General features: G+C 63.5%; 50 protein-coding genes (2 of these 50 only partly in view). 29 read left to right on the forward strand and 21 right to left on the reverse strand.

All coding sequences use genetic code 11. The features are described 5' to 3' along the window. The 5 genes from FJ426_RS17820 to lpxK all read left to right on the forward strand — a co-directional run. A protein-coding gene (locus tag FJ426_RS17820; RefSeq protein WP_140560525.1) for a 3'(2'),5'-bisphosphate nucleotidase CysQ crosses the window boundary here: on the forward strand, positions 1–107 show its final stretch. Its footprint begins 697 nt before the window's first position; 107 of the gene's 804 nt are visible here — the last part of the coding sequence; its start codon lies off the left edge, out of view; the stop codon is at positions 105–107. A 76-nt stretch (positions 108–183) separates the two neighbouring features. Beyond that, entirely contained in the window at positions 184–429 is a 246-nt protein-coding gene (locus tag FJ426_RS17825) for a DUF4170 domain-containing protein (protein ID WP_140494203.1), read from the forward strand. Positions 430–434: 5 nt separating this feature from the next. Then, positions 435–1,226, forward strand: a complete 792-nt coding sequence (locus FJ426_RS17830) for a lysophospholipid acyltransferase family protein (protein WP_140560526.1) — start codon at positions 435–437, stop codon at positions 1,224–1,226. After that, entirely contained in the window at positions 1,223–2,539 is a 1,317-nt protein-coding gene (gene waaA / locus FJ426_RS17835) for a lipid IV(A) 3-deoxy-D-manno-octulosonic acid transferase (RefSeq protein ID WP_140557085.1), read from the forward strand. Before FJ426_RS17830 ends, waaA begins: the two co-directional genes overlap by 4 nt. Before the next feature lies 1 nt (position 2,540). Further along, on the forward strand, positions 2,541–3,572 hold the full coding sequence (lpxK, locus tag FJ426_RS17840; protein ID WP_140560527.1) for a tetraacyldisaccharide 4'-kinase: 1,032 nt from the start codon (positions 2,541–2,543) through the stop codon (positions 3,570–3,572). A gap of 92 nt (positions 3,573–3,664) precedes the next feature. Here the strand turns inward: lpxK and FJ426_RS17845 are convergent, their stop codons facing one another. After that, positions 3,665–3,898, reverse strand: a complete 234-nt coding sequence (locus FJ426_RS17845) for a DUF2093 domain-containing protein (protein ID WP_140494196.1) — start codon at positions 3,896–3,898, stop codon at positions 3,665–3,667. Positions 3,899–4,022: 124 nt separating this feature from the next. On the opposite strand from FJ426_RS17845, the gene FJ426_RS17850 reads away from it, so the two are divergent. Next, positions 4,023–4,613, forward strand: coding sequence for a hypothetical protein (locus FJ426_RS17850; protein ID WP_140560528.1), 591 nt, complete (start codon positions 4,023–4,025; stop codon positions 4,611–4,613). A gap of 116 nt (positions 4,614–4,729) precedes the next feature. Here the strand turns inward: FJ426_RS17850 and FJ426_RS17855 are convergent, their stop codons facing one another. After that, positions 4,730–5,656, reverse strand: coding sequence for a LysR substrate-binding domain-containing protein (locus FJ426_RS17855; protein ID WP_140494194.1), 927 nt, complete (start codon positions 5,654–5,656; stop codon positions 4,730–4,732). A gap of 93 nt (positions 5,657–5,749) precedes the next feature. Here FJ426_RS17855 and FJ426_RS17860 point away from each other — a divergent pair, with 93 nt between their 5' ends. Further along, entirely contained in the window at positions 5,750–6,643 is an 894-nt protein-coding gene (locus FJ426_RS17860) for an EamA family transporter (RefSeq protein ID WP_140560529.1), read from the forward strand. A 246-nt stretch (positions 6,644–6,889) separates the two neighbouring features. Here FJ426_RS17860 and mutL read toward each other — a convergent pair whose 3' ends face one another. Next, on the reverse strand, positions 6,890–8,767 hold the full coding sequence (mutL, locus tag FJ426_RS17865) for a DNA mismatch repair endonuclease MutL (protein ID WP_140560530.1): 1,878 nt from the start codon (positions 8,765–8,767) through the stop codon (positions 6,890–6,892). A gap of 67 nt (positions 8,768–8,834) precedes the next feature. Continuing rightward, complete coding sequence (locus FJ426_RS17870) at positions 8,835–9,737, reverse strand: LysR substrate-binding domain-containing protein (protein ID WP_140557078.1); 903 nt, start codon at positions 9,735–9,737, stop codon at positions 8,835–8,837. A 92-nt stretch (positions 9,738–9,829) separates the two neighbouring features. Here FJ426_RS17870 and FJ426_RS17875 point away from each other — a divergent pair, with 92 nt between their 5' ends. From FJ426_RS17875 to FJ426_RS17895, 5 genes are all read left to right on the forward strand, one after another. Next, positions 9,830–11,377, forward strand: coding sequence for a trimethylamine methyltransferase family protein (locus FJ426_RS17875; protein ID WP_140560531.1), 1,548 nt, complete (start codon positions 9,830–9,832; stop codon positions 11,375–11,377). 39 nt (positions 11,378–11,416) lie between these two features. Next, positions 11,417–13,066 carry an ABC transporter substrate-binding protein gene (locus FJ426_RS17880; RefSeq protein WP_140673247.1) on the forward strand — a complete coding sequence of 550 codons (1,650 nt, stop codon included), beginning with the start codon at positions 11,417–11,419 and terminating at the stop codon, positions 13,064–13,066. 115 nt (positions 13,067–13,181) lie between these two features. Further along, positions 13,182–15,164 (forward strand): FAD-dependent oxidoreductase, encoded by a 1,983-nt coding sequence (locus tag FJ426_RS17885; RefSeq protein WP_140560533.1) that lies wholly within the window; start codon positions 13,182–13,184, stop codon positions 15,162–15,164. A gap of 140 nt (positions 15,165–15,304) precedes the next feature. Next, positions 15,305–15,784 carry a DUF3828 domain-containing protein gene (locus FJ426_RS17890; RefSeq protein WP_140560534.1) on the forward strand — a complete coding sequence of 160 codons (480 nt, stop codon included), beginning with the start codon at positions 15,305–15,307 and terminating at the stop codon, positions 15,782–15,784. 4 nt (positions 15,785–15,788) lie between these two features. Continuing rightward, positions 15,789–16,394, forward strand: a complete 606-nt coding sequence (locus FJ426_RS17895) for a hypothetical protein (RefSeq protein WP_140560535.1) — start codon at positions 15,789–15,791, stop codon at positions 16,392–16,394. A 9-nt stretch (positions 16,395–16,403) separates the two neighbouring features. Here FJ426_RS17895 and queF read toward each other — a convergent pair whose 3' ends face one another. Continuing rightward, entirely contained in the window at positions 16,404–16,865 is a 462-nt protein-coding gene (queF, locus tag FJ426_RS17900; RefSeq protein ID WP_140515582.1) for a preQ(1) synthase, read from the reverse strand. 141 nt (positions 16,866–17,006) lie between these two features. Here queF and FJ426_RS17905 point away from each other — a divergent pair, with 141 nt between their 5' ends. Beyond that, complete coding sequence (locus tag FJ426_RS17905) at positions 17,007–19,052, forward strand: NADH:flavin oxidoreductase (protein WP_140560536.1); 2,046 nt, start codon at positions 17,007–17,009, stop codon at positions 19,050–19,052. Between the two features lie 128 nt (positions 19,053–19,180). Here the strand turns inward: FJ426_RS17905 and FJ426_RS17910 are convergent, their stop codons facing one another. After that, positions 19,181–19,588: a hypothetical protein gene (locus FJ426_RS17910; RefSeq protein ID WP_140560537.1), complete on the reverse strand. Its 408-nt coding sequence runs from the start codon at positions 19,586–19,588 to the stop codon at positions 19,181–19,183. A gap of 146 nt (positions 19,589–19,734) precedes the next feature. On the opposite strand from FJ426_RS17910, the gene FJ426_RS17915 reads away from it, so the two are divergent. Continuing rightward, complete coding sequence (locus FJ426_RS17915) at positions 19,735–20,133, forward strand: MarR family winged helix-turn-helix transcriptional regulator (protein ID WP_224655784.1); 399 nt, start codon at positions 19,735–19,737, stop codon at positions 20,131–20,133. 67 nt (positions 20,134–20,200) lie between these two features. On the opposite strand, the gene FJ426_RS17920 is transcribed toward FJ426_RS17915, so the two are convergent. After that, positions 20,201–20,935 (reverse strand): polysaccharide deacetylase family protein, encoded by a 735-nt coding sequence (locus tag FJ426_RS17920; RefSeq protein ID WP_140515589.1) that lies wholly within the window; start codon positions 20,933–20,935, stop codon positions 20,201–20,203. 72 nt (positions 20,936–21,007) lie between these two features. Continuing rightward, entirely contained in the window at positions 21,008–23,080 is a 2,073-nt protein-coding gene (locus tag FJ426_RS17925) for an EAL domain-containing protein (protein WP_140560538.1), read from the reverse strand. Positions 23,081–23,387: 307 nt separating this feature from the next. On the opposite strand from FJ426_RS17925, the gene FJ426_RS17930 reads away from it, so the two are divergent. Together FJ426_RS17930 and tdh are read left to right on the forward strand one after the other, a co-directional pair. Then, a complete protein-coding gene (locus FJ426_RS17930; RefSeq protein WP_140560539.1) occupies positions 23,388–24,575 on the forward strand; it encodes a glycine C-acetyltransferase in 1,188 nt (395 codons plus the stop codon). Between the two features lie 52 nt (positions 24,576–24,627). Continuing rightward, positions 24,628–25,662, forward strand: a complete 1,035-nt coding sequence (gene tdh / locus FJ426_RS17935) for an L-threonine 3-dehydrogenase (protein ID WP_140560540.1) — start codon at positions 24,628–24,630, stop codon at positions 25,660–25,662. A gap of 39 nt (positions 25,663–25,701) precedes the next feature. Here the strand turns inward: tdh and FJ426_RS17940 are convergent, their stop codons facing one another. The 4 genes from FJ426_RS17940 to FJ426_RS17955 form a co-directional block, all read right to left on the reverse strand. Then, positions 25,702–26,349, reverse strand: a complete 648-nt coding sequence (locus FJ426_RS17940) for a CDP-alcohol phosphatidyltransferase family protein (protein ID WP_181167398.1) — start codon at positions 26,347–26,349, stop codon at positions 25,702–25,704. A 4-nt stretch (positions 26,350–26,353) separates the two neighbouring features. Beyond that, complete coding sequence (locus FJ426_RS17945; RefSeq protein ID WP_140560541.1) at positions 26,354–27,304, reverse strand: phosphatidate cytidylyltransferase; 951 nt, start codon at positions 27,302–27,304, stop codon at positions 26,354–26,356. Then, on the reverse strand, positions 27,301–27,939 hold the full coding sequence (locus tag FJ426_RS17950; protein WP_140560542.1) for a lysophospholipid acyltransferase family protein: 639 nt from the start codon (positions 27,937–27,939) through the stop codon (positions 27,301–27,303). The genes FJ426_RS17945 and FJ426_RS17950 overlap by 4 nt, the downstream gene beginning before the upstream one ends. A 158-nt stretch (positions 27,940–28,097) precedes the next feature. Beyond that, positions 28,098–28,541, reverse strand: a complete 444-nt coding sequence (locus tag FJ426_RS17955; protein ID WP_140494170.1) for a MarR family transcriptional regulator — start codon at positions 28,539–28,541, stop codon at positions 28,098–28,100. Positions 28,542–28,640: 99 nt separating this feature from the next. Here FJ426_RS17955 and hmgA point away from each other — a divergent pair, with 99 nt between their 5' ends. The 3 genes from hmgA (at position 28,641) to FJ426_RS17970 (ending at position 31,642) form a co-directional block, all read left to right on the forward strand. Continuing rightward, positions 28,641–29,954 (forward strand): homogentisate 1,2-dioxygenase, encoded by a 1,314-nt coding sequence (gene hmgA / locus FJ426_RS17960; protein WP_140515599.1) that lies wholly within the window; start codon positions 28,641–28,643, stop codon positions 29,952–29,954. 118 nt (positions 29,955–30,072) lie between these two features. Further along, positions 30,073–31,086 (forward strand): fumarylacetoacetate hydrolase family protein, encoded by a 1,014-nt coding sequence (locus tag FJ426_RS17965; RefSeq protein WP_140560544.1) that lies wholly within the window; start codon positions 30,073–30,075, stop codon positions 31,084–31,086. A gap of 19 nt (positions 31,087–31,105) precedes the next feature. Then, positions 31,106–31,642 (forward strand): DinB family protein, encoded by a 537-nt coding sequence (locus FJ426_RS17970; RefSeq protein ID WP_140494164.1) that lies wholly within the window; start codon positions 31,106–31,108, stop codon positions 31,640–31,642. A 9-nt stretch (positions 31,643–31,651) separates the two neighbouring features. Here the strand turns inward: FJ426_RS17970 and FJ426_RS17975 are convergent, their stop codons facing one another. The 3 genes from FJ426_RS17975 to hppD all read right to left on the reverse strand — a co-directional run bounded on the left by FJ426_RS17975 (position 31,652) and on the right by hppD (position 33,433). Next, positions 31,652–32,029 (reverse strand): type II toxin-antitoxin system VapC family toxin, encoded by a 378-nt coding sequence (locus FJ426_RS17975; protein WP_140494162.1) that lies wholly within the window; start codon positions 32,027–32,029, stop codon positions 31,652–31,654. Then, on the reverse strand, positions 32,026–32,250 hold the full coding sequence (locus tag FJ426_RS17980) for a type II toxin-antitoxin system prevent-host-death family antitoxin (RefSeq protein ID WP_023813589.1): 225 nt from the start codon (positions 32,248–32,250) through the stop codon (positions 32,026–32,028). The genes FJ426_RS17975 and FJ426_RS17980 overlap by 4 nt, the downstream gene beginning before the upstream one ends. A gap of 70 nt (positions 32,251–32,320) precedes the next feature. Beyond that, entirely contained in the window at positions 32,321–33,433 is a 1,113-nt protein-coding gene (hppD, locus tag FJ426_RS17985) for a 4-hydroxyphenylpyruvate dioxygenase (RefSeq protein ID WP_140515607.1), read from the reverse strand. Positions 33,434–33,571: 138 nt separating this feature from the next. On the opposite strand from hppD, the gene FJ426_RS17990 reads away from it, so the two are divergent. Continuing rightward, on the forward strand, positions 33,572–34,039 hold the full coding sequence (locus tag FJ426_RS17990; RefSeq protein WP_140560545.1) for an Lrp/AsnC family transcriptional regulator: 468 nt from the start codon (positions 33,572–33,574) through the stop codon (positions 34,037–34,039). Here the strand turns inward: FJ426_RS17990 and FJ426_RS17995 are convergent. The 4 genes from FJ426_RS17995 to aztA form a co-directional block, all read right to left on the reverse strand. Continuing rightward, positions 34,036–34,374, reverse strand: coding sequence for a TIGR01244 family sulfur transferase (locus tag FJ426_RS17995; RefSeq protein ID WP_140494156.1), 339 nt, complete (start codon positions 34,372–34,374; stop codon positions 34,036–34,038). The genes FJ426_RS17990 and FJ426_RS17995 overlap by 4 nt on opposite strands. Positions 34,375–34,518: 144 nt before the next feature. After that, positions 34,519–35,460 (reverse strand): zinc ABC transporter substrate-binding protein AztC, encoded by a 942-nt coding sequence (gene aztC / locus FJ426_RS18000; RefSeq protein ID WP_140560546.1) that lies wholly within the window; start codon positions 35,458–35,460, stop codon positions 34,519–34,521. A 29-nt stretch (positions 35,461–35,489) separates the two neighbouring features. Further along, positions 35,490–36,365, reverse strand: coding sequence for a zinc ABC transporter permease AztB (gene aztB / locus FJ426_RS18005; RefSeq protein ID WP_140557055.1), 876 nt, complete (start codon positions 36,363–36,365; stop codon positions 35,490–35,492). Further along, positions 36,365–37,213, reverse strand: a complete 849-nt coding sequence (gene aztA / locus FJ426_RS18010) for a zinc ABC transporter ATP-binding protein AztA (protein WP_140560547.1) — start codon at positions 37,211–37,213, stop codon at positions 36,365–36,367. Before aztA ends, aztB begins: the two co-directional genes overlap by 1 nt. A gap of 221 nt (positions 37,214–37,434) precedes the next feature. Here aztA and FJ426_RS18015 point away from each other — a divergent pair, with 221 nt between their 5' ends. Next, positions 37,435–37,779: a RidA family protein gene (locus FJ426_RS18015; RefSeq protein ID WP_056562755.1), complete on the forward strand. Its 345-nt coding sequence runs from the start codon at positions 37,435–37,437 to the stop codon at positions 37,777–37,779. A gap of 128 nt (positions 37,780–37,907) precedes the next feature. On the opposite strand, the gene hutC is transcribed toward FJ426_RS18015, so the two are convergent. Together hutC and FJ426_RS18025 are read right to left on the reverse strand one after the other, a co-directional pair. Next, positions 37,908–38,651: a histidine utilization repressor gene (gene hutC, locus FJ426_RS18020; protein WP_140560548.1), complete on the reverse strand. Its 744-nt coding sequence runs from the start codon at positions 38,649–38,651 to the stop codon at positions 37,908–37,910. Between the two features lie 13 nt (positions 38,652–38,664). Further along, on the reverse strand, positions 38,665–40,020 hold the full coding sequence (locus FJ426_RS18025) for a formimidoylglutamate deiminase (protein WP_140560549.1): 1,356 nt from the start codon (positions 40,018–40,020) through the stop codon (positions 38,665–38,667). Between the two features lie 96 nt (positions 40,021–40,116). Between FJ426_RS18025 and hutI the strand changes: the two genes are divergently transcribed. From hutI to FJ426_RS18065, 8 genes are all read left to right on the forward strand, one after another. Further along, positions 40,117–41,352: an imidazolonepropionase gene (hutI, locus tag FJ426_RS18030; RefSeq protein WP_140560550.1), complete on the forward strand. Its 1,236-nt coding sequence runs from the start codon at positions 40,117–40,119 to the stop codon at positions 41,350–41,352. Beyond that, complete coding sequence (hutH, locus tag FJ426_RS18035) at positions 41,349–42,884, forward strand: histidine ammonia-lyase (protein WP_140557048.1); 1,536 nt, start codon at positions 41,349–41,351, stop codon at positions 42,882–42,884. The genes hutI and hutH overlap by 4 nt, the downstream gene beginning before the upstream one ends. A gap of 70 nt (positions 42,885–42,954) precedes the next feature. Next, positions 42,955–43,770 carry an N-formylglutamate deformylase gene (hutG, locus tag FJ426_RS18040; RefSeq protein ID WP_140560551.1) on the forward strand — a complete coding sequence of 272 codons (816 nt, stop codon included), beginning with the start codon at positions 42,955–42,957 and terminating at the stop codon, positions 43,768–43,770. 36 nt (positions 43,771–43,806) lie between these two features. After that, positions 43,807–45,477, forward strand: coding sequence for a urocanate hydratase (gene hutU, locus FJ426_RS18045; protein ID WP_140560552.1), 1,671 nt, complete (start codon positions 43,807–43,809; stop codon positions 45,475–45,477). A gap of 11 nt (positions 45,478–45,488) precedes the next feature. Further along, positions 45,489–46,076, forward strand: a complete 588-nt coding sequence (locus tag FJ426_RS18050; RefSeq protein ID WP_140560553.1) for a HutD family protein — start codon at positions 45,489–45,491, stop codon at positions 46,074–46,076. A 266-nt stretch (positions 46,077–46,342) separates the two neighbouring features. Further along, positions 46,343–54,919, forward strand: coding sequence for a glucoamylase family protein (locus FJ426_RS18055; protein WP_140560554.1), 8,577 nt, complete (start codon positions 46,343–46,345; stop codon positions 54,917–54,919). A gap of 354 nt (positions 54,920–55,273) precedes the next feature. Then, positions 55,274–57,046 carry a glucan ABC transporter ATP-binding protein/ permease gene (locus FJ426_RS18060; RefSeq protein ID WP_140521731.1) on the forward strand — a complete coding sequence of 591 codons (1,773 nt, stop codon included), beginning with the start codon at positions 55,274–55,276 and terminating at the stop codon, positions 57,044–57,046. 164 nt (positions 57,047–57,210) lie between these two features. Next, a protein-coding gene (locus FJ426_RS18065; protein WP_140560555.1) for a heme ABC transporter permease crosses the window boundary here: on the forward strand, positions 57,211–57,520 show its 5' portion. The gene runs 455 nt beyond the window's last position; only the first 310 of its 765 coding nucleotides appear in the window; it begins with the start codon at positions 57,211–57,213; the stop codon falls past the right edge of the window.

Genomic DNA, 57,520 nt, shown 5'->3' on the forward strand with positions numbered 1-57,520 from the left:
GCGCGCCGCTCTATGCCGGCGAGGTGACCCGCCACGGCGCGCTCGCCGCCGGCAGCGGTGAACTGCTGGCGGTGCTCGTGGGCGTCATTGCCGGACTGGATGATTGAAAGCATTATGGAAGGTTCCAAAGTCGGCGGCTTTGGTCTAGACCTGTCACAAACTCACAATATGTGAAGGACCGAAATGGCCGCGGAAGACGGAAAGAAACAGCTTTTGCACCTGGTGTTCGGCGGCGAACTGAAGAAGCTTGGCGGCACCGAATTCCGCGATCTTGACGCGCTCGACATCGTCGGCATCTATCCCGACTATCAATCCGCCCATACGGCATGGAAAGCCAAGGCGCAGGCTAGCGTGGACAATGCCCATATGCGTTATTTCGTCGTGCACCTGCATCGGCTCCTGGACCCCGACCACAAGGCTGTCGGTTGACGTCGATGGATAATGATCTGGCGAAAGCGCCGCCCGGCCAGGCTACGCCGACGGGCAGGGGTCGCAGCCGCGCCACCAAGGCCTTCTGGCGCAGGATCCGCAAGCCGCTGGCGCAGTCGCGATTCGTCAAGAACATCATCGTCGGCCTGCTGGCGCAGTTCGTTCGGCTGGTGCGCCTGACCAACCGCGTCGTCGACGGCTCGGCGAAATTGACCGGCGGTGCCTATGCCCATTTCGAGCCCGGCATCATTGCGCTCTGGCACGGCCAGCATCTGTTGACGCCGGCCTACTACCCCAAGGGCAGGCCGCTCGTCGCCATGGTGTCGCGCAGTGCCGATGCCGAACTCAACGCCCTGATGATCGAGAGATTCGGCATCGAGGCCGTACGCGGCTCCGGCGGGCGCGATAATGCCAAACATCTCGACAAGGGCGGAGCCAAGGCACTGATCGCCCTGAAAAAGTCGCTCGTCGCCGGCAAGAACGTCGCCATGATCGCTGACATCCCCCATGGCACGCCGCGCGATGCGGGGCTTGGCATCGTGCTCCTGGCGCGGCTCTCCGGCCGGCCGATCCTGCCGGCGGCCATTGCCACCAGCCGCCGCAAGGTGCTGGAGAAGAGCTGGGACAAGACGACCATCAACCTGCCGTTCGGCCGCTCGTCCATCATCATCGGTACACCGGTTTTCGTGCCGGCCAATGCCGATGACGCCGAGATGGAGCGCAAGCGCCTCGAAGTGACGGCCTCGCTCAATGCCGCGACCGCCGAGGCCTACCGTCTCGTGGATGCCCCGCGATGAGCGGTCGCTGGGCGCGTACCATGCTGACGGCATATCGTTTGGCGGGCGCTGTCGCCTATCCGCTGGTCGGACCCTATGTTGCCTGGCGCACCTCGCGCGGCAAGGAAGACCGCAACCGCCGCCGCGAACGCTACGGCGTCGCCGGCCGGCCTCGCCCCGATGGGCCTGTTATCTGGATCCACGCCGCGAGCGTCGGCGAAACCATAGCTGTCGTTCCCCTGGTCGAGAGCATACTCGACTACGGCGTCAATATCGTGCTGACGACCGGCACCGTAACGTCGGCCAAGGTCGCCGACGAGAGATTGGGCGACCGCATCATCCACCAGTATGTGCCGCTCGACCTCAAGCCGGCGGTCAGCCGTTTCCTCGACCACTGGAAGCCGGATCTGGCGATCATCGCCGAATCGGAGATCTGGCCGATGACGATTCTCGAGCTTGGCGCCCGCCACGTGCCGCAGGTTCTGGTCAATGGCAGGCTGTCCGACCGCTCCTTCACGTCCTGGAAGAAGCGCCCCAACATCGCCGAGGCGCTGTTCGAGAACCTTGCCCATGTCGTTGCCCAGTCCGATGTCGACGGCGAGCGTTTCCGCGCGCTCGGCGCCCGGCCGGTAACCGTTTCCGGCAATCTCAAGGTCGACACCAACCCGCCGCCCGTCGACGAACGGGCGCTGGCCACCTTGCAGCGGCAGATTGGCGGCCGTCCGACCTGGGCGGCGATCTCGACCCATGACGGCGAGGAAGTGGTTGCCGCCGAGGTCCATGCGATGCTGCACAAGCGTCACCACGGCCTGCTGACGATCGTAGTCCCGCGCCATCCCGACCGCGCCGAGGCCCTGGCCGAGCAGATTTCCGGCATGGGCCTCAAGGTCGCGCGGCGCAGCAAGGCCGACAGGATCGGGCCCGACGTTGACATCCTGCTCGGCGATACGATCGGCGAGATGGGGCTCTATCTCAGGATGACCGAGATCGCCTTTGTCGGCCGTTCGCTCACCTCCGAAGGCGGCCAGAACCCGCTCGAGCCAGCCATGCTCGAGACGGCGGTCCTTGCCGGACGCAACGTGCAGAATTTCCGCGAGGCCTACCAGCGCCTGCTCGACAGCGGCGGCGCCAAGCTGGTGCGCGACCGCGACATGCTGGCCGGTGCGGTCAACTTCCTGCTCACCAACGAAGTCGCGCGCCATGAGATGATGGCGGCCGGCGCCGCGACCGTCGATGAGATGCGCGGCGCGCTGGCGCGCACGCTGAAGTCGCTTGAGCCCTATATCCAGCCGCTGGTCGTCAAGGCGCGCCTGAAGGGCGCGAACGGGCGCTAAAATGGCCTCCGAAGCACCGCCGTTCTGGTGGGAGGAGCCGGACTGGCGCGTTTTCGCGCTGTCGCCGCTGTCGGCCGCCTATGCATTCGTCGCCGGCCGTGGCATGCGGCGGGCCAGACGCGAGAAGATCGAAGCGCCGGTTCTGTGCATCGGCAATTTCACCGTCGGCGGGACGGGCAAGACCCCGGTGGCGATCGCCATGGCCGAACACGCCAGGCGCATGCGGCTCAAACCCGGTTTCCTCTCGCGCGGCCATGGCGGCTCCTTCGCCGAGCCGCATGTCGTCGACATCAAACACGACAGCGCCAGGCATGTCGGTGACGAGCCGCTGCTGCTGGCCGAACACGCGCCCGTGGCAGTGACGCCGCACCGCGCCGCCGGCGCCCGACTGCTCATGGAAAATCATGGCTGCGATTTCCTGATCATGGATGACGGTTTCCAGAGCGCGCGCATCCATATCGACTATGCGCTGGTCGTCGTCGATGCGCGGTACGGCATCGGCAACGGCCGTGTCATCCCGGGCGGGCCGCTCAGGGCCAAGGTCGTCGATCAGCTGGTCTTCACCAGCGGGTTGCTGAAGATGGGTGACGGCACCGCCGCCGACGCGGTGGTGCGCCAGGCGGCGCGCGCCGGCCGGCCGATCTTCGAGGCTCACACCGAGCCGAGCGGCAAGGAACGCCTCGCCGGCAAACGCTATCTTGCCTTCGCCGGCATCGGCCACCCCGAGAAATTCTTCGACACGGTAGAGGAGGCCGGCGGCGAGGTGGCTTTGAAGCGGCCGTTTCCGGATCATCATTTCTACGCCGAGGATGAGCTTGCCGAACTGGCGGCCACCGCGCGCGCCGAAGGGCTCGGCCTCATCACCACCGCCAAGGATGCCGCCCGGCTGCGCCACGGCGCCTCGAAGGACTTTCTCGATCGTCTCGACGTGCTGGAAATCGACGCGGTCTTCGAGCTCGACCACGTTCCCGAACGTATCATCGGGGAGACGCTCGATGCCTGGCGCCAGCGTAAGCTTAAGCTTAAGGGCTAAGGCGTTCAGCCTTCGATGGAATCGCCGACCCGCTCTGCCTCTTGGTTTTTACGCAACGGCGGACAGAAATCGCTGCGCATTCCTGGATTTGCTCAGCTTCGCTTGCGCAATTCCGGATGCGCCTCGATCTCGCGGCGCAATGAGGCCGCGGCGTTGATGTAGGGCTCCTGCCTCTCAACGCTCCAGTACTTCAGCTCGTCGAGCGGAATGCTTTCGCCGGTCACGGCGCAGCGCACGAACGCGCCGGGGCTCGTCACCTGGAAGTCGCCGTCGAGATAGCGGATACGGGCTTCCTTGCCGCCGGGGCCTTCGAAACGGTTCATCATGCTTTGGTGCCGAGCTTCATGCCGAGTTCATCGCCACAAATTGCCGGCAAGGTCAAGCATGGGACAAGCTCGAGGCAATGCTGATATCCTATTTGATGAGCCGAAGAGTACCATTGGTGGGGACATGATGGACATTTCTTCCGCTCGGCCGGCTTCCTTGCTCAAGGAGGCGATGACGCCGCAGGCGGTGCCGTCGGCGAAACCCGATGCGCTCAAGGCAGCGCTGGTCAAGGTGGCCTTGCGACCGCCGCTGCCGGCCTTGCGCCCGCAACCGGCCTTGGAAGCGTTGGCGGCCCTGCCGCCCGCGTCGGTCGAGACGTCGCAGCAATTGGCCGCACCGCAGATCGTGCGGGCCTATCAGGCGGCGATGGAGCCGGACATGGACACCGCCGGAAAGACCGTTTCCGAGATTGCGGCGCGCAAGCAGACGTCGCCAGGCGACGAGGCTCAGCGCAGCGTGCCAGTGGCGGTCACAAGATCCGAAGACGGTGGGGCTGCACGGCCCGCGCCGCTCTCGTGGCCGGCGTTCGTCTCGCCGCGGGTATCCGTCGTGCAAAAGGCGTCAGCCGACAATGTGGTGCCGGGGCGCATGACCGGCCAGCCAAAGGGAGCCGCACCGGGGAATCGCGAACAAGGCGCGGTCGGCATCGGCCCCATCGCAACGGGCCTGCCGGTTGCCGCGCTCATTGCATTTGTCTGGTTGGCCATTCGCTAAAGCAAGTGTGTACGGTTTTCCCGGGAAAAGCGCGTAGCGCTTTCCCTATGGAATTGCGCAAAACAAAGACATAGAGCGGTTCGCCGTTTCCGTGAAACGATGAACTGCTCTGAAACCTACGTGTCGGCTTCGATGAAGTGTTCGATCTTTTCCGCCGACACACCGGCCTGCGCCGCGATGCGGCGCGACAGGTCGGCGGCAGCGGCGCGGGGCCTTCCGGCGGGACGATCGAGCCAGTAGGAAACGGGATTGAGCACAACACGATCGTCGACGGCCACGACGCGCCCCGACCGTATCTGGTGTTCGGTGAGCGGCGGGCGCGCCAAGGCGATGCCCAGGCCGTGTGCGGCGGCATCGAGCACCAGATTGTAGTCTTCGAAGCGTCGGTCCTGCGGGCGCGGCCGGTAATCCATGTCCTGCGCGGCGAACCAGGCGCGCCAGCCGGATGCGTCGGAATCGTTGATCAGCGGGAATTTGAGCAGCCGGGCCGGGTCGCCGCAGCCGATCTCCGGCGCGAGGCTCGGCGAGGCGATCGGAAACAGATACTCCTCGAACAACTGCATCGAAACGCGGCCCGGGATGCGGCCGCGTCCGCAGCGCACCGACAGATCGATGCCTTCATCGGCGAGATCGGCCTGGCGGTTATCGACATCCAGCACGATGCGCAGGCGGGTGGGATCATTCTCAAGCGCCGCCATGCGTGGCATCAGCCATAGGCCGCTTACCGAGGGGATCGAGGCCAGCCGCACCACTGCGGTGCCGCGCGGTTCAACCCAGCGGTCCGAATTGACCGAGATCAACGCGAAGGCTTCGGTGGTCCTGAGATGCAGGCGATTGCCTTCGTTCGTCAGCGTCACGCCGCGCGCCCCGCGTTCGAAAACCTTCAGGCCAAGCCAGTCCTCCAGCTTGGCAATCTGCCGGCTGACAGCGCCATGGGTAAGGTGGAGCCTCTGCGCGGCTGCCGAAAAACTCCCCGTGCGTGCCGCTGCATCGAAGGCGCGCAGTGTCTCGAGCGGCAAGATGCCGTCTAAGCTGTGATCCATAGTCACAGCTGACCCTCGATTTGGTCGTTTGTCAATTGGTCCGAAAAAGCGTTTTCTCCCCATCGAGAGGCGAAAGAACGGGAGGACGATGAGATGAGGGCGATGACGAGCACGTTGAATCCAGCACAGCGGATGGACACCACCGCGGCCGTAGCGGTGGCGCTGACGGTGATTGGCTGGGCCTCCGCCTTTCCGGCGATCCGGGCTGGCCTCGCCGCGTTCGGGCCGCTCGAACTCGGCGCCCTGCGCTTTGCCATCGCCGCGGTACCTGCGGCGATCTTCCTTGCTGTCAGGCGGCCGACGCTGCCGCGCATAGGCGAGTTGTGGCGCCTGGCCTTTGGCGGCGCCGTTTTCGTCGCGCTCTACACCGCCATGCTCAATTTCGGCGAACTGACGGTTTCGGCCGGTGCTGCCGGATTCATCATCAATGTCAGCCCGATCTTCACCGCCATCATGGCGATGGCGCTGCTCGGCGAACGATTCTCGACGATGGCCTGGGTCGGTACTGCCATTTCCTTCAGCGGCATCGGCATTATCGCCATGGCCGACGGACAGGGCCTGCATTTCGACACGGGTGCGCTCCTGGTGCTGGGATCGGCGCTCTGTTCGGCGGTCAACACCATCGTCCAGAAGCCGCTGTTCGCCCGCCACCATCCACTGACCATTGCGGCCTCGAATATGGTGCTCGGCGCGCTCTGCCTGGCGCCCTTCCTGCCGGTAGCTTTTTCGCAGGCGGCGGTCGCCGATATGGCGGGGCTGGGCGCGGTCATCTATCTCGGCGTCGTGCCGAGCCTGATCGCCTATGCCGCCTGGGCGACGGCGCTTTCGCGCTTGCCTGCGGCGCGTGCCTCGAACTTCCTTTATCTGGTCTCTCCCATGTCCGCCCTGATCGGCTTCTTCTGGCTGGGCGAAGTCCCGATGCTGCTCGGCCTGCTTGGCGGCGCGCTGGCGCTAGGGGGCGTCATCGTGGTGAATTTGAAGAGGTGAACCAGGGAGTTGGGGTCACTTCTTGATTCGAAAAGAGCCGCTTGGAAGCGGCTCTTTTCGGACCCCCGCCCGGACCTTCGGTCCGACCTCCCCACAAGGGGGAGGTAGGGAACTCCGCTTTTCCGCGTCCTCATAAAAGTGCTTTCCTGTAGATGGGCAGGGCGCTTCCTCACCCTCCCCCTTGTGGGGAGGGTCGCTGCGAAGCAGCGGGGTGGGGGCTGCACCGGCAAACCTCGCAGGCAGCCTTCACCGCCGCCCGAACAGCCTCTCGATGTCCGCCAGCTTGAGTTCGATATAGGTCGGGCGACCGTGGTTGCAGGTGCCGGAGCCGGGCGTGGCCTCCATCTGGCGCAGCAGCGCGTTCATCTCCTCGGCCTTGAGCAGGCGGCCGGAACGCACCGAACCATGGCAGGCCATGGTCGCCGCGATTTTGTCCAGCCTTTCCTTCAGCGTGTCGACGGTGTCGTTGTCGGCGATCTCGTCGGCGAGGTCGCGCACCAATTGCTGGACGTTGGTCTCGCCCAGCATCGACGGTGTCTCGCGCACGGCCACGGCGCCCGGCCCGAAACGCTCGATGCCGAGCCCGAAGCGGGCGAGCGTTTCGGAATGCGTGGCGAGCCGTTCGGCATCCTCTTCAGGCAGGTCGACGATCTCCGGCAGAAGCAGCATCTGCGACGGCACGGCGCGCGCGTGCAGCGCGTTCTTCAACGCCTCGTAGACCAGCCGCTCATGCGCGGCATGCTGGTCGACGATGACAAGTGAGTCCCTGGTCTGGGCGACGATGTAGTTCTCATGCACCTGCGCCCGTGCCGCACCGAGCACCGTGCCAAGCAGCGTCTCCGCCGCTTCGCACTGTCCCGCCCGGGCGTCGGCGCTGGCGATCGGGCCGGCATCGAACGCCGCCTGCTCGTTTTCGCCGAACCCGCCGTTTCGTTCGAATCCTGAACCCTGGAACTCCATGTCGAGTGGCCGTTGCGGCGAGCGTGCGCGGTCGAAACCGGCAGAGCCCGAGGCGCGGTAGGCCGCTTCGTAGCTGCGGTGACCATTGGCCGGGCCGCCATGGGCGTATGACGCCGCTCCCGGCCGGAACGCCGCCATCATGCCGGCGGCACCGGAAGTGGCGGCGCGGATGCCGGCTTCGGCAAGCGCCTGACGGATGGCGCCGACGATCAGCCCGCGCACCAGGCCGGGGTCGCGGAAGCGGACATCCGCCTTGGCTGGGTGGACATTGACGTCGACGATCGCCGGGTCGAGTGTCAGGAAAAGCACCGTGACCGCATGGCGGTCGCGTGGCAGGACGTCGGCGAAGGCGCCTCTGATAGCGCCGGCGATCAGCTTGTCGCGCACTGGCCGGCCATTAACATAGGCATATTGCTGCAGCGCGTTTGCGCGGGTGAAGGACGGGATCGATACATGGCCGGTCAGATGCACGCCTTCGCGCATCGCATCGATGGCAATGGAATTGTCGGGAAACTCGGCCCCCATCACCTGGGCGATGCGGCGCAGGCGTCCGTCCGCGCTGTCATCGGTCGCCGGCAATTCAAGCGTCGAGCGGTCGGAACCGCTGAGCGTGAAGCGAACGGTCGGAAAGGCGATCGCGATGCGCTTGACCACGTCGCTGGTCGCCGAGCTTTCGGCGCGCTCGCCTTTCATGAATTTCAGCCTTGCCGGGGTGGCGAAGAAAAGGTCGCGCACCTCCACGGTGGTGCCGCGATTGGCCGCCGCCGGCCTGACGGGCGAGATCCTGCCGCCCTCGATGCCGATCTCGGCGGCGCTGTCGCTTGCCGCCGTGCGCGAGCGGATCGACAGCCGCGACACCGAGCCGATCGACGGCAGCGCCTCGCCGCGAAAGCCGAGCGAGCGGATGTCGTGGATGTCTTCGGCAAGCTTGGAGGTGCAATGGCGTGCGATCGCCAGCGATAGCTCCTGTTCGGGGATGCCGAAGCCGTCATCGGTGACACGGATCAGGTTCAATCCGCCGCCTGATGTGACGACCTCGACCTTTCCCGCACCGGCATCAAGCGCGTTCTCGACCAGTTCCTTCACCACGCTTGCCGGACGCTCGATGACTTCGCCGGCGGCGATCTGGTTGATCATCGTTTCAGAAAGCTGGCGTATGGGCATGGTGACAGTATAGGCGGATTCGTGCCGAGCGGGCGAGGGTGAAGTACGGTGAAAACAGTGAACGACCTCACGCTTGCGCTGCCAGCCAATCCCGTACCTTGCGGGCATTCTCGCTAAGCTCCCGGTTCCTCGGCCAGATGACATAGAACGCCTTGCCGGTCTTGAGCACATGGTCCGTCACCGGCACCAACAGTCCCGTCGCGAGCATCCGCTCGGCAAGGTGGCGCCAGCCGAGCGCGATGCCTTGCCCTTCCATGACGCCCTGGATTACCAGCCCGTAATCGTTGATGCGCAGGCCGCGCGCGGTATCGCCGAGACGGGCGCCGGCCGATTCGAACCACTCATTCCAGCTCGCCGCCTCCCGATAGGGCTCCTCAAGATGGATGAGACGGTGCGTGGCCAGTTCCGCGACCGATTTGGGCAGGCCGAACTTCGCCGCGTAGCTGGTGCCGGCGACGGGAAAGATCTCTTCGTCGGCAAGCGGCAGCGAATGATAGTCCTGCCAGTCCCTCGGTTCGCCGCCGCGCACGGCAAGCGGGATCCCCTCTGCGATGATGTCGAGATCGCGGTCGGCGGTCTGGATGCGCAGATCAATGCCCGGCAGTTCGTCGCGGAACTGCTGCAGCCGCGGCATCATCCAGAAGGAGCCGAACGCAGTCGAGGCGGCAAGCGTCACGTGGCCTCCGGTCGCCTGCAGGCGCAGATCCTCCGCCGACTTTCGGATGTGGGACAGGCCCAGCGAAACGTCGGCGTGGAAACGCTCGCCGGCCTCCGTCAGGCTGACCTGCCGGTGACGGCGCTGGAACAGCTTGGCGCCGAGCTGTTCCTCCAGCCCGCGCACCGCGTAGGAAACGGCGGCCTGGGTCATGCCGAGCTCTCGCCCCGCGGCGGTGAAGCTCGACAGGCGGCCCGCCGCCTCGAAGACGATCAGGCTGCCGGCCGAGGGCAGGAGGTGGCGCAGGTTTCGCATAAGCAGAGCTTATACAAGAGATCAGGATTTTCCAGCGTCACATTCCTGTTTTGTGCGTCTAGGCTGCGAGGTATAAGAGGAATGGAGTTGCCATGAACGTACCGGCCGCTGTGACCGAACACGCCAATCGTCGAGCCGGCGGCCGCCTGGGGCGCAAGGCGCTGCGGGGAGCTCCGGTAACGTCGTTTCCGACACTGGTCCGCCAAATCCCCGTCTATCAGATGGTGCCGGACGAGGCAGTGGAACTCATACACCAGGAATCGCTCGCCATCCTGGAGGACGTCGGATGCGAGTTCCGCGACGATGAGGCCATCGAAATGTGGAAGGCCGCCGGCGCGGACGTCTCCGAGACAAGAGTGCGGATCGACCGCGCCTTGCTGATGGAGCTCGTCTCGAAGGTGCCGTCGGAGTTCACGCTCAACGCGCGCAACCCTGAGCGTACGGTGCGCGTGGGCGGAAAGAATTCCATCTTCGTGCCGATGTATGGCGCGCCTTATGTGCGTGACCTCGACAATGTCAGGCGCTACGGCACGCTCGCCGACCTCAACAATTTCCACAAGCTCGCCTACATGGCGCCGGCCCTGCATTCCTCGAGCTCGATCATCTGCGAGCCGATGGAAATAGCGGTGCCCAAGCGTCACCTCCACATCATCCATTCGGCGCTGAAGCATTCCGACAAGCCGTTCATGGGCATCGTGACGTCGAAGGATCGGGCGGAAGACACGATGGCGATGGCGGGCATCGTGTTCGGTGAGGATTACGTGCGCGACAACCCTGTGCTGGTGTCGATCACCAACTGCAATTCACCGCTGGTATGGGATGCCACCATGCTGGATGCGATGAAGGTCTATGCCCGTCACAATCAGCCGCTGATCCTGGCGCCCTTCGCGCTCTGCGGCGCCTCGACCTCGGCCTCGGCCGTGGGCGCGGTGGCGCAGGTCAATGCCGAGGCGCTTGCCGGTGTAGCGTTCACCCAGCTCCTGCGTCCCGGCTCGCCTCAAATCTACGGCCAGTTCATGGTCACGGTCGACATGAAGACCGGCGCTCCGATGGGCGGCACGCCGGAGGCCGCGCAGATGATGTATCTGATGGGCGCGCTGGCGCGGAAATACGGGCTGCCGTGGCGCACGTCCGGCTTCCATGTCGGCTCGAAGCTGAACGATGCCCAGGCCGGCTACGAGGCGAACATGCTCATGCATGCCGCCATCCTTGCCGGAGCCAACTACATCTGGCACTCGGCCGGATGGCTCGAGGCGGGTCTCACCTGCGGCTATTCGAAGTTCGCGACCGATTGCGAACAGCTCGTCGGCTGGTACAAATATGCCGGCGGGCTGCCGTTCGACGATTTCAAGGAAGCGATGGCCGCCATCCGCGAGGTGGGGCCGCAGGGCCATTTTCTCGGCACCCAGCACACGCTTGAGCATTTCGAGCGGGCCTTCTTCATGCCCAGCATCATGGATTTCAATTCCTATGAACAGTGGAAGGCCGAAGGGGCGAAGGACCACGACACGCGCGGCCGGGAGAAAGCGCGTAACATGCTGGCCGATTATGAGGAGCCGAAGCTCGATGTGGGCATCGCCGACGGTCTCAGAGATTTTATCGCGCTGCGCGAGGAGAAATTGCCGGACAGCGTTAGCTGACGGGACGAAGATCTGACGGGAACCACAAGGGAGGAAAAAATGACGCTTTTCAAAAGCAATGGTGATCGTGTTCCAAGCGCCATAGAGGAGATGGCCAACGAGGCGCGTGCGGGTCGGTTCGACCGGCGCGAATTCCTGGCGCTGGCAAGCGCCTTCGGGGCATCGACGGCTCTGGCCTATGGCATGATCGGCCTTGCCGCGCCGACGGACGCCTTGGCCGAGGAGCCGAAGAAGGGCGGAACGCTGCATGTCTCGATGTCGGTGAAGGCGCAGAAGGATCCGCGCACCTATGACTGGGTTGAGCTTGCCAACATCTCGCGCACCTGGCTGGAGCCGCTTGTGCGCTATACCAGGCAGTTCACCTTCGAGCCGGTGCTGCTCGAAAGCTGGGACATCAACGACGACGCCACCGAATATACGCTACACGTGCGCAAGGGCATCACCTGGAACAATGGCGATACCTTCAACGCCGATGATGTGGTGCACAATGTGACGCGCTGGTGCGAGAAGGGCGTCGCCGGCAACTCCATGGCCGCGCGTGTCGGCGCGCTGATCGACGCTAAGACCGGCAAGGCAAGGGACGGCGCGATCACCAAGATCGACGACAACACGGTCAAGCTGAAGCTCTCCGAGCCCGACATTTCGCTGATCCCGAACTTCACCGACTATCCGGCGCTCGTCGTCCACCGCAATTTCGATGCCGATGGCGCCGATCCGATCAAGAAGCCGATCGGCACCGGACCCTTCGAGCTGGTCTCTTACGATGTCGGCCAGAAAGCCGTCGTCAAGCGCCGCGAGAACGGCAAATGGTGGGGCGGCGAAGCTCCGCTCGACGGCGTCGAATTCATCGACTACGGCACCGATTTCAACGCCACGGTGAATGCCTTCGATTCCGGCGAAATCGACCTCAATTTCGAGTCGCCCGCCGATTTTATCGACATCCTCGACAAGATGGGGCTGGAGAAATCGGAGGTTGCGACCGCGACCACCCTGGTTGCGCGCACCAACGTCACGCACAAACCCTATGATGACAAGCGTGTTCGCAATGCGCTCCAGATGGCGGTCGACAACAACGCGGTGCTGCAGCTTGGCTATAGCGGTCGCGGCACGGTCGGCGAAAACCACCATGTCAGCCCCATCCATCCGGAATATTACCCGCTGCCCAAGAAGGAGCGTGATGCCGCTGGCGCCAAGAAGCTGATGGCGGAGGCGGGTCAGGCCGACTTCGAGCATGAGCTGATCACCATCGAGGACGATTGGCAGAAGAACACCGGCGATGCCATCGCGGGCCAGCTGCGCGAGGCCGGAATCAAGGTGAAACGGACGGTGCTGCCGGGCTCGACGTTCTGGAACGACTGGACGAAATATCCCTATTCGATGACGATCTGGTACATGCGCCCGCTCGGCGTCCAGGTGCTGGCGCTCGGCTATCGCACCGGCGAGGCCTGGAATGAATCGGCGTATTCGAATCCCGATTTCGACGCCAAGCTCAAGCAGGCGCTATCGCTGATCGACGTCGCCAAGCGCAAGGAGGTGATGAAGGATGTCGAGCAGATCCTGCAGGATTCCGGCGTCATCATCCAGCCGTTCTGGCAGAAGCTCTACAGTCATACGAGCAAGAAGGTGAAGAACTACGGCGTCCACCAGACTTTTGAAATGGACCTCCAGAACGTCTGGCTGGACGCCTAGCTGCAATGGTTGGCGAATGCCGGCACCCTTTCAGGTGCCGGCTGTCCGGCAAATCGATTATGGCTGCGGGCGCTGGCGCTCGGGTGCTGCCGCTAGGGCTTTTGAGGAGCGGTACATGTCTGGGCAGGTCTTCAACCGGTTGTTCACGCCGATTGCTCTGCGCGGCAAGACCTTACGCAACAGGATCGTGTTCGGAGCCCATACCGCGAACATGGCGGTAGAGGGACTGCCGACAGAACGGCATGTCGGCTATTATGCCGAACGCGCTATCGGCGGCGCGGGCATGATCGTCGTCGAGCCGATGCCGGTGCACCGGGCCGCGGTTCTTACCCGCGGCAACTTCCGTCCTTCCGACGAGAGCGTGATCTCCCATTTCCGCAAAGTGACGGAAGCGATCCGCGGCAACGGCGCCGTCGCCATCCAGCAGCTCTATCATGTCGGTCAGCACGCGGACGCGGACAACTCGTTCCATGCCGGCTGGTCCCCTTCCGGACTGCCGAGTTATCACGACTCTGACGGTTCGCATCGAATGTCCGAAGCCGAGATCGAAGAAACGATCGACGGTTTCGTGCAGGCGGCGCGCCGTTGCCGCGAGGCCGGTTTCGACGGCGTCGAGGTCTGGGCGGCGTATCATTCGATGCTGGACCAGTTCTGGACGCCCTGGTCCAACCGCCGCGACGACCGGTGGGGCGGCAGCCTTCAAAATCGCACCCGGATGAGCCGTGAGGTGATGAGCAGAATTCGCCGGGAATGCGGCGATGATTTCATCATCGGCCTTGCGGTCAACGACGAACCGGAAGTCGAAGTGGCGCTGAAGCGCGAAGCATTGGCCGAGATAATCGACCTCCACGACCGCGATTCTTTGATGGATTATGTGACTTGTGGAACGGGCTCCTACTTCGATTTCTACAAGATCATCCCGACCTTTGTTTATCCGGAAAAGCTCGGCGCCGACCTGGCGTCCGTGCTCAAATCCACCGTGCGCCACGCGTTGGTCACCGCCGAGAGTCACATCCGTACGCCGCAGAATGCCGAAAGTGTGCTGAGCGAAGGCCACGCTGATCTGGTTTCCATCGTGCGGGGGCAGATCGCCGATCCGCACCTGGCTGCAAAGGCCGCCGCCGGACGGCCGGAAGACATTCGCGGTTGCCTGTCCTGCAACCAGATGTGCTGGGGCCGACGCAGCCGCGACTACTGGATCAGCTGCGTCATCAATCCTTCGGCGGGGCGGGAATGGGAATGGGGCGGAGATCGCTTCGCCCCGGCTAGCCAACCCAAGCGCGTACTGGTCGTCGGCGGCGGTCCCGCCGGCCTCGAAGCGGCGCGTGTAGCAGCCGAACGCGGTCACCGTGTCACGCTGGCCGAGGCTTCCGACCGTCTTGGGGGGCAGTTCCGCCTTGCGGGGCTGCAACCGCGCCGCGCCCAGATTCTGGATCTGATCGACTGGTACCAGCGCCAGCTCAGCCAGCTTCAGGTCGACGTCCAGTACGGACAATATGTCGAGGCGGAGGATGTCGAGCGCGAAGGCGCGGACCACGTCATCATCGCAACCGGCTCGATGCCGTCAGACGGCGCTTTCCAACGGGCATTGCCGCAGTGGGAAAGCATCCCGGGCGGCGGGCTGGTTCTCTCGGCCGAAGCCGTGATGGCCCGTGAGGCGAGACCAGGCAAAAATGTTATCTTGCTCGACGATGGCGGCAATTGGAAAGGGTGCGGCACCGCCTGGAAACTCGCCGAGGACGGTCACAATGTGACGCTTGTGACACCCGACGCCCTGGTTGGCAAAGAGCTTCAGCGAATGGCAGTCGACGCGCCGCTGCGCCGCGCACTCGCCAGGCTGCGGGTGCGGTTTTTGACCGAGAGCGCCATCGTTCATTGGGACGGGAAGGCCGCCAGGGTCGCTTCCCTGCTCGACGGAACCGAGCAGGACGTCGAAGCCGATGCGCTGGTCTTCGCCACGACGAATATGGCAGCCGACATGCTTTCCGTCGAACTCGACAGGCGCAAAATTGCCCACACGTCGATTGGTGATTGTACCGCCTCAAGGCAGGCGGCTTTTGCCATCCATGATGGCCGCAAGGTGGCGCTTGGTCTCTGATCGCAGTCTTGGCACGCACGACTGTCGGATGACCTGCATCGGCCGCGACGCGGCCGCGGGCTTCATGAGCCGCAAAAAAGCCGATATGCAGGATGCGTGCTACTGGATTGCGCCAAGCCATCAAAAGCCGGAGATTCTGCATGAGACTGACAGTGCTCCTTGCCGCCCTTGCGACGGCCTTTCCCGCTGTCGCCCTGGCCGGTCCGGCGTCGGACGCCGTGAAGTTCTTCTATGTTCCGGATGTCAAGTTCGAGGCCGACGCAAAATACCGGGATCGCTTCACCGAGCCGGTGACGAGACTGTTCGACCTCAACGATCAGGCAACGAGGAAGAATCCGGACCAGGTCGCCTGCATCGATTTCGATCCGGGCCTCGATGCGCAGGATTTCGACCAGAAGACCGTCTCCAAGACCCTGAAAGTGTCCGAGGTGGTGGATGGCGATACTGCCCAGGTGGTGGCGAGCTTCAGCCTCTTTCCCGAAGGAGACGATGCACAACGCGAAATGCATTGGTCGCTGAAGAAGATCGACGGCAAGTGGAGGATATCGGACATCGCATCGAAGACCAGCGATTGGACGCTGAGCCAGCTCGAATGCCTGGCGGGCCAAGATCCGGAGTGATCCGATGGCCCGCCGCCGGTTCCTGGCACTGTCGGCCGTGTGCATTATGGCGGCGGACTTGAGTGGCGGCGCCGCGCAGGGGCTGCTCGGCGCGCCGCCGGCAAACGCTCCGGCGGCCACCGCGCCCGACGACAACGGGTCGCCGCCAGCGCCTGCACCTCGCGCAGCCGCCGAGCCGGCAACACCACCGGCTGCCTCGCCGAGCGAACCTGCCGCCCCAATTCAGCCGGGCTCGCCGACAGCGGTGGTCCGGCCATTCTACGACCAGGTCGGCTTGGAGGTCGATCCGTCGCAGCGCCGCCATTTCGTCGATCCGGCGAAAACGGTGCTCGACAAGAGCGATGCGCTGCGCAAATCCGGGCAGGGCGAGTGCCTCGACCCCAACATGGCGCTCGACAATGCCGACTATGATAAGGCCGAGATCGACAAGAGCCTGAAGACGCTCGAGGCGATCAATGGCGACCAGGCCAAGGTCATCGTCGCCTTCGTCGTCGCCGGCAACCCGCACCGCCTTGAGTGGAAGTTCAAAAGGGTCGACGGCGAATGGAAGATATCGGACCTGCTATCGGTGACCGGTGAATGGGCGCTCAGCCAGTACCAATGCGAATAATGGTTCGAGCTAGCCTCGCCCGCGATAGGGCGCCACTCCGGTCTCGGGCAGCCAGGCGCCTTCCGGCGGCGCGCCCGTCTGCCAGAACACGTCGATCGGAATGCCGCCGCGTGGATACCAATAGCCGCCGATGCGCAACCATAGCGGGCTCGTTGCCGCCACGATGCGGCGGCCGATCATGACGGTGCAATCCTCATGGAAAGCACCATGATTACGGAACGAGGTCATGAACAGCTTGAGCGACTTCGATTCCACCAGAGCCGCGTCGGGTGCGTAGTCGATGACGATATGGGCGAAATCAGGCTGGCCGGTGACCGGGCACAGCGAGGTGAATTCCGGGCAGGTGAAGCGCACGATGGCCGGCGGGCCGTCGCCGCGCGAAAACGGCACGGTTTCCAGGACCGCCGCTTCCGGGCTCTGTGGCGTCTCGACATGCGCGCCGAGCTGGGTGAGGGTTTTGGTATCGATCATGGACGGCTCCTTGCCTGCCTGTCGCCGGAAGCACGCTTCCATGGCGGTCGGCGCGAACGAAGATTGGAATAAACGCCGCAATCCACTCAGGGGCGGCGCATCTGGCCGCTCAATAACACAATTTGAAACCGCAGGAAGACGATGACCAGCAACGATCCGCTTCTCCAGCCCTATCAGCTCAAGCATCTGACGTTGAAGAACCGGGTGATGTCGACCAGCCACGAGCCTGCCTATTCGGAAGACGGCATGCCCAAGGCGCGGTACCGGCTCTACCACACGGAGAAGGCCAAGGGCGGCATGGCGCTGACAATGACCGCCGGCTCGGCCATCGTTTCACGCGACAGCCCGGCCGCCTTCGGCAATTTGCATCTCTATGATGACGGGATCGTGCCATGGCTCGCGGAACTGACCGACGCCTGCCACGAGCATGAATGCAAGGTGATGATCCAGATCACCCATCTCGGCCGTCGAACCGGTTGGAACAAGGCCGACTGGCTGCCCGTCCTGTCGGCTTCGCCGGTGCGGGAGCCGGCGCATCGCGCCTTTCCCAAGACCATCGAGGATTGGGATATCGAACGCATCGTTTCCGACTATGCTTCCGCCGCCCAGCGCTGCCAGGCCGCCGGTCTCGACGGCATCGAATTCGAGGCTTACGGCCATCTGATGGACGGCTTCTGGTCTCCGTCCACCAACCATCGGGAGGACGAGTTCGGCGGCTCGCTCGACAACCGGCTGCGGTTCACCGACATGGTGCTCGACGCCGTGCGGGCGGCCGTCGGCGAAAAATTCGTCGTCGGCATACGCATGGTCGCCGACGAGGATTTTTCGCAAGGCCTGTCGAAAGAGGAGGGCGTCGAGATCGCCAGGCGGCTTGCCTCATCAGGCAAGGTCGATTTCCTCAACATCATCCGGGGCTCGATCGAGACCGACGCGGCACTGACCAAGGTCATTCCGGTGACCGGCATGCGCTCATCGCCGCATCTCGACTTCGCCGGCGAGGTGAGGGCGGCGACGAAATTCCCGACCTTCCACGCGGCGCGAATTTCCGACGTCGCAACTGCGCGCCACGCCATCGCCGCCGGCAAGCTCGACATGGTCGGCATGACCCGCGCCCACATCGCCGATCCGCACATCGTCCGCAAAGTGATGGAAGGGCGCGAGCACGAAATCCGCCCGTGTGTCGGAGCCACCTACTGCCTCGACCGCATCTACGAAGGCGGCGAGGCGCTCTGCGTCCACAATGCGGCGACCGGCCGCGAGGCGGACATTCCGCATATCATCACCAAGGCCGAGGGACCAAAGCGAAAAGTCGTCGTCATCGGCGCTGGTGCAGGCGGACTGGAAATAGCGCGCGTGGCCGCGGAGCGCGGCCATCAGGTGACGGTGCTGGAGGCATCGGGCCAGGCCGGCGGACAGGTCAGGCTGGCGACGCAGAACCCGCGCCGCAAGGAATTGATCGGCATCGTCGACTGGCGGTTGGCCGAACTCGACCGGCTCGGCGTCGAGATCCGCTACGACAGTTGGGCCGAGAAGGACGACGTTCTGGCGTTGTCGCCCGATGTCGTGGTGATCGCCACCGGCGGACTGCCGCAGAATCCGCCGCTGACGGCGGGCGACACTCTTGTCACATCGAGCTGGGACATCATGGCTGGCAGCGTCAAGCCGGCTGAAAACGTGCTGCTCTATGACGACAATGGAGGCCATCAGGGAATGGGCGCTGCGGAACTCGTCGCGGCTGCCGGTTCGAAGCTGGAACTGGTTTCGCCGGAGCGATTCTTCGCGCCGGAAATGGGCGGCATGAACCACGTACCCTACATGCGCGCCTTCCAGGAGAAGGGGGTCACCATCACTATCAACACAAGGCTGCGCTCGGTGCGCCGCGAGGGCAATCAACTGGTTGCCGAGCTTGCCTCCGATTTCGCCGACGGCTGGCGCGGCGAGCGGCGGGTCGACCAGGTGGTGGTCGAGCATGGCACGGCGCCGCTAGACGACCTTTATCTCTCGCTGAAGCCATTGGCGACGAACGGCGGCGCCATAGACTATGAGCGGCTGGTGAGTGGCGGCGACATTTTTCCCGAGCGCAATCCGCAAGGATCTTTCGTGCTGTTCCGCATCGGCGATGCCGTCGCCTCGCGCAACATCCACGCCGCCATCTATGACGGCATCCGGTTCGGGCTAAGGATTTGAAAGGCTGCTGTCGCTAACAATTTCGAGGAGGCGCGCAACGGAACCTCCGCAAGGAGAGCCATCTGCTGCCTTGGTTCGTTGCGCGCCGCGTACGCCGCCTGCTTGCGCCGGCACCGTACGATCCGTGATCAGAACATTCTGGCGGTGGCCATGCAGAGCACGGTGAGAACCAGCAGCCAGGCGGCGATTCGCTCGCCTTGGGCCATCTTCGCGCGCAGGGCAGGTTCGGTGGCCGCGTCGGCGCCAACAAGCTGCGTGCTGGTGCGGCGGACCATGGCGCTGAGCACTCCAGCCGCGGCGAAAGCGGCAACGATGCCGAGGGCCAGCACCATTTCCATCGAGCCGAAATAGGCACCATGGAAAAAATACCAGAGCAGCGCACCGGTGAGAAACACCATGCCGGCCGCTCCCATTTGCGGTCCAATGAAGCGTTCAGCCCGGATCTCGGGGTCGCGCGCTAGCGTGATGGTGGTGCCGGCCCAGAACACCCCCGCCATGACGTGAAGACCGATGGTGATGATGTAGACATATTGCATACCAGCTCTCCTCTCTTGCCCGCCGTCGCCTAAATAGTTAGATATCTAACTGTTAGATGCCAATGTATAAATGAGTGCCAGTTCCATCCGTGCAAAACACCGTCTAGTGTCTTGCCATGACGCCCTTTGAACGCCCGCCGGTTGGCATGAATCTCGGCCGCACCGCCAAGCTTGTTGCACAGGCCTTCGACACCGCGTTGGTTGAAGCGGGCGGCACGTTGCCCGTCTGGCTTACTCTGCTGTCGGTCAAATCGAGCGAGCTAGCCAACCAGCGCGAGCTCGCCGGAATGATCGGCATACAGGGAGCGACGCTCACCCATCATCTAAACGCGATGGAGGCGCAAGGATTGCTGACGCGCCGCCGCGATCCCGTCAACCGCCGGGTCCATCTGGTCGAATTGACAGAGGCCGGAGAAGCGATGTTCGAGACACTGCGCAAGGCGGCGCTTGCCTTCGACAAGCGGCTGCGCGTGGGCCTGTCAGACGACAGGCTGGCGGAGTTTGCGCAAGTGCTGGCGACCTTGCGGGCCAACGTGGAAAGCTGACGATGTCCAAGGCGCGCCGCGTGAATCTCTTCGACACTACGCGCTGTAGGAAAGCCGGATCACCGCCTCAGTCGTCATAACTCTGGATTGTCCCAAAGGCATAGCCGCGCTGCTTCAGCGCGGTAATCAGCATGGCCAGTTTCGTCTTGCCGTCGAAGCCGTCCTGGAACATCTCGTCATGCATGAGCAGGATCATCTTTCCGTGCTTGACGAAGCGGCCATAGCCGAACAGGTGATCGATCTCGCTGACCAGGTGGTCGACGCTCTGCACCGGCTTGCCTGTGTCGTCATGCACCCACTCATGGTCCCAGCCATAGAGATAGAAGCCGGAAGCGGCGACGAATTCGTAGTCCGGCTCCTCCCGGCCTTCCTGCGCAAGGCCGAGCGAGGTGTCGTTCTTCGACATTGAGGGCAGTCTGAACACGTCGCGCCCAGGCAGCCTCGCATGAACCTCCGGAGCGAGCCCGAGCACGGCGTTGGCCCGCAGCATGTCTGCCACCACGCCTTCCGTATCGGCATAGAAATGTTGGTAGCGGTTGTTGGCGTGGCTGTAGCTGTGATTGCCGACCGTCACCAGCGGCAGAGCTTTTGCGCGTCTGACTAATGCCTTGTTGCCCGCGCTCGCCTGCGCATGCATGCCGACCATGAACAACGTCGCCGGCACCTGCTGCGCTTCCAGCACGTCGAGGATGTTGCTGGTGCCGTTCAGCGGTCCGTCATCGAAAGTCAGATAGATGGTGCGATCCACTGCATAAGCGGGAAATGCGGCGAGCATGGTCAGCAAAGCAAGCAGAAGCGGCATCGGGACTACCCGTTTGCGATCGTCACAGGGCGCCATCTCGGTGATGAGTCGTCAAGCGCGGGTGAGGGCTGCCTACGCCAGGCTTCCCTGCAGCACCGTTAGCCTGGCCTTCTTCGGCATGCGGGCGCTCAGCCAGTCACGGGCTTTGTCCTGCGGCATCGGGAAGGCGATGGAGTAGCCCTGCACCTGGTCGCATCCGATGGCCATCAGTGAATCGAGTTCGGCTTCGGTCTCGGCGCCCTCCGCGACGATCGAGATACCAAGGCCGCGCGCGAGCTCGGTGATGGCGCGCACGATCTTGGAGTTGTCACCGTTCTCATGGATGTTCTGGACGAAGCGGCGATCGATCTTCAGCCGGTCGATCTCGTTGGGATTGACGTGGCTGAGCGATGCGTAACCGGTGCCGAAATCGTCGAGCTCAAGATGAACGCCGGCGGCCCTGATATGGCGTAGCTTTGCCGCGATGCCTGTTTTCTCGTCATCGAGAATGACGGATTCGACGATTTCCAGCGACAGTTTCTGCGGCGGCAGGCCGGCCTTCTCAAGCGTCTCGAACAGGAAAGCATCGAAGTCGTGCTCGCGCAATTCGGTTCCGGATACGTTGACCGCAAGTCGTCCGAAAGCAATGCCGTCGCGGTTCCATTCGGCGGCTTCGTTGATCGCCTTGCTGATGACGATGCGGCCGATATCAGGCATGAAACCGCATTTCTCGGCGACGGGAATGAATTCGCCAGGCGAGATCATGCCGCGCTCGGCATGGTTCCAGCGCACCAGCGCCTCGATGCCACTGATCGTGCCGTCGCTCAGTGAAACCTGCGGCTGGAAATAGACCTGGAATGCCTGCTGTGAAATGGCAACCTTGATGTCGTGCTCGAGTTGCTTGCGATAATCGAGTTCGCGACGCAATTCCTCGGAGAAGAACGAGAAATTGCCGCCGCCCATCTTCTTGGCGGAGTAAAGCGCCAGATCGGCGTGAACCAGCAGGTCCTGGGCGTTGTCGGCGTCGATCGGATAGACGGCGATGCCGCCGCTGGCGCCCGGTAGAATGGTCGTGCCCTGGAAGACGATCGGCTCGTTGATGTGCGCAAGAATGCGCCGTGCCAGCATGTTGATGTCTTCGCTGCCGCCGGCGCCGTTGAGGATCATCACGAACTCGTCGCCACCGAGGCGCACGCACAGATCCGACGCCCGACAGGAATCGCGCATGCGCTGGGCCGTGATGACCAGCACATAGTCGCCGGCAGCGTGGCCGAGCGTGTCGTTGATCTGCTTGAACCGGTCGAGATCAAGTTGCACCACCGCAAGACGTTCGCGCCGACGATGCGCGCTCTTGATCAGCGTGTCGAAATGGTCGGTCAGGAATGTGCGGTTGTGCAGACCGGTCAGCCCGTCATGAACGGCGATGAAGGCCATCGAATTGCGTGCATCGACGAGTTCGCGCGTCTTGCGCAGGATCGCGTTTGACATGGGCCGGAAGATGAACAGCGCCACCAGAACGATGACGCCGATCGTGGCGTAAAACAGCGTGCGGTGCAGATCGAGCATCTTTTCGGATCGTTCGTCGGCGAAAGCACTGATGCGCTGGCCCAGCGCCGAATAGCCCGACAATGTTGCGTTGGCGACCGAGGCGTCGAGGGTGACGCGTTCGTAACCGCCCTTGTAGCCTCCATTGTCGCCGAGTGCGAGTTGGGACGAGAAGGCCGATACCAGGCGTTCGCCATTGGCGACCAGCCCGACGGAAAAATAGTCGAGATGAAAAGGCTTGCCGAAAAGGACGTTCTCGACCGTCTTCGGATCGAGCCTGGCCGGCGACTTTGGATCGGCGGCCGTCTGCTTGAGCAGCAGGTCATAGTTGGTTTCGAACTCCGCCGTCGCCTGCTTGAGCGCGTTGACGAGCGCCGGCTGCTTGTCGCGCGAAGCAGCACCGGTCGCACCGGCGAGGAAGACGATGCGCTGCGACAGCGTCTTTTGCGTGCTGACGATATCGAGCAGCGTATGGTTGTGCCGTTGGGTGGCCATCACCTGCTGCAGCAGGATGAAGGAAGCCACCACCATGGCGGCGATGATCAGCAGCGCCAGCCAATAACCAGCCTTGATCAGCAGTATGAGCTTGCCTGAAACGGTTTGCACCGGCTGCTGCGACATCTTGGGGGGCGGCCCTCTCGCCAACGGATTCCTATATGAGCATCATTGAACTGCAAACATTAACAGGACTGGAAATCGACAGCTGGCCGACAAGGGGAAAGGCTTAAAGGTCGCGAAATGGTTATCGGCCTCTTTCGCGGCCGGTCCGCATTTGAACATTCGCCGGCCCCATGTGATCCGGATCGTCCCTCGAGCCATGCCTGCGGCATCCGTTCGACATTACCCAGCCACCTGATCCGGTCGCTTTTGCGGTGGATTTTTTGGGCGTGCGGGACGACAGTCGGCCCACGTCAAACGAGGCACGATCATGACCGCAGCATTTCTCTCCCATATCGACGGCGAACTTGAGGGGCTCAGATCGGCCGGACTGTACAAGTCCGAGCGGGTGATTTCCTCCACGCAGTCGGCTGAGATCGAGGTCGGCGGCGAGAAGGTGCTGAATTTCTGCGCCAACAACTATCTCGGCCTCGCCGACAGCCCCGACCTGCGCGAGGCGGCAAAGCACGCGCTCGATCGCTACGGCTACGGCATGGCTTCGGTACGTTTCATCTGCGGCACGCAGGAGGAGCACAAGCAGTTGGAAGCGACGATATCGTCCTTCCTCGGGATGGACGACACCATCCTCTACGGCTCCTGCTTCGATGCCAATGGTGGACTGTTCGAGACGCTTCTGGGCGAGGAGGACGCCATCATCTCCGATGCGCTGAACCACGCCTCCATCATCGACGGGGTCAGGCTGTCCAAGACCAAGCGCTTCCGCTACGCGAACAACGATATGGCGGATCTCGAGGCGCGGCTGAAGGAGGCGAAGGATTGCCGGTTCCGGCTGATCGCCACCGACGGCGTGTTCTCGATGGATGGCATCATCGCCAATCTCGCGGGTGTGTGCGATCTGGCCGAAAAATACGATGCCATGGTCATGGTCGACGACAGTCACGCGGTCGGCTTCGTCGGCAGGAACGGCCGCGGCTCGGCTGAGCATTGCGCCGTCGAGGGCAGGGTCGACATCATCACCGGTACGCTCGGCAAGGCGCTGGGCGGCGCTTCCGGCGGCTACACGTCCGGCAAGAAACAGGTGGTCGACTGGCTGCGCCAGCGCTCGCGGCCCTATCTGTTTTCCAACACGCTGATGCCGGCGATCGCCGGCGCCTCGATCAGAGTGTTCGACATGATCCGCAATGGCGATGCCCTGCGCGAGCGCCTATATGCCAATGCGGAACGGTTTCGGACACAGATGGGGAAGCTCGGCTTCACGCTGGCAGGCGCCGGCCATCCGATCATCCCGGTCATGCTGGGCGATGCCAGCTTGGCGCAGGAGATGGCGGCGCGCATGCTGCAACGCGGCATCTATGTCATCGGCTTCTCCTTCCCGGTGGTGCCCAAGGGCCAGGCGCGCATCCGCACGCAGATGTCGGCTGCGCATTCCAGCGCCGACATTGATCGGGCGGTCGAGGCTTTCGGTGCGGTTGGCAAGGAACTAGGTGTGATTTCCTGAGCGACCGGCGCCGCAAACCGCTTCCGGATCAAGAGATTCAAGGGACAAAAGAATGCCGAACATGATGAAGGCGCTGGTGAAGGCCAAGGCCGAGCCGGGCATCTGGATGGAAGAGGTGCCGGTGCCGGAAATCGGCCCCAACGACGTCCTGATCAAGGTGAAGAAGACTGCGATCTGCGGCACCGACGTCCACATCTACAATTGGGACCAGTGGGCGCAGAAGACGGTGCCCGTGCCGATGGTGACCGGCCATGAATTCGTCGGCACCGTCGCGGATTTCGGCGCCGCGGTCACCGAATACAAGGTCGGCCAACGCGTGTCGGGCGAAGGCCACATCGTCTGCGGACATTGCCGCAACTGCCGCGCGGGCAGGGGGCATCTGTGCCGCAACACGCTCGGCGTCGGCGTCAATCGCCCGGGCGCCTTCGGCGAGTACCTGGCGATCCCACAGCACAATGTCGTGCCGATCCCGGACGATGTGCCGGACGAGATCGCCGCGATCTTCGATCCCCTGGGCAATGCGGTTCACACCGCATTGTCATTTGATCTGGTCGGCGAGGACGTGCTGGTCACCGGCGCCGGACCGATCGGCATCATGGGCGCGCTGGTGGCGCAATGCGTCGGCGCCAGGAAGGTCGTTATCACCGATATCAATCCGGTTCGGCTGGATCTTGCGCGCAAGCTTGGCGTCCAGCACGTCGTCGACGCCTCCAAGGAAAAACTGAGCGACGTGATGCCGGCGCTCGGCATGACGGAGGGTTTTGATGTCGGCCTGGAAATGTCGGGGGCAGCCCCCGCCTTCCGCGACATGATCGACACCATGAACAATGGCGGCAAGATCGCCATCCTCGGCATTGCGCCGACCGGGTTCGAGATCGACTGGAACAAGGTCATCTTCAAGATGCTGCATCTCAAGGGCATCTATGGCCGCGAGATGTTCGAGACCTGGTACAAGATGATCGCGCTGGTCCAGGGCCCGCTCGACGTCTCAGGCCTGATCACGCACCGCATCGGCATCGATGATTTCCAGGTTGGATTCGACGCGATGCGCAGCGGCAGTTCGGGCAAGGTGGTGATGGACTGGTAATCGATGCGCCGGGAGTCTCAGGCTTCGAGGCAGGCGATGCTAGGGTCGCCTGGTTTTCAGCCATCGCACCTGTCGCCAGGCGCGCCGCAACGCAGTTGCGGCGGCGCCGATGGCAATGGCGGCGAGCGCAAGCGTCAAGACTTCGTTGTGGCCATTCCAAAGGAATTCTCCGGTAGATAGCAGTGCCGCGACGGTTGCGACTGCCATGCGATGTGGCTTGGCCATCGGTCCGGTGAAATCACTCGGCGTCTCGTTGGCCCGCCCCAATTCCCGCACATAGGCGGTGAGAACCGAAAAACAGGCCGCTGCCCAGCCAAGGCCAGGCATGCCGATGCCGTAACCTATGCCGGCCATGATGGCGATATCGGCGAGCCTGTCCGGGAACTCGTTCCAGAACGGCCCGTCGGCCGACGCCTTGCCGCCCTCGACGGCGACCATGCCATCGAACAGATTGCACAGCAGCCGCAGTTGGCAAAACAGCGCCGCGCCCAGCAACAGCAGCAAACGAGAAGTGCCGCCGCTCTGCCCGCCAAGCCAGAAGGCCGTGCCTGCCAGCGCGCCGGCGAGGATACTGGCCTGCGAAATCTGGTTGGGGGTCACGGAGAGTGCGGCGAGACGTCTGGCCGTCGCTTGTGCCCAGCGCGTGTCGCGGCTTGCAAGTGGTCTGCGATCGCCCGTGTTCATCACTGCCTCATCCCGGTGACCAGAAATAACGAGTGAGATGGAAGAAGATCGGAGCGGAGAAAACCACCGAATCCAGCCGATCTATCAGGCCGCCATGGCCGTGGATCAGATGGCCCCAATCCTTCACGCCGCGGTCACGTTTGATGGCGGACATCACAAGGCCGCCGAAAAAACCCATCAGCGTGATCAGGAAGGCCATCGCGCCCGCCTGAAGCGGAGAGAACGGCGTGATCCACCACAGGCCAGCGCCGATGAGGCTGGCGCTTGCAACGCCGCCGAGGAAACCTTCAAGCGTCTTGGACGGCGAAAGCTTTGGTCCGATCTTCGTATGCCCGATCGCCTTTCCCCAGATGTATTGCAGTACGTCGCTCAATTGCACGACGATGACAAGGAAGGCTATCAGAAGCACATTGCGACCCTCGTAGCCGGGAATATGCAACGTCAGAAGAGCCGGGACGTGGGAGGCGCAGAAAACGCAGATCATCAACGCCCATTGCACCTCGGCAATTCGAACGAGGAAGTGCTGGGTGTCGCCCCGTGTGGCTGAGATGATTGGCATCAACAGGAAGGCGTAGACCGGGATGAAAACAGAAAAGATCCCGTAGTCCTCGATCCAGAGCAGCACATACTGTACCGGCAGCACGACGAAAAACGCCGTGGCCAGCGCCCAGTGGTCGGCACGCCGGGTATTGGTCAGCGTCACGAATTCGCGAAGTGCGGCGAAGGAACAGAAGCCAAAGAGAAGCAGGACGCCGATCCGCCCGGCGATGAATGCTATGGCGATGAGGATCGCCATTACCCACCAGGCATTGATACGGGCGTTGAGGTTCTCGATGGCTGGGTTGGAGCCTTCCGGCGACAGCCGTCGCTCCAGGATATGCCCCACGAAAGAGGCCACGAGCAGGATCCCGCAGACGCCGAGCACGAGAACCATCATATCGAATTGGGTTGAGCTCATTCCGCTGCCTTTTTCGGTGCCAGCGCCAGCAGCGCCCCGCGTGCCCGCTCGAGGAACATATCCTTGCTCTCGCCGTCAGCCAGGTGCATTGCCTCGCCGAACGTCACCGTGCAGATCAGCGGGATAGGCACGAATTCCCCTTTCGGCATCACCCGGTTGAGATTGGCGATCCATACCGGCACCAACTCGAAATCCGGGTGCGATGCCGCCAAATGGAACAGGCCGGACTTGAATGGCTGCAAGGACGCGTCGGATTGGTTGCGCGTGCCTTCCGGGAAGAGAATGAGCGAAGAGCCTTCCCTCATCGCCTCTCCCATGCTTTCGACAGGATCCATCGTGCGTCCGTCGCGATTGCGCTCGATCAGGACGGCATTGAAAACGTCACGGCCGATGAAGGCTCGGACTTTTGATTTCAGCCAGTAGTCGGCACCCGCTACGGGACGCACCCGCCGCCGCAGGCGCGGCGGCAGAACAGCCCAGATCAAGATGAAATCGCCATGGCTGGAGTGATTGGCAAAGAAGATCGAGCGACGCCGAGGCAATCTGCCTTCATGCCAAAACGGCCGCACGGCGGTGATGGCTCGGGCAAACAGCAAGACGACCACGGCCACCGGCCTCGCGAGCAGCGACTTCATCCTTCCCCCCAATTCGCCCGTCGATGATCACCGGCTGACATACAGCACTGAAAATCCGCCACCGAGCAAGCAGCGATCGAAAATGACCGCCAGACAGTCTCTGCTTCAAGGCGCTGTCGCGTCGAGCCACCGTCTCATATTCTATCTGCCGATAGCCGCTATCTCAGACCCAACGCGCTTTCCAATGACGCAACGCCTTTGACGATGGAGGCTTGCTGGTCGGCGCTCAACTGGGCCAGCAGCTCCCGTTCGAAAGCCTTCGCCAGTGGCACCATCTCGCTATAGGCCGCAAGTCCGGCTCTGGTCAGCGCCAGGTGCTCGACGCGGCGATCGTTCTCGTCAGTGGTTCGGATGAGCCAGCGGCGACGCTCAAGCTCCGCCACGGCACGCGAAACCTTTGTCTTGTGCATCGCCGACTGCGCGCCGAGTTCCGTCGCGGTCATTGTGCCGCGCTGGCCAAGCCCCGAAAGCGTACGCCATTCCGGCCGTGTGAGGCCGTGACGCTCCTTGTAGATCCGAGAGAATTCGCGGCTCAGCGCATCGGCCAGCCGATACAGCCGGTAGGGCAGAAAGCTTTCGAGTTCCAGGATTTCGGATTCCATGACCAGCCGTCGAGAAATGCCCGCGCACGGCATTGATAGTTACATTTTGGATGGTTACAAATGAAACCAATTTGGTCAAGCATTCGCGAGGAGGAAGCGATGGCCTTTTCCTACATGCCGGGTTTCGGTAACGATTTCGAAACCGAAAGCCTGCCGGGTTCGCTGCCGCACGGGCGTAATTCACCGCAGCGGCCGGCCTACGGCCTCTATGCCGAGCAGCTCTCCGGTTCGCCCTTCACCGCGCCGCGCGGCACCAATGAGCGCTCCTGGCTTTACCGCATCAGGCCGAGCGTCAGACATACCGGGCGCTTCAAGTCGGTGAGCTATCCCTTCTGGAAAAGTGCGCCCAATGTCGGCGATCATGAGCTGGCGCTCGGCCAGTATCGCTGGAGCCCGGTGCCGATGCCGAAGGAGCCGACCGATTTCATCGCCGGCATGCGCTCGATCACCACCGCCGGCGACGTGCTTGGGCAGACCGGCATGGCGGCGCATGTCTATGTCGCCAACAGGTCGATGGTCGACGACCATTTCTTCAACGCCGACGGCGAGTTGCTGGTGGTGCCGCAGGTAGGCGCCTTGCGCTTCGTCACCGAGATGGGGGTCATCGAGCTCAGGCCCGGCGAGATCGCGGTCCTGCCGCGCGGCCTCGTGTTCAAGGTCGAACTGGTCGATGCCGAAGTGCGCGGCTATGTCTGCGAGAACTACGGCGCCAAGCTGACGATGCCCGACCGCGGCCCGATCGGCGCCAACTGCCTGGCCAATCCGCGCGATTTCAAGACGCCCTGCGCCTGGTTTGAGGAGAAGGAGACGCCCTGCCGGCTGATCGTCAAATGGTGCGGACATTTTCATGTCACGGAAATCGGCCATTCGCCCCTCGATGTGGTGGCGTGGCACGGCAACTATGCACCCTATAAATATGATCTGGCGGCGTTTTCGCCGGTTGGTGCGATCCTCTTTGACCACCCCGATCCGTCGATTTTCACGGTGCTGACGGCGCCGAGCGGCGAGGAGGGCACCGCCAACATCGATTTCGTCATCTTTCCGCCGCGCTGGCTGGTGGCGGAGGATACGTTCCGCCCGCCCTGGTATCACCGCAACATCATGAGCGAGTTCATGGGGCTGATTCACGGCCAGTACGACGCCAAGGAAGAAGGGTTCGTTCCCGGCGGCATCAGTCTGCACAATCTGATGCTGGCCCATGGCCCGGATGCACCTGGCTTCGAAAAGGCCTCGCGCGCGGATCTGAAACCGGTCAAGCTCGACAACACCATGGCCTTCATGTTCGAGACCCGGTTCCCGCAGATGCTGACCCGCTACGCCGCCGAACTCGACACCAGGCAGGACAATTACATCGACTGCTGGGCCGATCTGAAGAAGCGCTTCAATGGCACGCCCGAGGGCGATTGGTCCTGAAGGATCGCTGCCGCCGGAAAACTGCCTTCAGGAAAGTTGAGCCGGCGGCTTGACGATTGCCCATAACAGCCTTGTTGTGGGCCTTGCGGCGCAAGGCCGCGTCAGGAGAGGAAACCGCATGAAGCTTGCCACATTGAAGAACGGGACGCGCGACGGAAAGCTCGTCGTCGTCTCGCGCGATCTTACACGCTTCACTGATGCCTCCTTCCTGGTGCCGACGCTGCAGGCGGCGCTCGACGATTGGCGGCGGATTTCGCCGCATTTGGCCGCAATGGCGGAGTCGCTCGAGAGCAATGCGGTGCCGTCGGCGCGCTTTCACGAACATAATGCCCATTCGCCGCTGCCGCGCGCCTATCAATGGGCTGACGGTTCGGCCTATGTGAACCATGTCGAGCTGGTGCGAAAAGCACGCGGCGCCGAAATGCCGGCAAGCTTCTGGACCGACCCGCTGATCTATCAGGGCGGCTCCGACAGCTTCATCCCGCCGCGAGACCCGATCCGCACGGCCGACGAGGCCTTTGGCATCGACATGGAGGCGGAAGTCGCGGTCGTTGTCGATGATGTGCCGATGGGCGCTGGCCTTGAAAAAGCGTGGGAGGCGATTCGCCTAGTGATGCTGGTCAACGACGTGACGCTGCGTGCCATTACCGGACCGGAACTCGCCAAGGGGTTCGGCTTCTTTCAATCCAAGCCGTCCTCGGCCTTCTCGCCGGTCGCGGTGACGCCGGACGAGTTGGGCGAGGCCTGGGATGGCGGCAAGGTCAGCCTGCCGCTGCTTGCCGACCTCAACGGCAAACCTTTCGGCCGGGCGAATGCCGGCGTCGACATGACGTTCGATTTCCCCGCGCTCATCGTGCACGCGGCGAAAACACGGCCGCTGGCGGCCGGCACCATCATCGGCTCCGGCACCGTCTCCAACAAGCTCGGCGGTGAGCCTGGCAAGCCTGTCGCGGCCGGCGGCGCTGGCTATTCCTGCATCGCTGAACTGCGCATGATCGAGACCATCGAGAGCGGCGAGCCGAAGACGCCGTTTCTGCGTTTCGGCGACACGGTGCGCATAGAGATGAAGGACAAGGCCGGGCATTCGATCTTCGGCGCCATCGAGCAGACGGTCGAGAAATATGAAGGGTGAGAGCGCAAGAAGTTGAAGGATGAACCTGCTTGATCACCTGCGCCGAATGGCCCGCAACAACCGCTGGTCGAACGACCGGCTCTACCGCGCCGTGCTTATGCTGGGGCCTGGTGAATTCGAAGCCAATCGCATCAGCTTCTTCCCGTCGATAAGGGCGACGCTCAACCACATCCTTGCGGTCGATCTTCTCTATCTCGATTTTCTGGAGCAGGGCGGTATCGGCGCCGCGGTGTACGATGATTTCGTGCCGTTCGATAACGCAGCCGATTTGTCAGTGGCCCAGATCAAGTTCGACCGCAGGCTGATCACCTTCTGCGATGCCTTGTTGGAAGCCGACCTCGACCGCCATGTCATCACTGACCGGCGTGGAGACGGCATGATCCCGGAAAAGATCGGCGATATCCTCGCCCATGTTTTCCTGCATGACATCCACCATCGCGGCCAGGTGCACGCGATGCTGTCCGGCACGTCGGTCGCGCCGCCGCAACTCGACGAGTTCCTGCTCGATTATGATTTGAAGCTGAGGCAGGAGGAGGTTGGACGGCTGGGTTTGTGAGACCACTGCTTATGTCAGGGCGACGTCGTAGCGGGCGAAATGCGGGTCGGATGTCATGATGGTTAGTTTGTCCATTTGCGCCTGCGCAATCAGTAGTCTGTCGAATGGATCGCCATGGTGGTGGGGTAGGCCAGCGACAGCGTTCGCATGCTGGAAGGTGACGGCGAGCGGCTGAAATTGCATCCTTGGAAGCAGTGTTGGCAGATCATCCGGCGCATCGAGTTTTCTGATTGAGCGCTTGATGGCAATTTCCCAGACGCTTGCCGCGCTGGCGAACACCACCGCTTCCGAAGCCAGGATGGCGCGGTAGTGCTTGCTGAGACGTCGATCGTCCGAAATCGACCAAAGGATGATATGTGTATCGGCGAGAAACGGGCCGATCATCATTTGACGTACTCGTCCCATTCGGGGCCGAGTTCGTCAAAATCGTCCGCAATCCAGATCTTGCCTTTCAACGCGCCGATACGCGGCAAGGGTTCCGCCGCTGCCGGAGGCACGATACGCGCAGCCACCTTGCCGTGGCGCGTGAGTACAATCTCTTCACCGGCTTCCGCGCGGCTGACGAGTTCCGACAATTTGGCCTTGGCCTCGGCGATGGAAACATTCATGGCTCGATCCTTTGTGACCATAATTTAGGTCATAATTTATCGAACCGCAAGCCACCTGGTCGGGATCGATCTACTCCGCGGCCTGCACCTTGATCACGCCGCGCTTGATCTGGTCCTGCTCGATCGATTCGAACAGTGCGCGGAAATTGCCTTCGCCAAAGCCTTCGTCGCCTTTGCGCTGGATGAATTCGAAGAAGATCGGTCCGATCACGGTCTTGGAGAAGATCTGCAAGAGGATCTTCGTCGTGCCGCCGTCGACCACGCCTTCACCGTCGATCAAAATGCCATGCTTCTTCATGCGCTCGATCGGCTCGTCATGGCCGTTCACGCGTGCATGCGACATCTCGTAATAGGTCTCCGGCGGGCCGGGCATGAATTTCAGCCCATTGGCGGCAAGCTTGTCGGTGGCCTCGTAGATCGCGTCGGTGCCCACCGCTATGTGCTGGATGCCCTCGCCATTGTACTTCTTCAGATATTCGGCGATCTGGCTGGTGTCGTCCTTGGACTCGTTGAGCGGAATGCGGATCTTGCCGCAGGGCGAGGTGATCGCTCGGCTGACCAGCCCGGTGATCTTGCCGTCGATGTCGAAGAAATGTATCTGCTTGAAGCCAAACAGGTCGCGGTAGAAATCCCACCATTTGTCCATGTTGCCGCGGTAGACATTATGCGTGAGGTGGTCGAGGAAATAGAAGCCGACGCCTTCCGGCCTGGGGTCGCGTTTGCCCAGCCATTCGAATTCGGCATCATAGGCCGAACCCCTCTCGCCATAGGTTTCGATGAAGTAGAGCAGCGAGCCGCCGATGCCAACGATCGCCGGCACGTCAAGCGTCTTGTCGGCGCCTTCGTAAGGCGTGGCTCCTTTCGATACCGCGTGTTCGAAGGCATGCTTGGCGTCCACGACCCGCCACGCCATCGAGGAGGCGCATGGGCCATGCTTGTCGACGAACTTCATCGCATGCGAGCTGGGCTCGGCGTTGACGACATAGTTGATGTCGCCTTGCCGCCAGACGGTGATGTCCTTCGTGCGATGCCTGGCCACGGCTACGTAGCCCATGCGGGTGAACAACTCGGCCAGCTTCCGCGGCTCCGGATGCGCGAATTCGACGAACTCGAAACCGTCGGTGCCGGCGGGGTTGGTCTTGCTGATCTTGGCGGGCGGGGCGTCGTGCGGGAAGGGACCCATGATAATCCTCCGGAAGCTGGCTTGGCCTGGATGGGCCATCTCAACTCATCATAGCGCGGGCAGGTCGCACGGTGCTTGCATTCAAACGCTTGAAATGTTTATCTGATGCATGAAATGTGCATGGTTTTTTGAAGTATCATGAATAATGCGCGTCTTGATCAGTTTGATCGCAAGATATTGGCGCTGTTGCAGTGTGACGCACGGCTCACCAACAACGACCTTTCGGAGCGGGTGAACCTCTCGGCCTCGCAATGCTCGCGCCGCCGCCAGCGGCTTGAGGAGGACGGCTATATCAAGGGCTATCGCGCCGTGCTTGACCGCGACCGGCTGGGCTTTTCGCTGGTCAACGTCATCTCGGTGACCTTGGCCACCCACAACCGCGACAATGCGCGGCGCTTCGGCGAACTCGTGGCGCGGCTGCCCGAAGTGCAGGAGGCGCACGCGCTGACCGGCGAAATGGATTATATCCTGAAGGTGGTTACGCCCGACCTGAAATCATTGTCGGAGTTCGTCAATGGCGTGCTCTTGCCGCACGAATCCGTGCAGCACGTCAAGACGGCGATTGTGCTCGAGACGCTCAAGGAGACGGGCGCGCTGCCGATCTAACCCTTCGACTGTTGGATCAGCCCGTAGAGATTGGTGCAGCGAGCGCCGGAACGGCAGTAGGCGAACACCGGGCCTTCCAGCTCGTCGAGCGCTTGTCCCTGGTCCTCGACATTCTCCGCGGTGATCTGGCCGCTGATGACGGGAATGTAGCGGAAGGCAAGCCCGGCAGCCTCGACTGCGGCCTTGAGCGTGTCGGCCGAAGGCTGGCCGGGCTGCTCGTCGTCCGGCCGGTTGCAGATCACGCTCTTGAAGCCTGCTGCCTTGATGGCGGCGACGTCCTCGGGCTGGATCTGGCCCGAGACCGAATAGTCCTCGCTGATCTCGCGGTATTCCATTGTGGTGTCCTCGCAATCTGGTTGGGCAGTCTTGCCACTCCCCGGCACGGCCGGCAATCCACGCCGAGGGATTTCTCTGCCAAATAGCGAGTGCTGACCGGAAAATCCAACCGGGCCGCGAGGGCCCGGTTGGGTCGGAGCGGCTCAACTGCCGAGGATCGCGCCTTTGATCTGCGTGATGTTGTTGTGCATCATGTCGATATAGGTCGAGGCCGGGCCGTCGGGCTGCGACAGCGCGTCGGAATAGAGCGTGCCGCCGACTTTGATGCCGGTCTCGCTGGCGATCTGCTCGATCAGTCGCGGATTGGTGATGTTCTCGACGAAGATCGCCGCCGCTTTGTCCTGCTTGACCTGCTCGACCAGCTTGGCGACGTCGGCGGCCGACGGTTCGGAGTCCGTCGAGACGCCCTCCGGCGCTAGGAAGGTCAGGCCGTATTCGTGCTCGAAATAGCCGAACGCGTCATGCGAGGTGATGACAACGCGTTTTGCCTCGGGAATGGACTGGATCGCCGCCTTCACTTCACCTTCGAGCGCGTCGAGCTTCTTTGTGTAAGCCGCGGCGTTGGTCTGGTAGCTGACGCAGCCATCATTGTCGGCCGCACAGAACGCCTCGGCAATGTTCTTCACATAGATCTTGGCGTTGGCGATCGACTGGAAGGCATGCGGGTCGGTGACCGTCTTGCTGCCGCCGGTACCCGCACCCTCCGCCGCGTCCGCATCGGCGAATTCCGGTTTGAAGTCGATCGCCGCCACGCCCTTGGTCAGGGTGACGATCGAGGCCTTGGTGGCGCTGGCATCGACCAGCCGCTGTAGAAAGCCCTCGAAATGCAGGCCGTTGACCAGCACCAGATCGGCGCCCGCCATGGCGACCGCATCAGCCGGGCTCGGCTCGTAGACATGCGCATCGCCGTCGGGTCCCACGATGGTGGTGATGTTGACGCGGTCGCCGCCGACATTCCTGGCGAAATCGGCAATGACGGTGAAACTCGCGACCACTTTCAAGGGCGCCGCAAAGGCCGACGACGCGCCGAGAGCAGTTAATGTTATAACGCTCATCGTGAGGGCGGCGCGGATCGATTTCAACATGGGCGGTCTCCTTGGAGGCTAGGGATAGATCAGGCCGTCCGATGACGGTGATGGACGATGCGGGCGCGCAGCGCGCCGCGCGTGCCGAACAGGATCGAGGCGAAATAGACGACGCCTGCCGACAGGATGATCGCCGGGCCTGAGGGCAGCGAGGCGTGGTAGGACAGAAGCAGTCCGGCGATGCAGGAGGCAAAGCCGATCAGCACGGCCAGCACGCACATCGGTTCGACGCGCACGGTCCAGAAACGGGCCGCGGCGGCCGGCAGCATCATCAGCCCGACCGACAGAAGCGTGCCCAGCGCCTGGAAGCCGCCAACGAGGTTGAGCACGACGAGGCCGAGGAAAATGAAATGCACCGGACTGCCCCACCGGCTGACCGAGCGCAGGAATAGCGGGTCGAGGCATTCGGCGACCAAGGCCCGCCAGAAGACGGCAAGGCTGGCAAGCGTCACCAGCACGATGCCGCCGATCAGCGTCAGCGCTTCATCGTTGAGCGCCAGCACCGTACCGAACAGCACATGCATGAGGTCGACGCTGGAGCCACGGACCGAAACCATCAGCACGCCGACGGCGAGCGAAATTAGGTAGAAGGCGGCCATCGAGGCGTCTTCGCGCTGGATGGTGAATCGCGAGACGGCGCCCGCGCCGAGTGCAACGACGATGCCGGCGATCAGGCCGCCAATCGTCATCGGCAGGATTTCCAGCCCGTAAAGCAGGAAGCCGGCGGCGGCGCCCGGCAGGATCGCGTGCGCCATGGCGTCGCCCGAGAGGCTCATGCGCCGCAACATCAGGAACACGCCGACCGGACAGGCGCCGAGCGACAGCATCAGCGAGCCGAACAGCGCCCGCTGCATGAAGGCGAAATCGGCGAAAGGCGCGATGAAGAGTTCGTAGAAGACGTTCATCATGCAGCCCTTGGTCCGGCGCCATGATGGTGGTGACGATCCTGTGCATGGGCAGGCTCATCATGATCGTGACCATGTCCCTCATGGTCATGTCCGTCATGGTCATGATCGGGTCCGCCCGGCTCGCACCATGGCGCGTTCTCTTCCCACGCTTCATGGAAGCGCCTGGCCCGCAGGAGATTCTCAGGCCGCAGCGTCTCCTTCGTCTCGCCCCAGGCGACAGGCTGGCGGGCCAGCAGCAGCGTTTCGGGAAAATTCTGCCGGACAAGGTCGAGGTCGTGGACGACGACCATGATTGTGCGTTCCTCGCCATGCCAGCGCTTGATCAGCGCAATAAGATCGCCCATCGTCTTTGCATCGACGGCGTTGAACGGCTCGTCGAGCAGGATGAGATCCGCATCCTGCAACAGCACGCGGGCAAACAAGGTGCGCTGCAACTGGCCGCCCGACAGCGTGTCGATCGGGCGGGTCTCGAAGCCGCCAAGGCCGACCGCCATCAACGCCTCGCTGACGGATTGGCGATCCTCCTTGGTATGGCGGCCGAGCAGCCCGCGTTTCGGCCACAGGCCGAGCGAGACCAGATCGACGACCCGGGCCGGAAAGCTGCGGTCGAGTTCCGACTGCTGCGGCAGATAGGCGGCGCGCACGCCGGGCGCCCGCGTCACCGCGCCGGCCATCGGCTTCAGCACGCCGACGATACCCTTCATCAACGTCGACTTGCCCGAGCCATTGGCGCCAACGACGGCGGTCAGCGAGCCTTTGCGTATGATGCCGTCCAGATGATGGATTGCCGGATGGCTGTTATAGCCAAGCGTCAGGTCACGGAATGTCAGGCAGGTTTCGGTCATTTGACGGTCCGTGGGGCGGTAGTGCAGCTGCCGGGCAGCGCCGATTGGATATGTGATGTTATTACATTAGTCAACAAGCCAATCGAGCGGAATTGTGGCTGCCGGCTCAACTTGCCGTGACCCTCCGGCGCTGCTGGTCCAAGGGGATTTGGAACGCTCGGCCTTGCCCGAAGCCGATGCCAACTCTAAAGAGGCGCGACCACAAAGGAAGGAAACCTCCCATGAGCATTCGTCGCATCGATGTTGGCCCGCGCATGAGCCAGATCGTCATTCACGGCAATACCGTCTATCTGGCCGGCCAGGTCGGAGAGCCGGGCGGCAACGTCGCCTCGCAGACCCGCGATATTCTGGCGACGATCGACGAATTGTTGGCCAAGGCCGGCACCGACAAGACCAAGATCGTCCAGGCGATCATCTGGCTGGCCGACATGGGCACCTTCGCCGAGATGAACTCGGAATGGGACAAGTGGGTGCCGCAGGGCCACACACCCGCACGCGCCACCGGCGAAGCCAAGCTCGCCGGTCCGGAATATCTGGTCGAGATCATTATCACCGCGGCGATCTGAGCTTTTTACCCTCTCCCTTGTGGGAGGGTCGCTGCGCAGCAGCGGGGTGGGAGCGGCGCTCACCCCACCCGTCTCGCCAACCTTGCTCCGCAACGTCGGCTCCGCGACCCTCCCGGAGAGGGGGAGGGTCAGGCCTGCGGCGTGAATCTTGCCACCAACGTGTGGCTCTCGGCTGCATAGGTGAAGCGCACATGGGTGACCGGGTGCTCGGCACTCCATGTCCGGCGCTCGACCATAAGACAGGCCGCACCAAGGCCGATGTCGAGGGCACCGGCAACACGCTCGTCGGCGGCAACAGCACGAATGCGATGCTCGGCCTCGCTCCACGGCACACGGCCGATCAGCCACGGGCCCGGCGCAATATCCAGGAACTCTTCCTCGCCGGCTTCCTTGACGGCGGAGAGATTGATCAGCCGCTCTTCGAGCGCGAACGGCCGTTCTCCGGCGAAATGCAGGCATTCCAGCGATAGCACCGAACCCGAGGCGGAAAGCCCGAGCAGCGACCGGCCTTGCGCGCTGCTGCGCCGCTTCAGGCGCGCCAGCCGCTCATAGCGATAGGGCAGGCCGAGCGCTTCGACCTCGATCCTGATGTCGTGGATTTCCAGCACCGCCGCTTGCGATTGCGGCTGACGCACGAAGCTGCCTGAGCGCCGGCGGCGTTCGATCAGTCCTGACTTGGCAAGCTGCGACAGCGCCTTGTTCACCGTCATGCGCGAGCAATCATATTCGGCCGTCAGCTCGTGCTCGAACGGGATGCGATGCCCCGGCGCCCAGGCGCCGGACAGGATTTTCTCGCTTATGTCCGACAGGATGCGCTGATGCAGCGACACCGTCTCGCCGCCCTCCGTCTCCGCTGTCGCGACCATGCTCATGGGCTGTCCCTGATCAGCCTGCCGAAAGCGCGGTCATGACATTGCGGAAACGCGCCGCGATGGCGTCGCGCCTGGCGTGCCTGCCGCCGCTGACTTGCCTTTGGCCGTGCACCCAGACGCAATCGACCTTGGTCCCGTTGGCGAAGATCCAGGCGTCGAGGATCGCGTCTCCGGTCTTGCCGGCAAGCGAAGCCTGGCTGTGGTCGAGGGATACGAGGTCGGCGGATGCGCCAATGGCGATCCGCGAGGCGCCGGCGCCAAGGGCGACGCTGCCGCCGTCAAGCGCTGCGTCGAACAGCGCGCGGCCGGTCGAGCCGCCGGCGACCGCCAGCACGTTGCGGGCGCGGTGGGCAAGACGCTGCGAATATTCGAGTTGCCGAAGTTCGTCCGGCAGCCCGATCAGCACGTTGGAATCGGAGCCGACGCCGAAGCGGCCGCCATGTTGCGCGAACAGCGGCGCCGCAAAAATGCCATCGCCGAGATTGGCTTCGGTGATCGGGCACAGCCCAGCGATCGCGCCGCTTTTTGCCATCGCCATGGTCTCGGCATCGGTCATATGGGTGGCATGGATCAGGCACCAGCGCCGGTCGACATTGGCATGGCCAAGCAGAAACTCGACCGGACGCGCGCCCGACCAGGCAATGCAGTCCTCGACCTCCTTCACTTGTTCCGCGACGTGGATGTGGATCGGCCCGTCCGGCGCCATCGCAGCGACTTGTCGCAACTCCTCGACCGTCGCGGCACGCAAACTATGGGGGGCGACGCCGATGACCGCTTGATTCAAGGCGCGAACGCATTCGCGACTTTTCTCAACCAGGCGTGAGAACCGGTTAACATCATTGAGAAATCTGCGCTGACCTTCGTTGGGAGCCGCGCCGCCGAAAGAAGAGTGTGCATAGAAGACCGGCAGCAGCGTCAAGCCTATGCCGGTTTCTGCGGCGGCGGCCGCGATGCGCTCGGCCATTTCGGCAATGTTGGCGTAGGGCTTTCCGTCGCGGTCGTGATGCAGATAATGAAATTCGCCCACACGCGAAAAGCCGGCCTCCAGCATCTCGACATAGAGTTGGGCGGCTACCGCCTCGACCTGGTCGGGCGTCATCGACAGCGCGAAACGGTACATCACCTCGCGCCAACTCCAGAAACTGTCGGCCGACGGGCCGCGCAACTCGGCAAGTCCGGCCATGCCGCGCTGGAACGCGTGGCTATGCAGGTTGGGAATGCCCGGCAGGACGATGGCGTGGCGCTCGTCGCCGGTGTTCGGCGCAACCCCGGCGTCGATTGCCGCAACGCGGCCTCCGCCCAGGGCGATGCGCACATTGCTTCGCCAGCCTTCCGGCAGAAGCGCCTGTTCCGCAAAGATCGCCGTCACGTTGTTCTCCGAATCCTGGCTTATGATGACAATAGCACTTGCGGTGCTTTTTAATATGTATATACATAACCGCCATCCTTTCAAAGGGAAAATATGATGGCTGGAGAAAGCAGGAGCCGGACGGCGGCGGTTCGCATATGGCGCAATGCGCGCCTTGCGACTTTTGCCGAAGGTGCGGCAGGGCAGGGCGTCGTCGAAAAGGGCGCCGTCGCCGCGCGTGACGGCATCATCGTCTATGCCGGAGCCGAAGCCGATATTCCGGCGGCGTTCGAGCGGTATGCCGAGATTGTCGATTGCGAGGGCCGCTGGATCACGCCCGGCCTGATCGACTGCCACACCCATCTCGTCCACGCCGGCGACCGCGCCAACGAGTTCGAGATGCGGCTGGCCGGCGCCACCTATGAGGAGGTCGCCAGGGCCGGCGGCGGCATCGTTTCGTCGGTCAGGGCCTTGCGTGCCGCGGGTGAGGACGAACTGGTCGCCCAGACACTGCCGCGTCTGGATGCGCTGATCGCCGAGGGCGCCACCACCGTCGAGGTCAAGTCCGGCTATGGCCTTGACCTGGAAAACGAGAAAAAGTCGCTGCGCGCGGCGCGCCGTTTGGGCGCCGAGCGCCCGGTGACGATCCGCACGACCTTTCTCGGCGCCCATGCCTTGCCGCCGGAAGCCAAGGGCGACAAGGACGCCTTCATCGATCTCATCACCGCCACGATCCTGCCGGCCATCGCTGCCGACGGGCTTGCCGACGCCGTCGATGGTTTCTGCGAAGGCATCGCGTTTTCGGTCGAGCAGATGGCACGGGTCTTCGAAGCCGCAAAGGCGCTTGGCCTGCCGGTAAAGCTCCATGCCGACCAATTGTCGAACCTGCACGGCGCCGAACTCGCCGCGCGCTATGGCGCGCTGTCGGCCGACCATCTCGAATATACCGATGAGGCAGGCGCGGCGGCAATGGCTGCATCGGGCAGCGTGGCGACGATCCTGCCCGGCGCTTACTATTTTATTCGCGAGACGAAGAAACCTCCGATCGAATTATTCCGCAGGCATGACGTCAGGATGGCCGTCGCCACCGACAACAATCCCGGCACCTCGCCGCTGACGTCGTTGCTGCTGACCATGAACATGGCGGCGACCTTGTTCGGCATGACGGTCGATGAATGCCTCGCGGGCGTGACCCGCGAAGCCGCCCGCGCACTGGGTCTGCTCGGACAGACCGGCACGCTGGAGGCGGGCAAATCCGCCGATCTAGCGATCTGGAGCATCGAGCGCCCTGCCGAACTCGTCTACCGCATGGGCTTCAACCCCTTGCACGCGCGCATCTGGAGAGGACAATGACCGAACTCGTACTGAAACCCGGCAACGTGACCCTGGCCGACTGGCGCGCCATCTATCGCGGCGCCGTGCCCAGGCTCGACGATGCCTGCCGGCCAAAGATCAAGGCGAGTGCGGAGGCTGTCGCACGCATCGTCGCCAAGGGCGAGCCGGTCTATGGCATCAACACCGGTTTCGGCAAACTGGCCAGCGTCCGCATTCCTGCCCAGGATCTCGAAACGCTTCAGCGTAACATCGTGCTCTCGCACGCCGCCGGCGTCGGCGAGCCGATGCCGGTCGCTGTTTGCAGGCTGATGATGGCCTTGAAGCTTGCCAGCCTGGCGCAGGGCGCCTCCGGCGTGCGGTCGCGCACCATCGAGCTGCTGGAAGCGATGCTGGCCAACGATGTCATCCCGGTGGTGCCGGCGCAAGGTTCGGTCGGCGCCTCCGGCGACCTCGCGCCGCTGTCACACATGACGGCCGTGATGATCGGCGTCGGCGAATGCTTCACGCCGCATGGCCGCTTCCCGGCCAAGGTCGCCTTCGTCTCGCATGGGCTGGAGCCTGTCATCCTTGGCGCCAAGGAAGGGCTGGCGCTGCTTAACGGCACGCAATTCTCGACCGCCTACGCGCTGGCGGGCTTGTTCGAGGCCGAAGTTCTCTACCAGTCGGCACTGGTCGCGGGTGCACTGTCCACCGACGCCGCCAGGGGCTCGGACGCCCCCTTCGATCCGCGCATCCATCTCTTGAGGAAGCATCGCGGCCAGATCGAGACGGCGAATGCGCTGCGCAGTCTGATGGCCGGCAGCGCCATCCGCGAATCCCACCGCGTCGGCGACGAGCGCGTGCAGGATCCCTATTGCCTGCGCTGCCAGCCGCAGGTGATGGGGGCCGCTCTGGACGTGTTGCGCAAGGCGGCCGACACGCTCGGCACGGAAGCCAATGGCGTCACCGACAATCCCTTGATCTTCGCCGAGGACGACACCGCCTTGTCGGGCGGCAATTTCCATGCCGAGCCGGTGGCTTTCGCAGCCGACATGATTGCACTCGCCGTCTGCGAGATCGGCTCGCTGTCGGAGCGCCGCATCGCCATGCTGGTCGACCCTGCGCTGTCGGGCATGCCCGCCTTTTTGACGCCGAAGCCCGGCCTGAATTCCGGCTTCATGATCCCGCAGGTGACGGCGGCAGCGCTGGTTTCCGAAAACAAGCAGAAGGCCTATCCAGCAAGCGTCGATTCGATCCCGACCTCGGCCAACCAGGAGGATCACGTCTCGATGGCCGCACATGGTGCGCGCCGGCTGATCGGCATGGTCGAGAACGCCACGGCCGTCATCGGCATCGAGTTGCTGGCCGCGACCCAGGGCTGCGATTTCCACGCGCCGCTCGCTTCCAGCACCGCACTCGAAGCGGTGCGCAAATTGGTCAGGGCGGAGGTGCCGCATCTCGACAACGACCGGCATTTCCATCCCGACATGGAGAAAGCCATCGCCATGGTGCGCAGCGGTGCAGCGGTGAAGGCGGCGAGCGCGGTGGCGCTGCCGGGAATTGCCTCATGAGAATGCTTGGCATGGTAGGTTACGTTCCTTCTCATCCCAGCCGTAGAGCTCCAACCTGCGGAGGCCTCGCATGACACCTCCTTGGCTGACGGTAAAACAAGGCACCGCGCCGCTGCTGGTTTCCATGCCGCACACCGGCATCGATCTCGCCGGTCTCGACAACCGGCTGGTCTCGAGCTGGCTTGGCCAGCGCGACTGCGACTGGTGGATCGACAAGCTCTATGATTTCGCCGCAGGTCTTGGCGCCACCGTCGTGCACACCGCCATCTCGCGCACCGTCATCGACGTCAATCGCGATCCGTCCGGCGCCTCGCTCTACCCTGGTCAGGCGACGACCGGGCTGTGCCCGACCGAAACCTTCGACGGCGATCCGCTCTACCGTACAGGCGAGGAACCGGGGCCGTCGGAAATCGACGAGCGCCGCCGAAAATTCTTCATGCCCTATCATGCCGCGCTCCAGGCCGAGATCGACCGGCTGCGCGGATTGCATGGCAAAATCGTCCTCTATGACTGCCACTCGATCCGCTCTGTGCTGCCGCGCCTGTTCGATGGCACGCTGCCGGTCTTCAATCTCGGCACCAATGACGGCAAGAGCACGGATCCGGCGCTGCAGGAAAAGGTCGCCGGGATCCTGGCCGAGTCCGGCGAGACCTTCGTGGTCAATGGCCGCTTCAAGGGCGGGTGGATCACGCGCCATTTCGGCCAGCCGCAAAACGGCGTCCATGCGCTGCAGATGGAACTGTCCAACCGCGGCTACATGCGAGAGCCCGAAGGCAAGGGCGCGCCCGACAACTGGCCGGTGCCTTATGACGCCGCCTTCGCCGCGCCGATCCGCGCCACACTGACATCCATCCTCGAGACCGCGATTTCGTGGGTCGAGAGCTGACGCCTCGCCGCGCTCATCTGAAAGGGAAGTGACGACATGACCGATCCTCGCCACAACATCCGCGAAGTGCGCAGCCCCCGCGGCGACAAGCTCAACGCCAGGTATTGGACGACCGAAGCGCCGCTGCGCATGCTGATGAACAATCTCGATCCCGATGTCGCCGAAAATCCCAACGAACTGGTCGTCTATGGCGGCATCGGCCGGGCGGCGCGCACCTGGAACGATTTCGACCGCATCGCCGCTTCGCTGAAGACGCTTGGCGAGGACGAGACGCTGCTGGTGCAGTCCGGCAAGCCGGTCGGCGTCTTCCGCACCCATCCGGACGCGCCGCGCGTTTTGATCGCCAACTCCAATTTGGTGCCGCATTGGGCGACCTGGGAGAAATTCAACGAGCTCGATAGGAAAGGCCTGATGATGTACGGCCAGATGACGGCCGGCTCGTGGATCTATATCGGCACGCAAGGCATCGTGCAGGGCACCTACGAGACCTTCGTCGAAGCCGGACGCCAGCACTATGGCGGCGATCTCAGGGGCAAATGGATCCTGACTGGCGGCCTCGGCGGCATGGGCGGCGCGCAGCCTCTCGCCGCCGTCATGGCCGGCGCCTGCTGCCTGGCCGTCGAATGCGATCCCGACCGCATCGATTTCCGGCTGCGCACCCGCTATGTCGACGAGCGGGCCGACACGCTTGACGAGGCGCTGGAGAAAATCGCGCGCTGGACCAGGGCAGGCGAGGCGAAGTCGGTCGGCTTGGTCGGCAACACCGCCGATATCGTGCCCGAGCTGGTGCGGCGCGGCGTGCGCCCCGATATGGTCACCGACCAGACTTCGGCGCACGATCCGTTGAACGGCTATCTGCCCAAGGGCTGGACGCTGGCCGAGTGGCGCGAGAAGCGCACGTCCGACCCGAAAGCAGTCGAGAAAGCCGCCCGCGCCTCGATGCGCGAGCATGTCGAGGCGATGGTGGCCTTCTGGAACGCCGGCGTGCCGACGCTCGACTACGGCAACAACATCCGCCAGGTCGCCAAGGAAGAAGGCTTCGAGAACGCCTTTGCCTTCCCAGGCTTCGTGCCGGCCTATATCCGGCCGCTGTTCTGCCGCGGCATCGGCCCGTTCCGCTGGGCGGCCCTTTCCGGCGATCCGGAGGACATCTACAAGACCGACGCCAAGGTGCGCGAACTGACGCCCGGCAACACGCATCTGCACAACTGGCTGGACATGGCGCGCGAGCGCATCGCTTTCCAGGGCTTGCCGGCGCGCATCTGCTGGGTCGGCCTCGGCGACCGCCACCGGCTGGGCTTGGCCTTCAACGAGATGGTAGCCAAAGGCGAACTCAAGGCGCCTGTCGTCATCGGCCGGGACCATCTCGATTCCGGCTCGGTCGCCTCGCCGAACCGCGAGACCGAGGCGATGAAGGACGGCTCGGATGCGGTTTCCGACTGGCCGCTGCTGAACGCCTTGCTCAACACGGCATCGGGCGCCACCTGGGTGTCGCTGCACCATGGCGGCGGTGTCGGCATGGGCTTTTCCCAGCATGCAGGCATGGTCATCGTCGCGGACGGCACGCCTGAGGCAGCCAGGCGCCTGGAGCGGGTGCTGTGGAACGATCCGGCGACCGGCGTCATGAGGCACGCCGACGCCGGCTACGACATCGCCATCGATTGCGCCAGGGAGCATCAGCTCAATTTGCCCGGCATTCTGGGATAACAGGCCGACCGATGCGCGTCCTGCGGGCAGCCGAATACAAATCGATGCCGTGGAAGAACGGCGGCGGCGTGACGACGGAAATCGCCGTCTCGCCGGCCGATGCCGGGCTCGACACCTTCGATTGGCGTGTCTCGATGGCCCGCGTCGAAGGCAGCGGGCCGTTCTCCAGCTTTGCCGGCATTGACCGCACCCTGTCGGTATTGGAAGGCGAGGGGATCGTTCTTGATGTCGCCGGCCAGCCGCCGGCGCGCCTGACCGCCGCTTCAGCCCCGCTTTCCTTTCCGGCCGACCGGCCGACCAGTGCCGAACTGATCGCCGGTCCGATCACCGATCTCAACGTGATGACCCGGCGTGGCCGCATGAGGCATTCCGTCGAACGCCTCGTAATGTCGAACCCTTTGGAAATCGGGATTGAAAGCAGAGCGACCCTCGTCCTGTGCCTGGGTGGGGAAGTCTTGGTTTCCGCCGCAGAGCCTATTCGCCTTAGCCACCTCGACGCACTCCTGACTGCCTCAGCCACAGCTGGCCTGCGCATCAAGCCCATCGACCACCCGACAGTATTCGTGGTCCGGATCGATGGCATTCGACCCAACGATTAACGCTTGTTTCCAAACATGATCGTGATGCCGGCGAAATATAGGGTAAGCTCCAGCCGGGATCACGAAAAAGCCTGAATCCTTTCCGTCGATCGGTCTCGGCGGGAGTGAGGGGCGTTCGTCTTTGAAACTGTCGAAAGACGATGCCTTGTCGTGGTGCGGAAACAATTTTCGGCAAAAGCTGGGCATGCAACCAATTGCATTTGAATCGGTTTTAGGGCCATTGCCGTGGCGGTGACGCCGCTGAGTGCCCGCTTACGGAATTTTCAATGAATATTCAGACGAATCCAGCACAAATCGAAAAGACTAGCGCGAGCTTCCCGCCCATCACGGAAGAACCGATAAGATCCATTTTCCTGCCGGAGGAACGCCTTCGGCTGCTCGGTGAAAGCCTGGCCAAGGGCGATCTCGCGGATCTGTTCGGCCTGACGCCATTCGATTTCCAGGCCCGCATCCGCGACAGCGCCAAGAAGATCCTCGAAGTCTACCGTTCGACCAACGCCGCGCAGGCGAGGGGCGAGACCATCACGCCCGCGGCGCAATGGCTGCTCGACAACAACTATCTGGTCGAGGAAACCATTTTCCAGGTCAAGCGCGACCTGCCGCGCCGCTTCTATCGTCAACTGCCGACGCTGAAGCTGCCGGACGGCGGCGGCGTGCCGCGCGCGCTGGCGCTGGCCTGGACTTATGTGGCGCATTCCGACAGTTCCGTCTCCGCGACCATGTTCAAGGCCATCGTCCAGGGCTTCCAGTCGGTCGAGCCGCTGAAGATCGGCGAACTCTGGGCGCTGCCGTCGCTGTTGCGCTTCGTTCTGATCGAAAATCTTCGCCGCCTTGCGGTCAGGGTCAACCGCACCCGGCAGATGCGCCAGATCGCCAATGATGTCGCCGACAAGGTGCTGGCGACCGACGATACCCGCGACCGGCAAGCGATCCTGGCCAATTTCAGCGCGCACGCCCAGGACACCACCTTTGCCACGCAACTGCTCTACCGCTTGCGCGACGGCTCGCAGAATGCAGGCAAGGCGCTGGAGTGGCTGGAAGGCGAACTCGAGAAGACCGGCTCGGACGCCGAGGAAATCATCATTTCCGAGCATCATACGCTGTCCAGCGGCAATGTGACGACCGGCAACATCATACGCGGCCTGCGTCTCATCAACGATATCGACTGGACGGTGTGGTTCGAGGGCGTCAGCCGTATCGACACGGTGCTGCGCGAGCGCACCGACTTCGCCGCGCTCGATTTCTTCTCGCGTGACCAGTACCGGACCGCGATCGAAGAGCTGGCCCGCCGCTCGAATCTGTCGGAATATCGCGTCGCCGAAAAGGCGATCGAACTGGCCGGCCAGATCACCAACGAAATTGCATCCGCCGCCGACGGCGCAGATGGCCTTGCGGCTCCTTTAGCGCACACGGATGTCGGTTTTTTCCTTGTCGGGCCACGCCGGCTGGAGCTGGAAAAGGCGATCGGCTACCGACCGACCGTCAGTCAGACCGTCAAGCGCACCTTTGCCAAGACCGGATGGCTGGGCATCGTCCTGCCGGTCTTTGCGCTGACCGTGCTGCTGCTGGTGGTGTCCGGCAATGCCCTTGCCAATCTCGGCCTGTCTGTGCCTTCGATCGTCTTGATGCTGGCGCTGTTTGCCGTGCCGGCCAGCGAAGGCGCGCTCGCTTTCTTCAATACCGTTGTCTCGCTGTTCCTCAAGCCGACGCGCCTTATCGGCTATGACTACAGGCACGGCGTGCCGTCCGAGGCACGCACGCTGGTGGTGGTGCCGTCGCTGATCGGCTCGCGCGACGACGTCGAGGAAAACATCCGCAACATCGAAGTGCACTACCTCGCCAATCTGGCGGACGAGATCCACTTCGCCCTGCTGTCGGACTGGCCCGACAGCAAGACCGAGATCGACGCGGCCGACACCGAGATTCTCGAATTCGCCCGTGACGAGATCGCCCGCCTCAACGCCCGCTATCCCGCCGAAGGCGCGCCGCGCTTCTATCTCCTGCACCGGCGCCGGCTCTATAATGCCGCGCAGGGATGCTGGATGGGCTGGGAGCGCAAGCGCGGCAAGCTGCACGAGCTTGACCTGCTGCTGCGCGGCGACAGCGACACCACCTTCCTGCCGCTCGATGTGCCGCTGCCGGAAAAAGTCGTTCACGTAATGACGCTCGACGCCGACACGCGCACCACCCGCGATGCGGTCGCTACGCTTGTCGGCAAGCTCTGCCACCCGCTCAACCGACCGCATTTCGATGCCACCAGGCGCGTCGTCACCTCGGGCTACACGATCCTGCAGCCACGTATCACCGCTTCGCTGACCAGCGGCGACGAGGCGTCGTTCTTCCAACGGGTCTTCTCGGCCAATCGCGGCCTCGATCCTTATGTCTTTGCGGTGTCCGACCTGTACCAGGACGTCTTCGGCGACGGTTCCTTCACCGGCAAGGGCCTCTACCACGTCGATGCCTTCGAGGCCGCGTTGCAGGGCCGCATCGAGGAAAACACCATCCTCAGCCACGATCTGCTCGAAGGCGCGCTGGCGCGTTCTGCGCTCGTCACCGACGTCGAACTGGTCGAGGATTACCCGACCCGCTATTCGGTCGACGCCTCGCGCCACCATCGCTGGGCGCGCGGCGATTGGCAGCTCCTGGGCTTCATCCTCGATCCGCGCTCCGGCGTCCCGGCGCTGTCGCGTTGGAAGATGGTCGACAATCTGCGCCGCTCGCTGACGCCGATCTTCTGGGTGATGGCGGCGATCGCCGGCTGGACGCTGCTGCCCTTCACGCAGGCAGCACAATGGCAGGCATTGCTGATCCTCAGCCTGTTCATGGCGCCCACTTTCGACGTCGTCAACGCCATACTGCCCAAGAGCGGTGACCAGACGCCGCGCGGCCATTTCTCCGCGCTGGCGCGCGACGTGGCCTTCGGCACCGCCATGGTGGCCTTGAAGATCGTGCTGATGGCGCATAACGCCTGGATGATGGGCGACGCCATCGTGCGCACGCTCTACCGGCTGTTCGTCTCCCGGCAGAACCTGCTGGAATGGCGCACCGCCTCGCAGGCGCACAAGGCCGGCGACAACGACATCGGCTCCTACTACGGCATGATGTACGGCGCCGTGATCATCGGCTTCGTCGGCCTCGCCATTCCGGTGCTGGCCGATTCCACCGGCGCCTTCGTCGCCTTTTTCTTCGCTCTGTTCTGGATCGGCTCCCCGGCGATCGCCAGCTGGATCAGCCGCTCGGCCGAGACCGAGGACCGGCTGCGCATCTCGCAGGCCGACATCCATGCGCTGCGCACCGTGGCGCGCCGCACCTGGCACTATTTCGAAACCTTCGTCACGGCGGAGCATCATCACCTGCCGCCGGACAATTTCCAGGAGAGCCCGGCGCCGGTGGTCGCGCCGCGCACCTCCCCGACCAATATCGGCGTCTATCTCCTGTCGGTCGTCTCGGCTCGCGATTTCGGCTGGATCAGCCTGTCCGACGCCATCACCCGCATCGATGCCACCATGACGACCATCGAGAGCATGCCGCGCAACCGCGGCCATCTCTTCAACTGGTACGACACCACCACACTGAAGCCGCTCTATCCGCTCTACATCTCGGCTGTCGACAGCGGCAATCTCGCCGGCCATTTGGTGGCGGTGGCGGCGGCCTGCGCCGAATGGGCCGAGGCGCCGTCCGTTCATCTCCAGGGCGATTTCGAGGGCATCCTCGACACAGTGACCATCCTCGGCGAGAGCCTGGATGAGCTGCCCGACGACCGCCGTCAGCTGCGGCCGCTGCGCCAGCGCCTTGCCGACCGCCTCGACGGCATGCGGCGCGCCGTCGACACCATCAAGGCGCAGCCGGAAATGGCCTCGATCCGCACCATCAATTTGGCTGTGCTGGCCGGCGAGATCCGCAAGCTCGCCACCGCCATCCACACCGAGGCGGCATCGCCACAGAGCGATGTCATCGTCGACTGGGCGGCCAGGCTCGAAGCGACCTGCGAGGCGCATGTCCACGACGCCCACAGCGACGACAACGCGGTCGAGGCGCTGCGGGCCAAGCTGCTCACCCTGCGCGAGCGCACGCGCCGCTTCGCCTTCGAGATGGAGTTCTCGTTCCTGATGCGGCCGGAGCGCAAGCTGCTGTCGATCGGCTACCGGGTCGAGGAGCACCAGCTCGACGAGAGCTGCTACGATCTTCTGGCCTCCGAGGCGCGGCTGACCAGCCTGTTCGCCATCGCAAAGGGCGACCTGCCGACTGAGCACTGGTTCCGGCTTGGCCGGCCGATCGTCGAGATAGGCTTCCAGGGCGCGCTGATGTCCTGGTCCGGCTCGATGTTCGAGTATCTGATGCCGCCGCTGGTGATGAAGGAACCGCAAGGTTCGATTCTCAACCAGACCAGCAAGCTGATCATCAAACGTCAGATCCAGTATGGCCGCCAGAAGAACGTGCCCTGGGGCATCTCGGAAGCGGCCTACAACGCCCGCGACCGCGAGCTGACCTACCAGTACACCAATTTCGGCGTGCCTGGTCTCGGGTTGAAGCGCGGCCTTGGCCAGAACACGGTGATCGCGCCTTACGCCACCGTGCTGGCCGCGCAGTTCAACCCGCGCGAAGCGGTGCAGAACCTAGCGCGACTGCGGGAGCTCGGCGCGCTTGGCCGCCATGGTTACTACGACGCGGTCGATTTCACGCCGCAGCGCGTGCCGGAAGGCACCGATCACGTCGTCGTGCAGAACTACATGGCCCACCATTCCGGTATGTCGATCGCGGCGGTCGCCGATGCCATTTTCGAGGGTCGCCTGCGCGACCGTTTTCACAGCGATCCGGTCATCGAGTCGGCCGAACTTCTGCTCCAGGAGAGGGCGCCGCGCGACATCCCGACTGCGACCGTCAGAACCGAGGCGGACGAACGGGCGAAGGACGAGACCGAAACCGAGAGTCCCGACACCCGCATCGTGCTCGATCCTGTGCGGGCACTGCGTTCGACCAACGTGATGTCGAACGGCCGCTATTCGGTGATGGTCACCGCGACAGGCTCCGGCTACAGCCGGTGGGGCGATCTGTCCGTCACGCGCTGGCAGCCGGATCCGACCGAGGACCGGCTCGGCTCCTACATCTTCTTGCGCGACGCAGGCAGTGGCGACTGGTGGTCGGCGACGGCGGAGCCGAAGCGCGCGGCCGAGGAGCGCACCCAGACGCTGTTCTCCGACGACAAGGCGAGCTTCGTCAAACTGGTCGGCACGCTGCGCTCCGAGGTCGAATGCATCGTCATCTCGGAAGGCAACGGCGAAGGCCGCCGCGTGACGCTGTTCAACGAGGGACCGACCGACCGTCACATCGAAGTGACCTCCTTCGCCGAGCTGGTGCTGGGCCTGGAGGTATCCGACAATGCCCATCCCGCCTTCTCGAAAATGTTCGTGGAGACCGAAATTGCCCCCAACAATGGGGCGATCTTCGCCACGCGGCGCAAGCGCGAGACCAGCGAGCCAGACGTGACGATGGTGCATTTCGTCACCGACCCGTCCGGTCCGGCGCGCGACGCCGAAGCCGAGACCGACAGGCGCGCCTTTATCGGCCGTGGCCGCACCATCGTCGACGCTGCGGCTTTCGATCCGGGCGCCCGGCTTGGCGGCCATTCCGGCTTTACCCTCGATCCGGTCGCTTCGCTGCGCCGCCAGGTGCGCGTGCCCGCCAACAAGAAGATATCGCTGACCTTCTGGACCGTCGTCGGTTCCAACCGCGCGGAGCTGGAGGAGGCCATTGCCCGGCTCGACCACCCGGAGAGCTTTGCCCGCCAGGCCATGCTCGCCTGGACGCGCAGCCAGGTGCAGACCCGGCATCTCGGCCTCAGCCTGGCCGACGCCGCCAACGTACAGAAGCTGGCGCGCTACCTGATCTATCCGGATCCATTCCTGCGCCTGCCGGCAGAATCCATCGCTTCGGGACTGGGCAAGCAGTCGAGCCTGTGGCCGACCAGCATCTCGGGCGATTTCCCGATCTTCCTGGTCAGGATCGGCGACGTCGCCGATCTCGAAATCGTCGCGCAGGCACTGCGTTTCCAGGAATACATGCGCACCCGTGGCATGATGATCGATTTCGTCGTCGTCAACGAACAGGCCTCCTCCTATGTGCAGGACCTGCAGCGGGCGGTCGAATCCCTATGCGAGAACAGCCGTTTGCGCGGCAAGGAGCTCGGACCGCGCCAGCACATATTCGCCGTGCGCCGCGACCTGATGGACGAGACCACCTACAAGACGCTGCTTGCGGTTGCCCGCGTGGTTCTGCACACGCGCAACGGCACCATCTTCGATCAGATCGAGCGGGCCGAGGTGGCGGCCTTGCAGGCGCGCGATGCCCAGCAGCCGGCGGCATTGCCTGAATTGGCGTCTATGACACATTCCTTTGGCTCGCAGGCCCTGGCGGCGGACGGGCACGGGCTCAGCCAATGGAACGGGTTCGGTGGTTTCGAGGGCGACGGGCGGCATTATGTCGTGCGCCTGGCCGGCCGCAGCACCACGCCCCAGCCCTGGATCAATGTTATTTCCAACGCCTCGTTCGGCTTCCACGTCTCCGCCGAAGGCGCTGCCTTCACCTGGAGCCGCAACAGCCGCGACTACCAGCTGACGCCGTGGTCGAACGATCCGGTTTCGAACCGGCCCGGTGAGGGCATCTATATCTATGATCACGCCAGTGGCCGGGCATTCTCGCCGCTCGCCGCCGTGGTGCGCGATCCGTCGATGACTTACGAGACGTGGCACGGCCAAGGGTTCTCCACCTTCCGGTCGAAGCGCGGCTCATTGTCGATGGACCTCACCCATGTCGTCGACCCGGTCGACCCGGTGAAGATTTCCCGCCTGCGCATCCAGAATGCCGGCCCGGCGCCGGCCAGGCTGCGCGTCTATGCCTATGCCGAATGGGTGCTGGGCGGACATCGCTCGCGCACGGCGGCGACCATCGTTCCGTCGCGCGATGCCGCCACCGGCGCCTTGCTGGCACAGAACCCCTACGGGCTCGATTTCGGGGAGCGCGTCGCCTTCCTCGCCGCCGATGACGGCGTGCATTCGGTGACAGCAGACCGGACTGAATTCCTGGGCCGGCACGGCACCAGCGAGTTTCCGCAGGCGGTGCTGAGCGGCGCGGGACTGTCAGGCCGCGTGGAGGCCGGCGACGATCCCTGCGCTGCAATCGCCCGCGACATCGATGTTCCGGCCGGCGGCGACGTCACGCTGTTCTGGCTGCTCGGGGACGCCGGCTCGGCCGCGGAAGCGAGCGCCCTGGTGCGCAAGCATCGGGGCAGGGATTTCGACCAGCGTCTGGCCGACAACGAGCGCGAGTGGCGCGGCTTCCTCGACACCATTCAGGTCGAAACGCCGGACAAGGCGCTCGACGCCATGGTCAACCACTGGCTGCCCTACCAGAGCCTCGCCTGCCGCATCCGCGCCCGCTCTGCCTTCTATCAGGCCAGTGGCGCCTTCGGCTTCCGCGACCAGTTGCAGGACACGCTGGCTCTGCTGGCGCACGATCCCAAACTGGCGCGAGACCAGATCCTCAACGCGGCGCGTCGGCAGTTCCCTGAAGGCGACGTGCAGCATTGGTGGCTGCCGCGCACCGGGGCGGGTGTGCGTACGCTGATCTCCGACGACGTGGTCTGGCTGGCCCATGCCACCGCGCGCTACCTGCTGGTGACGGGTGACGCCACCATCCTGAAGGAGCAGCTGCCCTTCATCGATGGACAGCCGCTCGGCGAGGGCGAGCACGATGCTTTCTTCACGCCCGAAATTTCGAAAAAGACGGCGTCCCTTTACGAGCATTGCGCGCGTGCGCTCGATCTTGCCATTGCGCGCAGCAGTCCCGCCGGGCTGCCGCTGATCCTCGGCGGCGACTGGAATGACGGCATGAACCGCGTCGGCGAGCAAGGCAAGGGCGAGAGCGTCTGGCTCGGATGGTTCCTGCTGCGGACGCTGGGCGACTTCGCCGCCGTGGCCAAGACGGAGGGTGATGCCAAGCACGCGCAGGCCTGGGCAAAGCATGCCGACGCGCTGAAACGCGCGCTGGAGAGCACGGCGTGGGACGGCGAATGGTATCGGCGCGGCAGTTTTGACGATGGCACGCCGCTCGGTTCGCGCTCATCCCAGGAGTGCAGGATCGACTCCATCGCCCAGTCCTGGAGCGTGCTCTCGGGCGAGGGCGATCCGGCGCGTTCGACGACGGCGATGCAGCAGGCGACCAAGCTGCTCGTCGACGACGAACTCAAGATCCTCAAGCTGTTCACGCCGCCCTTTTCGAAGACGAAGAAGGATCCGGGCTACATCAAGAGCTACCCGCCGGGCGTTCGCGAGAATGGCGGCCAGTACACCCATGCCGCCACCTGGTTCGTCATCGCGCTGGCCGAAATGGGGCTGAACGACGAGGCCTATCGCTGCTTCTCGATGCTGAACCCGGTCAACCACGCATTGGACGAGGCCTCGGCCGAGCGTTACCGCGTCGAGCCCTACGTGGTTGCGGCCGATATCTACGCCGGCGACGGCAATGCCAGCGACAACAAGGGCGGCCGCGGTGGCTGGACGTGGTACACGGGCTCGGCGGGCTGGCTGTACCGGGCGGCGGTCGAAGGCATTCTCGGCATCGAGCGGCGTGGAAAGCAGATCACGTTTAGGCCGAAACTGCCCAGCCATTGGGATGGCTACGCCGCCACGCTCAAAATGCTGGGGGCCGAAGTCACGGTGCGTGTCGTCCGCGACAAAAAGACCAAGTCGATCTCGCTTGAAGTTGATGGTTCGAAGACGAAATCCGCGTCTTTCCAACCGAAGGCTGGTAGCAAGGTCGAAGTTGTCGTGAAGATACCCTCGTAAAATCAACAGCTTCAACCCTGTCCCGCGCATCCTCCGGAATGCGCGGGATAGTCTTTTGTCTATTTGCAGATCTCCGCTTGGGCAGCCGGCGGATCCGGTCGGGCCATGCCGGGCAAGATCGCCGTGATTAAAAATTTGGCAGCGCTCAGCGGCTGCCATGATTTTGCCGCAAGGCTGACATTTCACCTTTTATCTCAACCCGTTAGGTGATCACGTGAGATTTCGCATCGTCGTCATCTTTTGTTCGCTAAACGGGAACGGAAGGGATAGACGGGCATTGTTTTGCGACGCGTTAACCGATACGTGTCAAGAAATGGTGCGGTGCACAATAAATGTTTTGGCGGAGTAGCTGAAGTGTCCCTTCTGCAAATCTACTGGCGAGCGCTCGGTTATTTGGCAGCTGATAGGAAACGCGTAGCGCTGATCTGCTCAGCCAATGTCGCGCTGGCCATCATCGCCATCCTGGAGCCGATCATGTTCGGTCGCGTGATCGACGCGATTTCCGCACACGGCTCCGTCTTTTCGACCCTCGCCCTCTGGGCCGGCCTGGGCGCCTTCAACATTATCGCGTTCGTTCTTGTGGCGCGCGGCGCCGACCGCTTCGCCCACGCCCGGCGCAGCGAAGTGCTCTGCGACTCCTTCGAGCGCGTCATCACCATGCCGCTCGCCTGGCATCATCAGCGCGGCACGTCCAATTCCCTGCACACGCTGCTGCGTGCCGTGGAGACCTTGTTTAGTCTCTGGCTCGAATTCATGCGCCAGCATCTGTCCACGGCCGTCGCGTTGTTCCTGCTGATCCCGACCGCGCTCAGCATGGACGTGCGCATGTCGATGGTGCTGCTGGCTCTCGGCGTGCTCTATGTCGGCATCGGCCGGCTGGTGATGAAGCGGACCAAGGCAGGCCAGGCCGCCGTGGAGCGCCACTATCACACCGTATTCGCCCATGTGACGGACTCGGTCAGCAACGTCGCCGTTTTGCAGAGCTACAACCGCCTCGGCCATGAGGCCGATACGCTGCGCCGCTACGTCAAGAACCTGCTCGATGCGCAGAACCCTGTGCTCGACTGGTGGGCCATGGCCAATGCGCTGCATCGTCTGTCGTCGACGATTTCGATGATGGTGGTGCTTTTGATCGGCGCCTATCTGGTCACCCACGGCCAGCTGCGCATCGGCGACGTCATCGCCTTCACCGGTTTTGCAACGCTGCTGATCGCACGTCTCGACCAGATGTCGGCATTCGCCAACCAGATTTCGGAAGCCCGCGCCAAGCTCGAGGATTTCTACCATCTCGAGGACTCGGCGGCCGACGCCGCCGAACCGGACGGGCTGCGCGATCTCACTAACGTCACCGGCCATGTCCGCTTCGAGAATGTCGGCTTCGAATTCGCCAATTCGGGGCAGGGCATCCACGACGTCTCCTTCGAGGTCCAGGCGGGCCAGACCGTAGCCATCGTTGGGCCGACCGGCGCCGGCAAGACCACGCTCATCAATCTGTTGCAGCGCGTCTTCTCGCCGTCCACCGGCCGTATCCTGATCGACGGCATCGACACCCGCACCGTGACCCGCAAGTCGCTGCGCCATTCGATCGCCACCGTGTTCCAGGATGCGGGCCTGCTCAACCGCTCGATCGAGGACAACATCCGCGTCGGCCGCTCCGATGCGACCAACGACGAGATCCATGCCGCCGCCGACGCGGCTGCCGCACAGGACTTCATCCTGGCCAAGAGCAATGGCTACGACACGGTGGTCGGCGAACGCGGCGGCCAGTTGTCCGGCGGCGAGCGCCAGCGCATCGCCATTGCCCGCGCCGTGTTGAAGGATGCTCCGATCCTGGTGCTGGATGAGGCGACCAGCGCGCTCGACGTCGAGACAGAAGACCGCGTCAAGGAAGCGATCGACGAATTGCGCCGCGACCGCACCACCTTCATCATCGCCCACCGCCTGACCACCGTCCGCGACGCCGATCTGGTCGTGTTCATGGACAAGGGCAGGGTGGTCGAAATGGGCGGCTTCGCCGAGCTGTCGCTGCGCAACGGCCGTTTCGCCAGCCTGCTGCGCGCCGGCGGCCTGCTCAACGACGAAGAGGTCCGCCGCCTCAGCCGCTCGATACAGGGCGAGGCCGCCTGAGCGGGTTCTTTTACCTCCCCCGTGGGAGGTCGGACCGAAGGTCCGGTCGGGGAGCGCCGCCGTCCTCACCCCGCTGCTTCGCAGCAACCCCCCAAGGGGAGGTGACAAGGCCTGCGACACTCCCTCGATTGCCCCAGACGCATAGCCGGGCTATTTAAAGCGGCATGAGCGACAGCACTTCACGCCTGAGCGGCTGGACCGATCTTGCCAACCCGACACGGTTCGTGGCGCTTGCCGACCGGGTGGTGCCGTGGCTGGCGACGATTGCGGCGCTGACCCTTGCCGCCGGCCTCTATATGAGCTTCGCCGCGCCCGAGGACTTCCAGCAAGGCATCACCGTCCGCATCATGTACATCCATGTGCCTTTCGCCTGGTTGGCCATGATGTGCTACACGCTGATGGCGCTCTCGGCGCTCGGCACATTGGTCTGGCGCCATCCGCTGGCCGATGTCGCACTGAAATCGGCGGCCCCCA

The sequence above is a fragment of the Mesorhizobium sp. B2-6-4 genome, from assembly GCF_006441495.1.
Lineage (GTDB): Bacteria > Pseudomonadota > Alphaproteobacteria > Rhizobiales > Rhizobiaceae > Mesorhizobium.

Excerpts from the sequence above, each read along its gene's own strand:
- FJ426_RS17825 (WP_140494203.1), top strand. The coding sequence starts at position 184 with ATGGCCGCGGAAGACGGAAAGAAACAGCTTTTGCACCTGGTGTTCGGC.
- FJ426_RS17830 (WP_140560526.1), top strand. The coding sequence starts at position 435 with ATGGATAATGATCTGGCGAAAGCGCCGCCCGGCCAGGCTACGCCGACG.
- waaA (WP_140557085.1), top strand. The coding sequence starts at position 1,223 with ATGAGCGGTCGCTGGGCGCGTACCATGCTGACGGCATATCGTTTGGCG.
- lpxK (WP_140560527.1), top strand. The coding sequence starts at position 2,541 with ATGGCCTCCGAAGCACCGCCGTTCTGGTGGGAGGAGCCGGACTGGCGC.
- FJ426_RS17845 (WP_140494196.1), bottom strand. The coding sequence starts at position 3,898 with ATGATGAACCGTTTCGAAGGCCCCGGCGGCAAGGAAGCCCGTATCCGC.
- FJ426_RS17850 (WP_140560528.1), top strand. The coding sequence starts at position 4,023 with ATGATGGACATTTCTTCCGCTCGGCCGGCTTCCTTGCTCAAGGAGGCG.
- FJ426_RS17855 (WP_140494194.1), bottom strand. The coding sequence starts at position 5,656 with ATGGATCACAGCTTAGACGGCATCTTGCCGCTCGAGACACTGCGCGCC.
- FJ426_RS17860 (WP_140560529.1), top strand. The coding sequence starts at position 5,750 with ATGAGGGCGATGACGAGCACGTTGAATCCAGCACAGCGGATGGACACC.
- mutL (WP_140560530.1), bottom strand. The coding sequence starts at position 8,767 with ATGCCCATACGCCAGCTTTCTGAAACGATGATCAACCAGATCGCCGCC.
- FJ426_RS17870 (WP_140557078.1), bottom strand. The coding sequence starts at position 9,737 with ATGCGAAACCTGCGCCACCTCCTGCCCTCGGCCGGCAGCCTGATCGTC.
- FJ426_RS17875 (WP_140560531.1), top strand. The coding sequence starts at position 9,830 with ATGAACGTACCGGCCGCTGTGACCGAACACGCCAATCGTCGAGCCGGC.
- FJ426_RS17880 (WP_140673247.1), top strand. The coding sequence starts at position 11,417 with ATGACGCTTTTCAAAAGCAATGGTGATCGTGTTCCAAGCGCCATAGAG.
- FJ426_RS17885 (WP_140560533.1), top strand. The coding sequence starts at position 13,182 with ATGTCTGGGCAGGTCTTCAACCGGTTGTTCACGCCGATTGCTCTGCGC.
- FJ426_RS17890 (WP_140560534.1), top strand. The coding sequence starts at position 15,305 with ATGAGACTGACAGTGCTCCTTGCCGCCCTTGCGACGGCCTTTCCCGCT.
- FJ426_RS17895 (WP_140560535.1), top strand. The coding sequence starts at position 15,789 with ATGGCCCGCCGCCGGTTCCTGGCACTGTCGGCCGTGTGCATTATGGCG.
- queF (WP_140515582.1), bottom strand. The coding sequence starts at position 16,865 with ATGATCGATACCAAAACCCTCACCCAGCTCGGCGCGCATGTCGAGACG.
- FJ426_RS17905 (WP_140560536.1), top strand. The coding sequence starts at position 17,007 with ATGACCAGCAACGATCCGCTTCTCCAGCCCTATCAGCTCAAGCATCTG.
- FJ426_RS17910 (WP_140560537.1), bottom strand. The coding sequence starts at position 19,588 with ATGCAATATGTCTACATCATCACCATCGGTCTTCACGTCATGGCGGGG.
- FJ426_RS17915 (WP_224655784.1), top strand. The coding sequence starts at position 19,735 with ATGAATCTCGGCCGCACCGCCAAGCTTGTTGCACAGGCCTTCGACACC.
- FJ426_RS17920 (WP_140515589.1), bottom strand. The coding sequence starts at position 20,935 with ATGCCGCTTCTGCTTGCTTTGCTGACCATGCTCGCCGCATTTCCCGCT.
- FJ426_RS17925 (WP_140560538.1), bottom strand. The coding sequence starts at position 23,080 with ATGTCGCAGCAGCCGGTGCAAACCGTTTCAGGCAAGCTCATACTGCTG.
- FJ426_RS17930 (WP_140560539.1), top strand. The coding sequence starts at position 23,388 with ATGACCGCAGCATTTCTCTCCCATATCGACGGCGAACTTGAGGGGCTC.
- tdh (WP_140560540.1), top strand. The coding sequence starts at position 24,628 with ATGCCGAACATGATGAAGGCGCTGGTGAAGGCCAAGGCCGAGCCGGGC.
- FJ426_RS17945 (WP_140560541.1), bottom strand. The coding sequence starts at position 27,304 with ATGAGCTCAACCCAATTCGATATGATGGTTCTCGTGCTCGGCGTCTGC.
- FJ426_RS17950 (WP_140560542.1), bottom strand. The coding sequence starts at position 27,939 with ATGAAGTCGCTGCTCGCGAGGCCGGTGGCCGTGGTCGTCTTGCTGTTT.
- FJ426_RS17955 (WP_140494170.1), bottom strand. The coding sequence starts at position 28,541 with ATGGAATCCGAAATCCTGGAACTCGAAAGCTTTCTGCCCTACCGGCTG.
- hmgA (WP_140515599.1), top strand. The coding sequence starts at position 28,641 with ATGGCCTTTTCCTACATGCCGGGTTTCGGTAACGATTTCGAAACCGAA.
- FJ426_RS17965 (WP_140560544.1), top strand. The coding sequence starts at position 30,073 with ATGAAGCTTGCCACATTGAAGAACGGGACGCGCGACGGAAAGCTCGTC.
- FJ426_RS17970 (WP_140494164.1), top strand. The coding sequence starts at position 31,106 with ATGAACCTGCTTGATCACCTGCGCCGAATGGCCCGCAACAACCGCTGG.
- FJ426_RS17975 (WP_140494162.1), bottom strand. The coding sequence starts at position 32,029 with ATGATGATCGGCCCGTTTCTCGCCGATACACATATCATCCTTTGGTCG.
- FJ426_RS17980 (WP_023813589.1), bottom strand. The coding sequence starts at position 32,250 with ATGAATGTTTCCATCGCCGAGGCCAAGGCCAAATTGTCGGAACTCGTC.
- hppD (WP_140515607.1), bottom strand. The coding sequence starts at position 33,433 with ATGGGTCCCTTCCCGCACGACGCCCCGCCCGCCAAGATCAGCAAGACC.
- FJ426_RS17990 (WP_140560545.1), top strand. The coding sequence starts at position 33,572 with ATGAATAATGCGCGTCTTGATCAGTTTGATCGCAAGATATTGGCGCTG.
- FJ426_RS17995 (WP_140494156.1), bottom strand. The coding sequence starts at position 34,374 with ATGGAATACCGCGAGATCAGCGAGGACTATTCGGTCTCGGGCCAGATC.
- aztC (WP_140560546.1), bottom strand. The coding sequence starts at position 35,460 with ATGTTGAAATCGATCCGCGCCGCCCTCACGATGAGCGTTATAACATTA.
- aztB (WP_140557055.1), bottom strand. The coding sequence starts at position 36,365 with ATGAACGTCTTCTACGAACTCTTCATCGCGCCTTTCGCCGATTTCGCC.
- aztA (WP_140560547.1), bottom strand. The coding sequence starts at position 37,213 with ATGACCGAAACCTGCCTGACATTCCGTGACCTGACGCTTGGCTATAAC.
- FJ426_RS18015 (WP_056562755.1), top strand. The coding sequence starts at position 37,435 with ATGAGCATTCGTCGCATCGATGTTGGCCCGCGCATGAGCCAGATCGTC.
- hutC (WP_140560548.1), bottom strand. The coding sequence starts at position 38,651 with ATGAGCATGGTCGCGACAGCGGAGACGGAGGGCGGCGAGACGGTGTCG.
- hutI (WP_140560550.1), top strand. The coding sequence starts at position 40,117 with ATGGCTGGAGAAAGCAGGAGCCGGACGGCGGCGGTTCGCATATGGCGC.
- hutH (WP_140557048.1), top strand. The coding sequence starts at position 41,349 with ATGACCGAACTCGTACTGAAACCCGGCAACGTGACCCTGGCCGACTGG.
- hutG (WP_140560551.1), top strand. The coding sequence starts at position 42,955 with ATGACACCTCCTTGGCTGACGGTAAAACAAGGCACCGCGCCGCTGCTG.
- hutU (WP_140560552.1), top strand. The coding sequence starts at position 43,807 with ATGACCGATCCTCGCCACAACATCCGCGAAGTGCGCAGCCCCCGCGGC.
- FJ426_RS18050 (WP_140560553.1), top strand. The coding sequence starts at position 45,489 with ATGCGCGTCCTGCGGGCAGCCGAATACAAATCGATGCCGTGGAAGAAC.
- FJ426_RS18055 (WP_140560554.1), top strand. The coding sequence starts at position 46,343 with ATGAATATTCAGACGAATCCAGCACAAATCGAAAAGACTAGCGCGAGC.